Annotated in this window: 59 protein-coding genes (1 of these 59 running past the window's edge); 15 read left to right on the top strand and 44 right to left on the bottom strand. The window is 68.1% G+C overall.

The genetic code is table 11. From position 1 onward, the window contains the following. Window positions 1-178: 178 nt before the first annotated feature. The 5 genes from FZ029_RS06995 to FZ029_RS06975 all read right to left on the bottom strand — a co-directional run bounded on the left by FZ029_RS06995 (window position 179) and on the right by FZ029_RS06975 (window position 2591). The gene (locus tag FZ029_RS06995; RefSeq protein ID WP_149268575.1) at window positions 179-439 is read right to left on the bottom strand and encodes a hypothetical protein; all 261 of its coding nucleotides are present in this window, start codon (window positions 437-439) and stop codon (window positions 179-181) included. 31 nt (window positions 440-470) lie between these two features. Further along, on the bottom strand, window positions 471-830 hold the full coding sequence (locus tag FZ029_RS06990) for a hypothetical protein (RefSeq protein ID WP_149268574.1): 360 nt from the start codon (window positions 828-830) through the stop codon (window positions 471-473). A gap of 44 nt (window positions 831-874) precedes the next feature. Continuing rightward, window positions 875-1342 carry a hypothetical protein gene (locus FZ029_RS06985; RefSeq protein ID WP_149268573.1) on the bottom strand — a complete coding sequence of 156 codons (468 nt, stop codon included), beginning with the start codon at window positions 1340-1342 and terminating at the stop codon, window positions 875-877. Window positions 1343-1567: 225 nt separating this feature from the next. Then, window positions 1568-2110 carry a hypothetical protein gene (locus FZ029_RS06980; protein ID WP_149268572.1) on the bottom strand — a complete coding sequence of 181 codons (543 nt, stop codon included), beginning with the start codon at window positions 2108-2110 and terminating at the stop codon, window positions 1568-1570. 115 nt (window positions 2111-2225) lie between these two features. After that, window positions 2226-2591, bottom strand: a complete 366-nt coding sequence (locus FZ029_RS06975) for an ethanolamine utilization protein (protein ID WP_149268571.1) — start codon at window positions 2589-2591, stop codon at window positions 2226-2228. Window positions 2592-2695: 104 nt separating this feature from the next. On the opposite strand from FZ029_RS06975, the gene FZ029_RS06970 reads away from it, so the two are divergent. After that, on the top strand, window positions 2696-3598 hold the full coding sequence (locus FZ029_RS06970; RefSeq protein WP_149268570.1) for a LysR family transcriptional regulator: 903 nt from the start codon (window positions 2696-2698) through the stop codon (window positions 3596-3598). Window positions 3599-3613: 15 nt separating this feature from the next. On the opposite strand, the gene FZ029_RS06965 is transcribed toward FZ029_RS06970, so the two are convergent. Beyond that, window positions 3614-4354: an SDR family oxidoreductase gene (locus tag FZ029_RS06965; protein WP_149268569.1), complete on the bottom strand. Its 741-nt coding sequence runs from the start codon at window positions 4352-4354 to the stop codon at window positions 3614-3616. 99 nt (window positions 4355-4453) lie between these two features. Here FZ029_RS06965 and FZ029_RS06960 point away from each other — a divergent pair, with 99 nt between their 5' ends. After that, the gene (locus FZ029_RS06960) at window positions 4454-5401 is read left to right on the top strand and encodes an AraC family transcriptional regulator (RefSeq protein WP_149268568.1); all 948 of its coding nucleotides are present in this window, start codon (window positions 4454-4456) and stop codon (window positions 5399-5401) included. A 42-nt stretch (window positions 5402-5443) separates the two neighbouring features. On the opposite strand, the gene FZ029_RS06955 is transcribed toward FZ029_RS06960, so the two are convergent. From FZ029_RS06955 to FZ029_RS06915, 8 genes are all read right to left on the bottom strand, one after another. Then, a complete protein-coding gene (locus FZ029_RS06955) occupies window positions 5444-6445 on the bottom strand; it encodes an ABC transporter ATP-binding protein (RefSeq protein ID WP_149268567.1) in 1002 nt (333 codons plus the stop codon). After that, window positions 6442-7446: an ABC transporter ATP-binding protein gene (locus FZ029_RS06950; protein WP_149268566.1), complete on the bottom strand. Its 1005-nt coding sequence runs from the start codon at window positions 7444-7446 to the stop codon at window positions 6442-6444. The genes FZ029_RS06955 and FZ029_RS06950 overlap by 4 nt, the downstream gene beginning before the upstream one ends. Window positions 7447-7467: 21 nt before the next feature. Then, window positions 7468-8526, bottom strand: a complete 1059-nt coding sequence (locus FZ029_RS06945) for an alanine racemase (protein WP_149268565.1) — start codon at window positions 8524-8526, stop codon at window positions 7468-7470. 65 nt (window positions 8527-8591) lie between these two features. After that, window positions 8592-8975 carry a RidA family protein gene (locus tag FZ029_RS06940; RefSeq protein WP_149224340.1) on the bottom strand — a complete coding sequence of 128 codons (384 nt, stop codon included), beginning with the start codon at window positions 8973-8975 and terminating at the stop codon, window positions 8592-8594. Window positions 8976-8997: 22 nt separating this feature from the next. Then, window positions 8998-10602, bottom strand: coding sequence for a D-aminoacylase (locus FZ029_RS06935; RefSeq protein WP_149268564.1), 1605 nt, complete (start codon window positions 10600-10602; stop codon window positions 8998-9000). A gap of 1 nt (window position 10603) precedes the next feature. Continuing rightward, a complete protein-coding gene (locus FZ029_RS06930; protein WP_149268563.1) occupies window positions 10604-11512 on the bottom strand; it encodes an ABC transporter permease in 909 nt (302 codons plus the stop codon). Window positions 11513-11526: 14 nt separating this feature from the next. Continuing rightward, entirely contained in the window at window positions 11527-12468 is a 942-nt protein-coding gene (locus FZ029_RS06925) for an ABC transporter permease (RefSeq protein ID WP_149268562.1), read from the bottom strand. Between the two features lie 196 nt (window positions 12469-12664). Then, window positions 12665-14239 (bottom strand): ABC transporter substrate-binding protein, encoded by a 1575-nt coding sequence (locus FZ029_RS06915; RefSeq protein ID WP_149268561.1) that lies wholly within the window; start codon window positions 14237-14239, stop codon window positions 12665-12667. Window positions 14240-14382: 143 nt separating this feature from the next. On the opposite strand from FZ029_RS06915, the gene FZ029_RS06910 reads away from it, so the two are divergent. Beyond that, window positions 14383-15171 carry an IclR family transcriptional regulator gene (locus FZ029_RS06910; protein ID WP_149268560.1) on the top strand — a complete coding sequence of 263 codons (789 nt, stop codon included), beginning with the start codon at window positions 14383-14385 and terminating at the stop codon, window positions 15169-15171. A gap of 33 nt (window positions 15172-15204) precedes the next feature. Here FZ029_RS06910 and FZ029_RS06905 read toward each other — a convergent pair whose 3' ends face one another. From FZ029_RS06905 to FZ029_RS06865, 9 genes are all read right to left on the bottom strand, one after another. Further along, window positions 15205-15681, bottom strand: coding sequence for an L-2-amino-thiazoline-4-carboxylic acid hydrolase (locus tag FZ029_RS06905; RefSeq protein WP_149268559.1), 477 nt, complete (start codon window positions 15679-15681; stop codon window positions 15205-15207). Between the two features lie 26 nt (window positions 15682-15707). Next, window positions 15708-16418 carry an ABC transporter ATP-binding protein gene (locus tag FZ029_RS06900; protein ID WP_188051836.1) on the bottom strand — a complete coding sequence of 237 codons (711 nt, stop codon included), beginning with the start codon at window positions 16416-16418 and terminating at the stop codon, window positions 15708-15710. An 11-nt stretch (window positions 16419-16429) separates the two neighbouring features. Beyond that, window positions 16430-17200 (bottom strand): ABC transporter ATP-binding protein, encoded by a 771-nt coding sequence (locus tag FZ029_RS06895; protein WP_149268557.1) that lies wholly within the window; start codon window positions 17198-17200, stop codon window positions 16430-16432. Then, on the bottom strand, window positions 17197-18246 hold the full coding sequence (locus FZ029_RS06890; protein WP_247892178.1) for a branched-chain amino acid ABC transporter permease: 1050 nt from the start codon (window positions 18244-18246) through the stop codon (window positions 17197-17199). Before FZ029_RS06890 ends, FZ029_RS06895 begins: the two co-directional genes overlap by 4 nt. After that, the gene (locus tag FZ029_RS06885; protein ID WP_085082531.1) at window positions 18233-19147 is read right to left on the bottom strand and encodes a branched-chain amino acid ABC transporter permease; all 915 of its coding nucleotides are present in this window, start codon (window positions 19145-19147) and stop codon (window positions 18233-18235) included. The genes FZ029_RS06890 and FZ029_RS06885 overlap by 14 nt, the downstream gene beginning before the upstream one ends. Window positions 19148-19391: 244 nt before the next feature. Beyond that, the gene (locus FZ029_RS06880; protein ID WP_149268556.1) at window positions 19392-20501 is read right to left on the bottom strand and encodes an ABC transporter substrate-binding protein; all 1110 of its coding nucleotides are present in this window, start codon (window positions 20499-20501) and stop codon (window positions 19392-19394) included. Between the two features lie 54 nt (window positions 20502-20555). Beyond that, a complete protein-coding gene (locus tag FZ029_RS06875; RefSeq protein ID WP_149268555.1) occupies window positions 20556-21053 on the bottom strand; it encodes an L-2-amino-thiazoline-4-carboxylic acid hydrolase in 498 nt (165 codons plus the stop codon). Window positions 21054-21073: 20 nt separating this feature from the next. Next, entirely contained in the window at window positions 21074-22294 is a 1221-nt protein-coding gene (locus FZ029_RS06870) for an FAD-binding oxidoreductase (protein ID WP_247892177.1), read from the bottom strand. A 280-nt stretch (window positions 22295-22574) separates the two neighbouring features. Beyond that, window positions 22575-23729 carry a M20 aminoacylase family protein gene (locus tag FZ029_RS06865; RefSeq protein WP_247892176.1) on the bottom strand — a complete coding sequence of 385 codons (1155 nt, stop codon included), beginning with the start codon at window positions 23727-23729 and terminating at the stop codon, window positions 22575-22577. A gap of 229 nt (window positions 23730-23958) precedes the next feature. Here FZ029_RS06865 and FZ029_RS06860 point away from each other — a divergent pair, with 229 nt between their 5' ends. Next, the gene (locus FZ029_RS06860; protein ID WP_247892175.1) at window positions 23959-26280 is read left to right on the top strand and encodes a tetratricopeptide repeat protein; all 2322 of its coding nucleotides are present in this window, start codon (window positions 23959-23961) and stop codon (window positions 26278-26280) included. A gap of 5 nt (window positions 26281-26285) precedes the next feature. Here the strand turns inward: FZ029_RS06860 and FZ029_RS06855 are convergent, their stop codons facing one another. From FZ029_RS06855 to FZ029_RS06805, 11 genes are all read right to left on the bottom strand, one after another. Beyond that, window positions 26286-26564, bottom strand: a complete 279-nt coding sequence (locus tag FZ029_RS06855) for a hypothetical protein (protein ID WP_149268554.1) — start codon at window positions 26562-26564, stop codon at window positions 26286-26288. After that, a complete protein-coding gene (locus tag FZ029_RS06850) occupies window positions 26554-27174 on the bottom strand; it encodes an RNA polymerase sigma factor (protein WP_247892174.1) in 621 nt (206 codons plus the stop codon). Before FZ029_RS06850 ends, FZ029_RS06855 begins: the two co-directional genes overlap by 11 nt. A 34-nt stretch (window positions 27175-27208) precedes the next feature. Then, entirely contained in the window at window positions 27209-27700 is a 492-nt protein-coding gene (locus FZ029_RS06845) for a flagellar export chaperone FliS (protein ID WP_149268552.1), read from the bottom strand. 40 nt (window positions 27701-27740) lie between these two features. Beyond that, window positions 27741-29426 carry a flagellar filament capping protein FliD gene (fliD, locus tag FZ029_RS06840; RefSeq protein WP_149268551.1) on the bottom strand — a complete coding sequence of 562 codons (1686 nt, stop codon included), beginning with the start codon at window positions 29424-29426 and terminating at the stop codon, window positions 27741-27743. Window positions 29427-29599: 173 nt separating this feature from the next. Then, window positions 29600-30424 (bottom strand): flagellin, encoded by an 825-nt coding sequence (locus tag FZ029_RS06835; RefSeq protein WP_149268550.1) that lies wholly within the window; start codon window positions 30422-30424, stop codon window positions 29600-29602. A 121-nt stretch (window positions 30425-30545) separates the two neighbouring features. Further along, window positions 30546-31451, bottom strand: a complete 906-nt coding sequence (locus FZ029_RS06830) for a flagellin (protein WP_149268549.1) — start codon at window positions 31449-31451, stop codon at window positions 30546-30548. An 11-nt stretch (window positions 31452-31462) separates the two neighbouring features. Further along, the gene (gene flgK / locus FZ029_RS06825) at window positions 31463-33205 is read right to left on the bottom strand and encodes a flagellar hook-associated protein FlgK (RefSeq protein WP_149268548.1); all 1743 of its coding nucleotides are present in this window, start codon (window positions 33203-33205) and stop codon (window positions 31463-31465) included. 30 nt (window positions 33206-33235) lie between these two features. After that, window positions 33236-33784, bottom strand: coding sequence for a hypothetical protein (locus tag FZ029_RS06820; RefSeq protein WP_149268547.1), 549 nt, complete (start codon window positions 33782-33784; stop codon window positions 33236-33238). Window positions 33785-33882: 98 nt separating this feature from the next. Then, on the bottom strand, window positions 33883-34140 hold the full coding sequence (locus FZ029_RS06815; RefSeq protein ID WP_149268546.1) for a hypothetical protein: 258 nt from the start codon (window positions 34138-34140) through the stop codon (window positions 33883-33885). A 4-nt stretch (window positions 34141-34144) separates the two neighbouring features. Beyond that, window positions 34145-35455 (bottom strand): flagellar hook protein FlgE, encoded by a 1311-nt coding sequence (flgE, locus tag FZ029_RS06810; RefSeq protein ID WP_149268545.1) that lies wholly within the window; start codon window positions 35453-35455, stop codon window positions 34145-34147. 37 nt (window positions 35456-35492) lie between these two features. Then, a complete protein-coding gene (locus FZ029_RS06805; RefSeq protein WP_247892173.1) occupies window positions 35493-36194 on the bottom strand; it encodes a flagellar hook capping FlgD N-terminal domain-containing protein in 702 nt (233 codons plus the stop codon). On the opposite strand from FZ029_RS06805, the gene FZ029_RS32920 reads away from it, so the two are divergent. Next, on the top strand, window positions 36100-36432 hold the full coding sequence (locus FZ029_RS32920) for a hypothetical protein (RefSeq protein WP_188051846.1): 333 nt from the start codon (window positions 36100-36102) through the stop codon (window positions 36430-36432). The two genes, FZ029_RS06805 and FZ029_RS32920, sit on opposite strands and share 95 nt — an antisense overlap. A gap of 49 nt (window positions 36433-36481) precedes the next feature. Further along, window positions 36482-36664 carry a hypothetical protein gene (locus FZ029_RS06795; protein ID WP_149268543.1) on the top strand — a complete coding sequence of 61 codons (183 nt, stop codon included), beginning with the start codon at window positions 36482-36484 and terminating at the stop codon, window positions 36662-36664. Between the two features lie 50 nt (window positions 36665-36714). Here FZ029_RS06795 and FZ029_RS06790 read toward each other — a convergent pair whose 3' ends face one another. The 3 genes from FZ029_RS06790 to FZ029_RS06780 all read right to left on the bottom strand — a co-directional run bounded on the left by FZ029_RS06790 (window position 36715) and on the right by FZ029_RS06780 (window position 38684). Next, a complete protein-coding gene (locus FZ029_RS06790; RefSeq protein WP_149268542.1) occupies window positions 36715-37122 on the bottom strand; it encodes a hypothetical protein in 408 nt (135 codons plus the stop codon). 561 nt (window positions 37123-37683) lie between these two features. Beyond that, window positions 37684-38424 (bottom strand): SDR family oxidoreductase, encoded by a 741-nt coding sequence (locus FZ029_RS06785; RefSeq protein WP_149268541.1) that lies wholly within the window; start codon window positions 38422-38424, stop codon window positions 37684-37686. A 47-nt stretch (window positions 38425-38471) separates the two neighbouring features. Then, entirely contained in the window at window positions 38472-38684 is a 213-nt protein-coding gene (locus FZ029_RS06780) for a 4-oxalocrotonate tautomerase family protein (protein WP_149268540.1), read from the bottom strand. Window positions 38685-38876: 192 nt separating this feature from the next. Here FZ029_RS06780 and FZ029_RS06775 point away from each other — a divergent pair, with 192 nt between their 5' ends. Further along, complete coding sequence (locus FZ029_RS06775; protein ID WP_149268539.1) at window positions 38877-39770, top strand: LysR family transcriptional regulator; 894 nt, start codon at window positions 38877-38879, stop codon at window positions 39768-39770. Between the two features lie 101 nt (window positions 39771-39871). Here FZ029_RS06775 and FZ029_RS06770 read toward each other — a convergent pair whose 3' ends face one another. After that, complete coding sequence (locus FZ029_RS06770; RefSeq protein WP_149268538.1) at window positions 39872-40189, bottom strand: hypothetical protein; 318 nt, start codon at window positions 40187-40189, stop codon at window positions 39872-39874. A 284-nt stretch (window positions 40190-40473) separates the two neighbouring features. Between FZ029_RS06770 and FZ029_RS06765 the strand changes: the two genes are divergently transcribed. Both FZ029_RS06765 and FZ029_RS06760 read left to right on the top strand, forming a co-directional pair. Continuing rightward, on the top strand, window positions 40474-42240 hold the full coding sequence (locus tag FZ029_RS06765; protein WP_149268537.1) for an SLC13 family permease: 1767 nt from the start codon (window positions 40474-40476) through the stop codon (window positions 42238-42240). A gap of 79 nt (window positions 42241-42319) precedes the next feature. Then, the gene (locus FZ029_RS06760) at window positions 42320-42751 is read left to right on the top strand and encodes a CBS domain-containing protein (protein WP_247892172.1); all 432 of its coding nucleotides are present in this window, start codon (window positions 42320-42322) and stop codon (window positions 42749-42751) included. Between the two features lie 9 nt (window positions 42752-42760). On the opposite strand, the gene FZ029_RS06755 is transcribed toward FZ029_RS06760, so the two are convergent. Genes FZ029_RS06755 through FZ029_RS06745 form a run of 3 tightly spaced genes read right to left on the bottom strand, consistent with a single transcriptional unit; the run spans window position 42761 to window position 47466 of the window. After that, a complete protein-coding gene (locus tag FZ029_RS06755) occupies window positions 42761-43348 on the bottom strand; it encodes a DUF533 domain-containing protein (protein ID WP_149268536.1) in 588 nt (195 codons plus the stop codon). A 7-nt stretch (window positions 43349-43355) separates the two neighbouring features. Further along, complete coding sequence (locus FZ029_RS06750) at window positions 43356-43742, bottom strand: response regulator (RefSeq protein ID WP_149268535.1); 387 nt, start codon at window positions 43740-43742, stop codon at window positions 43356-43358. Continuing rightward, window positions 43735-47466: a PAS domain-containing protein gene (locus tag FZ029_RS06745; protein WP_149268534.1), complete on the bottom strand. Its 3732-nt coding sequence runs from the start codon at window positions 47464-47466 to the stop codon at window positions 43735-43737. Before FZ029_RS06745 ends, FZ029_RS06750 begins: the two co-directional genes overlap by 8 nt. Before the next feature lie 252 nt (window positions 47467-47718). On the opposite strand from FZ029_RS06745, the gene rpoZ reads away from it, so the two are divergent. From rpoZ to FZ029_RS06725, 4 genes are all read left to right on the top strand, one after another. Beyond that, window positions 47719-48174 (top strand): DNA-directed RNA polymerase subunit omega, encoded by a 456-nt coding sequence (gene rpoZ, locus FZ029_RS06740; protein ID WP_149268533.1) that lies wholly within the window; start codon window positions 47719-47721, stop codon window positions 48172-48174. A gap of 149 nt (window positions 48175-48323) precedes the next feature. Continuing rightward, window positions 48324-49190, top strand: a complete 867-nt coding sequence (gene fdhD / locus FZ029_RS06735; protein WP_149268532.1) for a formate dehydrogenase accessory sulfurtransferase FdhD — start codon at window positions 48324-48326, stop codon at window positions 49188-49190. Window positions 49191-49384: 194 nt separating this feature from the next. After that, window positions 49385-49819 (top strand): hypothetical protein, encoded by a 435-nt coding sequence (locus FZ029_RS06730; protein ID WP_247892171.1) that lies wholly within the window; start codon window positions 49385-49387, stop codon window positions 49817-49819. 96 nt (window positions 49820-49915) lie between these two features. Then, on the top strand, window positions 49916-50452 hold the full coding sequence (locus FZ029_RS06725; RefSeq protein ID WP_149268530.1) for an HD domain-containing protein: 537 nt from the start codon (window positions 49916-49918) through the stop codon (window positions 50450-50452). A 39-nt stretch (window positions 50453-50491) separates the two neighbouring features. Here FZ029_RS06725 and FZ029_RS06720 read toward each other — a convergent pair whose 3' ends face one another. Continuing rightward, window positions 50492-50869 carry a hypothetical protein gene (locus FZ029_RS06720; RefSeq protein WP_149268529.1) on the bottom strand — a complete coding sequence of 126 codons (378 nt, stop codon included), beginning with the start codon at window positions 50867-50869 and terminating at the stop codon, window positions 50492-50494. Window positions 50870-51135: 266 nt separating this feature from the next. On the opposite strand from FZ029_RS06720, the gene FZ029_RS06715 reads away from it, so the two are divergent. After that, window positions 51136-51633 carry a nuclear transport factor 2 family protein gene (locus tag FZ029_RS06715; RefSeq protein ID WP_149268528.1) on the top strand — a complete coding sequence of 166 codons (498 nt, stop codon included), beginning with the start codon at window positions 51136-51138 and terminating at the stop codon, window positions 51631-51633. Between the two features lie 94 nt (window positions 51634-51727). Here FZ029_RS06715 and FZ029_RS06710 read toward each other — a convergent pair whose 3' ends face one another. Together FZ029_RS06710 and FZ029_RS06705 are read right to left on the bottom strand one after the other, a co-directional pair. Further along, on the bottom strand, window positions 51728-52165 hold the full coding sequence (locus tag FZ029_RS06710) for a hypothetical protein (RefSeq protein ID WP_149268527.1): 438 nt from the start codon (window positions 52163-52165) through the stop codon (window positions 51728-51730). A gap of 102 nt (window positions 52166-52267) precedes the next feature. After that, complete coding sequence (locus tag FZ029_RS06705) at window positions 52268-53626, bottom strand: Nramp family divalent metal transporter (protein WP_149268526.1); 1359 nt, start codon at window positions 53624-53626, stop codon at window positions 52268-52270. 113 nt (window positions 53627-53739) lie between these two features. Between FZ029_RS06705 and mntR the strand changes: the two genes are divergently transcribed. Continuing rightward, window positions 53740-54136: the 5' portion of a manganese-binding transcriptional regulator MntR gene (gene mntR / locus FZ029_RS06700; RefSeq protein WP_149268525.1), read on the top strand. 65 nt of this gene lie beyond the right edge of the window; only the first 397 of its 462 coding nucleotides appear in the window; the start codon lies at window positions 53740-53742; the stop codon falls past the right edge of the window.

Raw genomic sequence — 54136 nt, 5'->3', positions numbered from 1 at the left:
CGTGGCTGACATCGCGGGCCGCTTCTCCAGCCAGGGAATGGTACGCCGGCAACCGGGCCGTCTTACTCCGTCAAAGGCGGTACGCCGTCGTTGGCGCTTCTGCGCCGTCCGTGCGCTGGGCGGACACGAAAAGGGCGGCCGGCGCTGGCCGGTCGCCCTTCGATTGGAAAGTCCGTGATCAGCGGAAGATCGCCTTCGGCGGCAGCGGCTGCGGGTTCAGGGCGCGGTCGCCGCCGAAGGTCGGACCCGGCGTGAACCCCGGCAAGGTCGTCCGGCCGCAGGTCAGGCAGGGCGGCGGCTTCGGGATGCCGGGGGCCGGCTGGAGGATCAGCGGGCCGAGCGTGGTGGCCCGTGTGTAGGACAGGGTCGGCGTCGCGGCGAAGGCCGGCGCTGCGGCAATCGTGGCAAGCGCCAGCGACAGGGTCAAAAGGCGGGACATGGCGGAGTCTCCGGTTCGGGTGTGGTGGGGATCAGTCGATATCCGGGTCGTCGTCGTCATCCAGGTCTAGCGAGCGGGCCTGATGGCCGAACGGGAAGCCCCGGCGGTCGAGGAGGCCGTGCAGGTCGGGGGCGACCGGGCGGGGCAGCAGAAGGGTTTCCGCATCGGGAACGACCTCCGACCGCCGGTCGGACGGCGTGGCGGAGCAGCGGGTCAGGCCATCGACCGTCACGCAGCTCAGCGTTCCCGATCCCCGCATGCAGACGGTCTTGCCGTTGACCGTCTGGCAGGCGAGGGAGCCGGCCTGCACCGGTGCCGAAAGAGCGGCGAACAGCAGGACGGGCGCGGCGATGGTCAGGATTGTCGGGAATTTGAGCGGGAGCTTCGGCATCGGTGGCCTCCCGGGCGAGGGGGGTTAGGGATGGAAGTGGGGGGTCAGCGGCGCAGGCCGGTCAGCGATTGGCTGGCGCTGTTGCCGAGACCGGCGGTGACGTTGGTGCCGACCCCGACATTGGTGCTGACCAGAGGACCGCGGCCGCTGAAATTCAGCCCGACCTGAACGCCGCTCCCTTGGGCGTTGCCCTGGAAGCCGAGCAGCCTCTGCCCGGCACTGTTGCCGATGCCGGCGGCGACGTTGGTGGCGGTGCCGACGTTGGTGCTGACCAGCGGGCCGACGCCGCGGATGGGCGCACCGCCGCCGCCCTGGAAGACGGCGCCCTGCTGCTGCGCCGAGTTGCCGATGCCGGCGCCGACATTGGTGGCGTTGGCGACGTTGGTGTTGACCAGTCCGGGAACGGCCATCATGGCGGGCAGGCCGGGGCCGGCAGCGGATTTGGGCTGCGCCAGGGCGGGGGTGGCGAGCAGGGCGGTGGCGAGAGCGCCCAGAACGATATTGCGGATCATGGCGAGGGTTCCTTCGATGGGGGGTGAGGCTTCGGGCTTCCGCGCCCCGATGTTCTCTTGAAGGAAGCTTAGTGGAGTGCCCGGAAGGCTTCTGTGAGCTGACCCACAGTTGGCCGGCCTTTTCCGGGAAGGTCCCTTGCGGCGGCATTTGGGCAAAAGAAAGCTCCGGCCGGGTAACCGGCCGGAGCGAGGTCTGGGGAGGAAGCCTGGAAGGAGGGGCGGCGGTCAGCGCTGCTTGACCAGGGCGCTCTGTCCGGCAAAGTTGCCGACGCCGGCCGACAGGTTCTGCATGGAGCTGTGGTTGAAGGGACCGAGCAGCCCGCCGGAGCGCTGCAGCACGGTGCCGTTCTGCAGGGCGGTGTTGCCGATGCCGGCCGCCGTGTTGCCGACATTGGCGACCGAGCCGCCGCTCAGCAGGCCGCCGCTGCGCTGCATCACCGTGGCCATCTGGCCTGCGTTGTTGCCGATGCCGGCGGCGGTGTTGCCGATGGTCGCCGCCGAGCCGCCGCCGAACACGCCGCCGCTGCGCTGCTTCACGAAGGCGCCCTGGTTGGCCGTGTTTCCGATGCCGGCGGCGAGGTTCGACACGGTGGCGACGTTCGGCCCGGCGAAGGGACCCTTCGACTTCTGCATGACCAGCGCGCTCTGGTTGGCGGTGTTGCCGATGCCGGCCGCGGTGTTGGAGATGTCGGAGATGTTCTGGGCCATCGCCGGGGCGGCGAACAGGGCGAGGGAAGCGAAGCCGGTCAGCAGGGAGGTGCGGATCATGATCTGGTCTCCTGTCTCGGGGCCGCGGGATGCGGCGTGTTGCCGATGGACAGACCCTACCCAAACCCCGGATTCCAGGATGTGAGCCGCACCACAAACTTGCGCCTTTTCCCGATCAGCGCGGTTTTGCGTCGGGATGCGCCTCTCGCCAGTGCGGATAGGTGACGTAGGCGGTAAGAGCGCCCTGCTCGTGCGAGCGGATCGTGACGGACGAGCCCTTGGGCATGTGGACGATCTCGCCGGGGCCGGCGGTGACCGTGCCGGCGTCGGACGCGACCGAGACCCGCCCCTCCAGCACCACCATCACGTCGTCGACGGCAATATCCTCGTCGATGCTCTGGTTGGGCTCGTAGCGGCCGTAGCCGATGGTGATCGGGGCGCCGTGGCGCTGGTCGATCGCGTTGCCGACGAACACGTCGGCCTGCTGGCCGGGGGTGCGCTCCAGCGAAACGTCGGTCAGGGCGAATTTGCGGACGGTCATCTGCGCCTCCTTGGAATGGTGGGTCCGATCCACCTCAGCTAGTATCGCGCGGGCTTCCGCATAAGGCGGCGACGGTTCAACAGCATGGTGGGTGACATTCAGCAATGCGCAGACGCCTGAAGCCGGGGGAATATGCGGAGCTGCGGGCCTTCGTCGCGGTGGCGGAAGCATGCAGCTTCCGCCGGGCGGCGGCCGAACTGGGCCTGACGCCATCGACGCTGAGCCACGCCGTCCGCGCCTTCGAGGATCGGATCGGCCAGCGGCTGTTGAACCGGACCACGCGGGCGGTGACGGTAACGGAGGCCGGCGCCAAGCTCCTGCAGGATTTGCGGCCGGTGTTGGCGCGGCTGGACGACGCCGTGGCGGCGGTCGGCATACCGGAGGGTGCGCCGGTCGGCACCGTTCGGTTGGCGGCGCCGCGGCTGGCGATCCAGATGCTGGTCGAGCCGGCGGTCCGGCGGCTGGCCCGCGACTGTCCGCATGTGACGCTTGACGTGCGCACGGCCGAATGGCCGGGCGACCTGACCGAGGGATTCGACCTTGGCATCCAGTACGGCAACGAAGTGGCGCAGGACATGGTGGCCGTGGCGCTGACCAAGCCGTTCACCGCCGCGGTGGTCGGTTCGCCAGGCTATTTCGCGGATCATCCGCCCCCGCTCCATCCTGCCGATCTGGTGCGCCACCGCTGCATCGGCTGTCTCAGCGGCCCGGCCGGCGCGCTCTACCGCTGGATCTTCGAGCGCGACGGCGAAACGGTGGTGCTCGACGTCGGCGGCACGCTGGTCACGGACGACGCCGACCTCATGCTGAATGCGGCGATCGGCGGCGTCGGCCTGTGGCATGGCATCGACCGCGTCGTGCAGCCGATGATCGACGACGGACGGCTGCGGCGGGTCTTGACCGACTGGTCGCCGAGTTTTCCCGGATTCCATCTCTATTATGCAGCGGGTGCGCCGTTGTCTCCGGCCGTGCGCGCCGTCGCGGACGCGCTTCGGAGCAACGGCTGACCGCAAGCGCGATCCTCAGGCCGATGCGAGCGCCACCGCGTCGGCACCGGCGGCAAGGCGCATCGGGCAGGACGGATCGGTCGCCGCGCGCCACACCGCTTCCGCGACATCGGTGGCGTGGGTGACCGGACCCGGCTGCTGCCATGCCGCGAAGACGCTTTGCGCCAGGGGCGCATAAGCCTCCGGAATGGCGTCGCGCATGCGGGACCGGGCATTCTCGCCGAAGGCGGTGTCCGGCGCCCGGCCGGGAAGGACCAGATGCGTCCGCACATTGAACGGCTCCAGTTCCAGAGCCAGCGATTCGGTGAAGGCGTTCACCGCCGCCTTGCTCGCCGTATAGACCGAGAGCAGATGCAGCGGCTTCAGCGTCACGCTGGAGGTGACGTTCACGATGACCCCCGACTTCCGCGCCCTGAATTGCGGCAGCAGCGCCTGGGTCATCGCCATGGTGCCGAAGGCGTTGGTCGCGAAGATCTCGCGCACGCTGTCCATCGTCACCCCTTCCAGCGCGCCCAGCAGGCCGATGCCGGCATTGTTGACCAGCACATCGACCGCTCCGGCCTGTTCCACCGCCCGGCCGATGCTGTCCGCATCGGTGACGTCGAGGCGGAGGATGCGCAGGCGGTCCGAGCGCGGCAGAACATCCTCGCGCGGGGTGCGCATGGTGGCGATGACGGTCCAGTCGCGGTCGAGGAAATGACGGGCAGTCTCCAGGCCGAAGCCGGACGAGCAGCCGGTGATGAGGATGGTTTTCATGGAAGGGCTCCTGCTGAAATGGTGCGAAGCGGAAGATAGACCGCAACGGCTGGACCATCTACAATCGGAAGTCCGGAAATCATTTGCAGGAGTCCGAATGTGGTCGATCCCCTGGCGCAGGTGGTCAGCCTGCTCCGTCCGAGCGCCTCGTTCTCGAAACTCACCTATGGGGCCGGTTGCTGGCGGGTGCGGCGGACGGAGGCCGGGCGGCCGTTCTATTGCGTGGTCCTCGACGGCTCGTGCCGCCTGAGCCTCGGCGGGGGCGATCCGATCACCCTGGAGGCTGATGACTTCGTGCTGATCCCCGCGGCCAACGAGTTCACGGTGGCGAGCATCGCGCCGATGCCGCCGGGGGCCGCCGATACCCGTCCGGTCGAACTGCGGCCGGGAGAATATCTGCTGGGCAGTCCCGACCGGTCACCGGATGTCTGCAATCTGGTCGGCTACTGCGCCTTCGCGTCGCCCGACGCGGACCTGCTGGTGTCGCTGCTGCCGCAACTGGTGCATGTCCGTGGCGAGAAGCGGCTGAGCGCGCTGGTGCGGATGGTGAACGAGGAATCGCGCGCGCTGCGGCCGGCGCGCGAGGTGATCCTGGCGCGCCTGCTGGAGATTCTGCTGATCGAGGCCCTGCGGTCCACGACGGTGTCGACCGGATCGCCGGGACTGCTGCGGGGGCTGGGCGACGACCGGCTCGCCGTCGCTCTCCGGCACATCCATGAACGACCGACCGCGCCCTGGACGGTCGCCCAACTGGCGAAGGAGGCGGCGCTGTCGCGTTCGACCTTCTTCGAGCGGTTCCGGCAGGCGGTCGGCGTCGCCCCCATGGAATATCTGCTGCAATGGCGCATGGCCCTGGCCAAGGACATGCTCCGCCGGCGCGACGGCGGGATCGCCGATGTCGCCGAGCGCGTCGGCTACAGCTCCGCCAGCACGTTCAGCGTCGCCTTCACCCGCCATGTCGGCGTGCCGCCGACGGTCTATGCGCGCCGGCAGGAGGAGGGGGAGGCGACGCCTGCCGGGGCCGCGATGGCCGGCGTCGCGCCGTGAGGATGGATCGCTCGGCGTCGCTATCAGATGCAAAGGAACCGTTCAGACCGCCGCCACATCGTCCCGGATGCACGACACCGAATGCCCCGGCGCCACCTGCCGCAGTGCCCTCGCCTCCGGCTCCGCGCAGGCGGGCAGGGCGAAGGGGCAGCGGGTGCGGAAGACGCAGCCGGAGGGCGGGTTCATCGGGCTCGGCACGTCGCCGTCCAGCAGCATGCGGGACTTCGGCGCGTCGGGGTCCGGGTTGGGGGCGGCGGACAGCAGGGCCATGGTGTAGGGATGGCGCGGGCGCTCGTAGAGGGAATCGCTCGGCGCGATTTCCATCAGGCGGCCGAGATACATCACCGCAACCCGGTCGCTGATGTAGCGCACCACCGCCAGATCATGGGCGATGAACAGCACCGCCAGCCCCAGCTCGCGCTGCAGATCGCCCAGCAGGTTCACCACCTGCGCCTGAACCGAGACGTCGAGCGCCGATACCGGCTCGTCCGCCACGATGAAGTCGGGCTCCACCGCCAGCGCGCGGGCAATGCCGATGCGCTGGCGCTGACCGCCGGAGAACTCGTGCGGGAAGCGATCCATGGCGTCTGCGGCCAGGCCGACCTTCTCCAGCAGCGCGGCGACGCGGTCGCGGCGGTCGGCGCGGGTGCCGATGCCGTGGATCACCAGCGCCTCGCCGATCGCGTCGCGCACGCGCTGGCGCGGGTCGAGGCTGGCATAGGGGTCCTGGAAGACGATCTGCATGCGGCGGCGCTGCGCCCGCATCTCGGCCGTCGGCAGACCGGTGATTTCCTGCCCGTCGAAGCGGATGGAGCCGGCGGTCGGCTCGATCAGACGCAGGATGCTGCGCCCGGCAGTGGTCTTGCCGGAGCCTGATTCGCCGACCAGCCCCAGCACCTCGCCGCGATTGAGGTCGAAGGACAGGTCGTCCACCGCCTTGACCCAGCCGACCGGCCGCTGCAGCAGCCCGCCGCGCACGGGAAATCGCTTTTCCAGGTTGCGGACGCTCAGCAGGGGTTGTTCGGTAACGGTCACGGCGCTCATTGCACGTCTCTCCAGCGGCGGCAGCGGGCGGAATGGTCGGGGCCGACCGGCTCCAGCACGGGTTCGGCGGCGGTGCAGGCGGGTTCGGCCAGCGCGCAGCGCGGGGCGAAGGTGCACCCCAACGGGCGGTTCACCGGGCTGGGGACGCTGCCGGGGATGGCGTACAGCCGGCCGCCGTCGCCGCGTCGCTGGCCCAGATGCGGCATGCAGGCCAGAAGCCCGCGGGTGTAGGGGTGCTTGGGCGATTTCAGCAGGGAGCGGACATCGCCCTCCTCGACGATGCGGCCGGCATACATCACCACCACCCGGTGCGCCACCTCCGCCACCACGCCCAGATTGTGGGTGATGAACAGGATGGAGGTGCCGGTTTCCTCCTGCAGCCGCCGCATCAGGTCGAGGATCTGCGCCTGGATGGTCACGTCGAGCGCGGTGGTCGGCTCGTCGGCGATCAGCAGGGTGGGGCGGCAGGCCAGCGCCATGGCGATCATCACGCGCTGGCGCATGCCGCCCGACATCTGGTGCGGATACTCGTCCAGCCGGCGGTCCGCCGCCGGGATGCCGACCTTCTTCAGCATGGCCAGCGCCTCCGCCCGCGCCGCCCGGCGGTCGAGGCCCTGGTGGTAGCGCAGCGCCTCGCCGATCTGGTCGCCGACGGTGTAGACCGGGTTCAGCGAGGTCATCGGCTCCTGGAAGATCATGCCGATCTCGTTGCCGCGGACGCTGCGCATCGCGCGCTCGCTGAGGCGGGCGAGGTCGCGCACCTGCCCGTCGCGGCCACGGAACAGGATCTCGCCGCCGGCGATGATGCCCGGCGGCGACGGGATCAGCCGCATCGCCGACAGGCTGGTCACCGACTTGCCGCTGCCGGATTCGCCGACGACGGCCAGCGTCTCGTTGCGGCGCACGGCGAAGGACACGCCGTCCACCGCCTTCGACACACCGGGATCGGCGGTGAAGTGGGTTTGCAGGTTGCGGATGTCGAGCGTGAGGTCAGCGTCCATGGCCGGATCCAGGGGTTGGGGTCAGCGGGTACAGCCGCGTGCCGGCACCGGCCAGTCGCCGACGACCTCGCCGTTGCGGCTGATCGCCATGCGGTCGTGCAGGTTGGTCACCACGCAGACATGGTTGGGCAGGATCATCACGCGGTCGCCGATCTCCGGCCGCTCCGCGCTCTTGCTGAGGTCGACCACCGCATGCTCCTCGTTGACGCGGACGATCACCGCGTCGGGGTAATCGAGGATCAGGCCGAAGCCTTCGCCGACCGACGGGGCGACGCGGTCGCTCGACAGGGTCTTGCTGCCGCAATCCAGAACGGCGCGGTCGGGGGTCGGGCGGCTGACCACGGTGGCGTGGACATGCACGGCGCATTCGTCCAGCGTCGCCACCCCGGCGCCGACGGTGGCGCGGTCGTGATAGATGTAGGTGCCGACGCGCAGTTCGGTCACGCCGGGAAGCTCGTGCGTGTCCCAGCAGCCGGGGGTGCCGCCGACCGACACCGTCTCCACCGCGATCCCGGCGCCGTCCAGCAACCTGCGGGTCTCGGCGACGAAGGGAACGGTGCGGGGGCCGCGCGGGTAGGTCATCAGGCCGCGGAAGCGGGTCAGGCCGTTGCCGGCGGCGCGGCGGGCCAGCGTCAGCACCTCGTCCGGGGTCTGCACGCCGCAACGGCCGTCGCCGCTGTCGAACTCCACCAGGATGCCGATCTCGACGCCGGCCTGCGCGGCGGCGGCGGCCACGGTGTCAAGGGCGACGGCGTTGTCCAGCGCCACCGTCAGCTTCGTCTTGCGGGCCAACTCGGCCAGCGGCTTCACCTTGGCGGCGCCGACGATGGGGTAGGTCAGCAGGATGTCTTTGCAGCCGGCTTCGGCCATCACCATCGCTTCGCTGATCTTCTGGCAGGTGATGCCGACGGCGCCCAGCTCGATCTGGCGGAGCGCGAATTGGGGAAGCTTGTGGGTCTTGATGTGCGGGCGCAGCGCCAACCCGTGCCGGTCGCAATAGGCCTGCATCTTGGTCAGGTTATGTTCGACCCGGTCGAGGTCGATGACGGGGACGGGGGTGTCGAGATCGTCGACGCGCATGGGACCGCTCCGGAACTCTGATTTGGGAAAGGGGCCGACCCCGGCGGGATCGGCCGCTCGGAATGTTACGCTGTCGGCAGGACGGCGATGCAGTCGATTTCGACCTGGATGTTGTTCAGCTGGCAGCCGATGGTGGTGCGGGCCGGCGGCTCGGTCGGGAAGAACTCCGAATAGAGCGCGTTGTATTCCTGGAAGCGGCCGAGGTCGCTGAGGTAGCTGTTGACCTTCACCACATGGGCGAGGTCGGTGCCGGCGGCCTTCAGGATGATCTCCAGGTTGCGCAGGGTCTGGCGCACCTCGCCGGCGAAGTCCTCGGGCAGCGCGCCGGTCTCCGGATGGTGCGGCCCCTGGCCCGACACATAGACGAAGCCGTTCGCGACGATGGCGTGGCTGTACTGGCCGGCGGGCTTCGCACCCTTTTCGGCGAAGATCGGCTTGCGGTTGGTCATCGGGTCCTCACTGGTTGAAATGTCAGGCGCGGGTCAGGGTCTTGCCCGGGCGCGCGCCGGTGTGCCCGCCGTCCCGCAGGACGAACTGTCCGGCGACGAGCACGTCGGTGATGCCGTGGGGCGGGCGCGTCGGATCCTGGAAGGTCGCGCGATCGGCCACGTCGGCGGTGAACAGGGTCAGGTCGGCCACCATGCCCGGCCGGATCAGACCGCGGTCGGACAGGCCGAAGCGCTGCGCCGGGACGGCGGTCATGTGGCGGACGGCGTCCTCCAGCCCCAGCCTGCCCTCGCCCTTGATGGCGCGGGCGAGGTAGCGCGGGAAGCTGCCGAAGGCGCGGGGATGCGGCTTGCCGGTCTCGCGCGGCAGACCGTCCGACCCCAGCATGTGCAACGGGTGAGACAGCGCGGTTTCCAGATCGGCCTCGGCCAGCTGGAACATGACGATGTTGGTCCGGCCACGGTCGGCGCGGATCAGCCGGACCAGCGTGTCGAAGGGCTGCTCCTTCGCGACTTCGGCGATCTCGGTCAGCGACAACCCTTCCAGGCTGCGCAGGTCGTCCGCCGAAACGCCGCCGATGCGGACATTCTCCCAGCCGATCAGGCGGATCTTGGATTCCCAGCCGGCATCGTTGGGAGCCTCGCCGTCCTCCACCGCGCGGCGCAGCGCCGCCAGACCGTCGGCGTCGGCCATGCGGGCGAGCAGCGCCTCCACCCCGCCCGCCAGCGCCGAGGGCGGCAGCAGTTGCAGGATGGTGCTGGACCCGGCCGGGTAGGGGTACATGTCGAAGCTGACGTCGGTGCCGTCGTGCCGCGCGATCTCCATCCGCTCCACCGCGCGCGGCAGGCTGCCCCAATAGGGCCGTCCGGCGGCTTGCAGGTGCGACAGCAGGCCGCTCGCCCCGCCGGCCTTCAGCAGGTCGAGGAACTCGTCCACCGAGGCGATCAGCCCGCCCTCGTAGGAGCGGACATGGGCGGTCAACAGCGCGCCATGCGCCGCCACCACCTCCGCCAGCCGCACCAGCTCTGCCCGGTCGGCCCAGGCGCTGGGCGGATAGACGAGGCCGAGTGACAGGCCGTGAGCGCCCTGGCGAAGCTGGTCCGCCAGCAGGTTTGCCATCGCCTCGCGCTCATCGGGGGTGGCGGCGCGGTTCTGCCAGCCCATGACTGCGAGGCGAAGCGCGGCGTGCCCGACCAGCGAGACGAGGTTGATCGCGGTGCCGCGCCCGTCGAGCGCGGCGCGGTAGCCGGCGAAGTCGGCAAAGGTTTCTTCGCTCGCCACCGTGCCCAGCAGGTTGCCGAAATGCTCGCGTAGAGGGCCGCTGCTCTCCGGGTTCTGCGGGTAGAGGCCGAAGGAGCAGTTGCCGACTACCACGGTGGTGACGCCCTGCGCCACCTTCTCCGGCCGGCCGGGCTGGCGCAGCTGGATCAGATCATCGTGGCAATGGGCGTCGATGAAGCCGGGGGCGAGGAAACGGCCTTGCGCCTCCAGCGGTTCGGCGTCCGGCGTGTCTAGCATCGGGCCGACGGCGGCGATGCGTCCGCGCTCCACCAACACGTCGGCCGGGAACCAGGGGGCGCCGGTGCCGTCGATGATTCGGGCGCCCTTGAGGAGGAAAGTGGCACTCATCTCACTTCACCTTCTGGAGCCGGGGGTCGAGCGCGTCGCGCAGCCCGTCGCCGACGATCTGCAACGACAGCACGGTCAGGACGATGGCGCAGCCGGGGAACAGGATCAGCCAGTCGGCCTGCTGGAAATACTGCTGGGCGCCGGCGATCATGTTGCCCCAGGTCGGCGTGGTCGGCGGCACGCCGACGCCGAGGAAGGACAGCGCCGCCTCCGTCAAAATGGCGTAGGCGAAGATGAAGGTGGCCTGCACCAGGATCGGGGAGATCAGGTTGGGCAGGATGTGCAGGAAGACGATGCGCGGGGTGGAGGCGCCGAGCGCCGTCGCCGCCTCGATGAAGGGCATCTCGCGCACAACAAGGCAGGCGGCGCGCACCACGCGGGCGACGCGCGGGGTGTAGACGATGCCGAGCGCCAGCACGACGTTGTAGAGCGACGGCCCCAGCGCCGCCATGAAGGCGATGGCGAGCAGGATGTCGGGGAAGGCCATCAGCGCGTCGGTCAGCCGCATCAGCAGCCCGTCCAGCGGCCGGACATAGCCGGCGGCAAGCCCCAGCAGCGTGCCGAGCAGCGTCGCCACCACCACCACCAGCAGGCCGACCAGCAGCGACAGCCGGGCGCCCAGCATCACGCGGGACAGCACGTCGCGGCCATACTCGTCGGTGCCGAACCAGTGGGCGGCGGACGGCGGCTTCAGCCGACCGAGGATGTCCATCTTCATCGGGTTGAACGGCGTGATCCACGGTGCCAGCAGCGCCACCGCCAGGATCGCCAGCATGATCAGGAAGGACAGCACCACCAGCCGGCGGCGGAACAGCTGGCGCATCAGCAGGGCGGCCGGCGACCGGCTGTGCCGCGATTTGGCGGAGGAGGGAAGGGGGACGCTGCCGTGACCGGCGGGGACGCTTGTCATGGAAACCCTCCCTCTCAATAACGGACCCGCGGATCGACCACGGCATAGAGCAGGTCGACCGTCAGGTTGATCAGCACATAGATGGCGGACACCACCAGCAGGGCGCCCTGGATCACCGGGTAGTCGCGGCGCAGCACGGCGGAGACGATCAGGTTGCCGACGCCGGGCAGGCCGAACACGGTTTCCGTCACGATGGCGCCGGCGATCATCACCGCGGTGGTCAGGCCGATCACCGTCAGGATCGGGATCATCGCGTTGCGCAGCGCATGCTTCAGCACGACGACCAGCGGCGGCAGGCCCTTGGCCCGCGCGGTGCGCACATAATCCTGGCTCATCACGTCCAGCATGCTGGTGCGGGTGAAGCGCAGGATCAGCGCCGAGTTCGGAATGCCGAGCGCGATGGCCGGCAGCACCAGATGGCGCATCCGCTCGATCAGGTCGGCTTCGGGCGGTCCGTAGCCGGCGACCGGGAACCAGGCATGGTCGACCGCCAGATACTTGATCAGGGTCAGCCCGATCCAGAAGCTGGGAATGCTCGCCGCCAGCATGGCGAGCCCGACCGCGGTCTGGTCCACCAGTCCGCCGCGCTTGGCCGCCGACAGGATGCCGACCGGCACACCGATCAGCATGGCGATCCCCACCGACATCATCGTCAGCAGCCCGGTCAGCTCCGACCGTTCGGCCAGCGCCTGCGCCACCGGGCGGTTCAGGAAGATGGACTCGCCCAGATCGAAGCGGACGATCTGCCCGAGGTAGAGCAGGAACTGCGTCAGCAGCGGTTCGTCGAGCCCCAGCCGGCCGCGCAGCGCCGCGATGTCCTCCGGCGTGGCGGAGGACCCCAGCATGACGGCGGCGGGATCGCCCGGCACCACGCGGGCGATCATGAAGACCACCATGGCGACGAGCAGCATGACGACCATCATGCCGGCAAACCGGCGGACGATGTAAACGAGCATGGTTGCGGTCCCGGACCGAGGGAAAAATCAAGCCCTCTCCCGTCCCGGGAGAGGGAGGGGACCCACGAAGTGGGGAGGGTGAGGGGTGAGCCAAGAAACCAAAAGCGCATGGTTCCTTGCCCAACCCCTCACCCTTCCCATGCTCCGCATGGGCCCCTTCCCTCTCCCGGGGCGGGAGAGGGAGCCTTATCGCCCCTCAGCCCTTCAGGTCGGTGTTCCAGAAGAAGGGCCAGGGGGTCGGCGTGTAGCCGGTCAGCTTGTCGCTGCTGGCGGCGAGGTTGTAGAAATCGCCGACCTTGATGCTCGGCACCTCGCTGTAGAACAGCGTCTGCAAGGTCACCCACTTGGCCTTGCGGGCGGCCGGGTCCATCTCGCGGTTGAAGGCGGCGAGCGCCTCGCGCTTGGCCGGGCTGTCCCACCAGCCGGGATAGCTGGGGTTCAGCACGGTGATCAGCGACGGTTCCGGCACGAAGGTGTGGTAGGTGAAGAAGGCGTCCCACGCCTTTTCGTCGCCGCGGCGCTGCAGCAGGGTCGCCCAGTCCAGCACCTGCAGATCGACCTTGAATCCGGCCATTTCGAGCTGGGCCTGCGCCACCATGCTCATCTTATAGAGAAACTCGTACTGGACCGAGGTCATGATGCGGATCGGCTCGCCCTTGTAGCCGGCGGCCTTCAGCAGGTCCGCCGCCTTGCCGGCGGCATGGTCGGCGTAGGGCTTGGCGCTGGCCGCATCGTAATAGGGCGTGCCCTGGGCGTAGATCGACCCCTCCGCCTGGACGAAGGCGGGATCGCCGAAGCCGGCCAGCAGCATGTCGTTCGGCTCCAGCGCCGCCAGAACCGCCTGACGGATCTTCTGGTTCGCCATCACCCCGGTCTTGGTGTTCATGATCATCAGCGGGAAGCCGAAGGGCTTGACGATCACCGGCTTGACGCCGGCCGCGTCCTTGATGCGCGGCAGGGTTTCCGCCGGCAGGCTGTCGGCGAACTGGTACTGGCCGGCCAGCACGCCCGACACCCGGGTGGCGGCGTTCGGAACCGGGACGAAGCGCACCTCGCCGATGACGGCCTTGCGGCCGCCGGCATAGCCGCTGGGCGCGCCGACGGGGGAGGCGTAACCGTCATGGCGCACCAGCCGGATATACTGGTCGGGCTTGTGTTCCAGCAGCTTGTAGGGGCCGGTGCCGATCAGCGACTTCAGCGCGCCCGGCCCGTCGATCACCGATTTCGGCACGATGGCGGCGGCACCGTTGTTCATCGCCAAGAGCGCGGTCAACGGCGCGAACGGCTCCTTCAGCGCGATGACGACGGCGTCCGCGCCCTTGGCGGCGATGCTCTCCACCAGCGGAGCGACGGTCTTGCCGCGCGGCGAGGCCTTGGTCCAATGGTCGAGCGAGGCGACCACGTCGTCGGCCGTGACGGTGCCGCCGTCATGGAAGGTGACGCCGCTGCGCAGCGGGATGGTGTAGGTCTTGCCGTCCGCCGACACCTGCGGCAGGGCCGACGCCACCAGCGGGGCCAGCTTCCACTCGCCGTCGAAGGTGAACAGCGTCTCGAACATGTGCTGGGTGATGATGCTGACGAGGTCGGACGTGGTGCCGACCGGGTCGAGCGTCGGCGGCTCGCCGATGGTGGCGACGGTGATGACCGAGGCGCCGCCCTGCTGTGCGTGCGCCGGCGTGGTCCAGGTTCCCAGGATTCCAGAGGAAAGCCCGCCGGCTGCAAGCGTCGTGCCGAGGGCGGTGTTGAACAGACGTCGCGTGATCCCTGTCATTTCTGCCTCCCCGACCGTTTGTCCGAAATATCGGACATCAGTCTTGTATTCCAGACAAGGAAACGGTATATCGGACAAAGACCGCTGGCAAGCCGAAAATCCGCGTGCTAATCGGTTGTGGGACGGCAGGGAGCGCGGAACACATGAAGAGCGACGGCGTGTTGGAAAAGCAGGCAGAAGAGAAGTCGACCGGCCGCGCCCGCGGCATCGACCGCGTCATCGCGCTGATGGACCATCTGCACAGCCGGCGCGCCCCGACGCGCATCGCCGACATCGCGCGCGACACCGGCACCCCGCGCTCCACCATGTACGAACTGGTCAACACGCTGGTGGAGGCGCGCTGGCTGGAGCTGCGCGACGGCGACGGCACGGTCTATTTCGGGCCGGCGATGCATTATTACGGCAGCGATTACCTCGACAGCGTCGACCTGATCCGCAAGGCGCGGGTGGAGGTCGCCCACATCGCCGAGACGGTGGGGGAGACGGCGCAGTTCTGCACGCTGGACGGCGACAAATATCTGGTCGTGCTGAATGAACCCGGCCGACGCATGTTCCGCATCAGCTCGGAGATCGGCATCAAGGTGCCGATCCCGTGGACGGCGTCCGGCCGGCTGCTGGTCGACCACATGGCCGCCGACGAGATCCGGCGCTTCATCCCGCCCGAGGATTTCGTCCTGCCCGACGGTCGCCGCATCGCCGAGGACGAGTTCCTGGAGGACATCGGCCGCGCCCGCACCCAGGGCTATGTCCGCACCACGGCGCTGGTCGACCGCTTCACCACCTGCCTCGCCGCGCCGGTCCGCGATCCGGCCGGCCGCTGCATCGCCACCATCTGCTTCGTCGTACCGGCCGACACGACGGAGGAGGCGCAGCAGGTGATGATCGACACGCTGAAGGCCAGCGCGGAGAGGCTGTCGCCAGGGCGGCCTTGAAGCGTTGCCAAGGTCGCGCCTATTCGCCCGCCCCTATTCGCCCTTCGGATCGAAGCGATAGCGGAAGTCGCAATGGTCGGCGCCCTGCATGATGGTCTGCGTGCGCTCCATCGTGATGCGCGGGTCGTAGCCGGTGCAGAAGGCCGCGTCCCGGTTGCAGGACAGCAGGTGCCCGATCGACCCCAGCCCCATTTCCCGGTACATCTCGGCGTAGCGGCAGCGCGTGACGTTGTAGTCGAAATGGGTTTCGTCCTGCCGCTTCACCTCCAGCCGCAGGGCGTCGTCCTTGGTCCACAGCGGCTGAAGATCGGCGAAGCTCTTCAGGCTGGTCCCCTCCGGCTCGGTCGCGGCGAAGGATTGGGCGGCGGCCAGGGCCGCCTTGGTGATCGCGGCGCCCAGGATCTCCTGTGCCGTGGCCTCGCCCAGCCGGGCGACCATCTCCTCATAGACCGGCTTCAGGATTTCCGCCTCGATGCGGCGGCGCTCCAGGATGCCCATGGTTTCGGTCATGGCAGGCTTCCTTTCGTCAATTAGCGTCAATGGGCATGGCCGCCGAGATAGGCCTCGGCGATGCGCGGGTCGTCCCGCAGCTGGGCGGCCGGACCGGCCAGCACGATGCGGCCATCCTCCAGAACCGCGGCGTGGTCGGCGATGCGCAGGGCGGCGCGGGCGTTCTGTTCGACCAGCAGGATCGATACCCCTTCGGCCCGGATGCGGCCGATCAGGTCGAAGATCTGCGCGACGATCTTCGGCGCCAGCCCCAGCGACGGCTCGTCGAGCAGAAGCAGCGTCGGCCGGCGCATCAGGGCGCGGGCGATGCACAGCATCTGCTGCTCGCCGCCGGACAGCGAACCGGCATTCTGGCGCAGGCGCTCGCTCAGGATCGGGAACATCGCCAGTACGCGGTCCAGCTCGCCCAGCCCGATGTCGCCGCCGCCGAGCACCAGATTCTCGCGGACATTCATGTTGGAGAAGATCTGCCGCCCTTCCGGCGCCTGGGACAGGCCGAGCTGGACGATGCGGTGGGCCGGCATGTTGGTGATCGGCTGGCCGCGGAAGGTGATGCTGCCTTGGCGAGCCCGATAGATGCCGGACACGGTGCGCATCAGCGTGGTCTTGCCGACGCCGTTGGAGCCGAGCACGGCGACGATGGCGCCCTGGGCCACGTCCAGGCGGACGCCGTGCAGGATCTCCTGCGGCCCCATGGCGACATGCAGGTCCGCGATCGAGAGCAGAGGCGCTGTCATTGGCGGCGCGGTCATTCGTCAACCCCAAGATAGGCTTCGAGGACGGCAGCATCGTTGCGGATCGCGTCGGGCGTGCCGTCGGCGATCTTGCGGCCTGAGGCCAGCACAAGGATGCGCTGGCAGATGCCCATCACCAGCGCCATGTCGTGTTCGACCAGCATGACCGTCAGGCCCTGTCCGTGCAGCCGCTTGATGAAGGCGGCCAGATCGCGCGTCTCGGTGTCGTTCAGCCCGGCGGCCGGCTCGTCCAGGATCAGGAAGCGCGGCCGCATGGCGAGCGCACGGGCGATCTCCAGATATTTGCGCTGGCCGTAGGGCAGGTTGGCCGCCAGTTCCGCCGCGACATGGGTCAGGCCGACCGCCTCCAGCGCCTCCCAGGTGCGGCGGCTGATCTCGGCGGAATGGGCTCTGCCGCCCTTGGAAAAGGGGCCGAACAGGGCGCCGAACGCCCCCTGCGGCAGCGTGCCGACCGCGCCGACCGACACATTGTCGAAGACCGACATGTTGGGGAAGATGCGCAGGTTCTGGAAGGTGCGGCTGATGCCCAGCCGCGCCACCTGATTGGGCTTCAGGCCGCTGATGGTCCTGCCGGCGAAGGCGACGGTTCCGCCGGACAGCGGGGTGAAGCCGGAAATCAGGTTGAACAGCGTGGTCTTGCCGGCACCGTTCGGTCCGATCAGGCCGACCAGTTCGCCCTCGTCGACATGGGCGGTCACGTCGCCGACCGCCTGTACGCCGCCGAACCGGCGGCTGACGTTGCGGATTTCAAGAAGATGGGTCATCGCCAGCCGATCCCTTCGCCCTTCCGTTCACCGTCGCCGCTGTTGCGCCACGCCGCACCCAACTGCCGGCGCACCAGCCGCAGGGCGGACACCTCGCCCAGCAACCCCTTCGGCAGCAGCAGGATGGAGAGGAACATCACCAGCCCGACCATGATGTTGCGGAAATCGCCCAGGGCCCGCAGGCCTTCCGGCAGCAGGATCAGCAGCAGCGCGCCGATGATCGCCCCCGGCAGGCTGCCGAGGCCGCCGACCACCACCATCGCCAGGATCAGGATCGATTCCGAGAATTTGAAGTCGCCCGGCGAGATGTAGCCGGTCATGTGCGCCCACAGGCTGCCCGCCACCCCGGCGAAGAAGGCCGACAGGGTGAAGGCCTCCATCTTCAGCCGCACGGTGCGCACGCCCATGGCGTCGGCGCATTGGTCGTCCTCGCGGATCGATCGCAGAGCATTGCCGTAATAGGAATGGCTGAGCCGGCTGATCGCGACGACCGACAGCGTCACCACCGCCGCCACGGTGTAGTAGGTGGCGAGGCGGCCGGACAGGCCGAACCCGAACAGCTCGAACCCCCTGGTGACGATGATGCCGTTGGGACCCTTGGTGAAATCCACCCAGTTCAGCATGACCAGATACAGCATCTGGCCGATGGCGAGGGTCGCCACGGCGAAATAGATGCTGACCAGCCGCATCGTCGGCAGCGCCACCAGGAAGGCGATCAGCGCCGCCACCAGACCGGACAGTGGCAGCGTGACGGTGAAGCCCAGCCCGAGCTTGGAGGTCAGCAGCGCCGCCGTATAGGCGCCGACGCCGTAGAAGGCGGCATGCCCCAGATGCAGCAGGCCCGCCACTCCCGTCACCAGATGCATGGAGGCCGAGAGCAGGACGAAGATCAGCGCCAGATTGGCGATCTGGTAGAAATAGCCCCGGTCGAAGCCGGCCAGCAGCGCCGGCAGCGCGGCGAAGACCAGCAGCAGGATCATCGCCGGAACCAGCCAGCCCCGGCGGCCGGCGTGATCGTCTGGCGCGACAGTCTCAAACACGTTCACGGCGCGCTCCGAACAAGCCGTTGGGGAAGAAGATCAGGGTCAGGATCAGGAAGCCGTAGGCGACCATGTCCGACCAGCCCGACGAGACGAAGGTCGTCGCCATGCTTTCCGAAATGCCGAGGATCAGCGCGCAGATCACCGCGCCGGGAATGGAGGACAGGCCGCCCATCACCATGGCGACGAAGGCCTTGATGCCGGGGGTGAAGCCCATGGCGGGGAAAACCGCGCCGTAATAGAGCCCCATCAGGATGCCGGCCGCCGCCCCCATCATCGACCCGACGACGAAGGTGGTGATGATGGTGCGGTCGGTATCGATGCCCACATATTTGGCGCCCAGCGGGTTGTTGGACACCGCGCGGATCGCCAGCCCGACGCGGGTGCGCGTCAGCAGATACTGCAGGCCGATCAGCATGGCGGCGGCGACGCCGAAGATGATGAAGTCGCCGGTCACCAGGATCACCGGGCCGACGCGCACCGGCGTGTTGATCAGATACTCGAAGGGGATGGAGCGCATCTGCGATCCGAAGACGATCTCCAGTGCCTCGCGCACCACGATGGACACCGCCAGCGAGGAGAGCAGCGTCGATTCCCGCATCGCCCGCGACTTCAGCGACGCCTCGTCGGTGAAGCGGCGGAACGGCTTGAAGGCCAGCCGCTCCAGCGAGAAGCCCGCCAGCGCCCCGATCGCCAGCGCGCCCAGGATCACCGCCACGATGGGCGGCGCGGTGGCCGAGATCAGCACGAGGCCGGCGAAGGCGCCCAGCGTGTAGATCTCGCCATGGGCGAAGTTGACGACGTTCAGCACGCCGAAGATCAGCGTGAAGCCGATCGCCATCAGCGCATAGGTCATGCCCAGCGACAGGCCGATGGCGAGCTGCTGGAGATAATAGGGATCGAACATGCGGGCTCTGTCGCTGGGGGAGGGGAAGCGTTGTACCGACTGTGGTGACGTCTGGTCGGTCGCGCATATAGTCCCCTCTCCCGCCCCGGGAGAGGGAAGGGGCCCGCCGCGAAGCGGTGGGAAGGGTGAGGGGTGATCCAAGGAACCATGCGGTTCGGGAGTCTTGGCCGCCCCCTCACCCTCCCCATGCTGCCGCATGGGTCCCCTCCCTCTCCCGGGGCGGGAGAGGGAAACGCAGGCGTCGTCAGTTGGCGACCGGAACGAAGGCGCCGCCCTTGACCTCGACCTTGACCAGTTCCTTTTCCGCTTCGCGGTCGGCGCTGAAGCTGGTCTTGCCGGTCACGCCGGGGAAGTCCTTGGTCTGGGCCAGCGCGTCGCGCACCTTCTCGCGGGTCGGGTTGGGCTGGGCCTTTTCCACCGCCGCCAGCATGATGCGGACCGCGTCATAGGCCTGGGCCGGGAACTGGCCGGGGACGGCGCCGTCCGAGCGCTTCTTCCATTCGTCGACGAAATGCTGGACGTTCGGCGACGGGTCGGTCGGCAGGAAGTTGGAGGTCAGGTGCATGCCCTCCGCCGCCTCGCCGGCCAGTTCGATCAGCTTCGGGCTGTAGGCCGCCGAGGTCGAATAGACCGGCGTCTTGACGCCGAGCTGGTGCAGCTGCTTCAGGAACTGCGCCCCGTCTTCATAGAAGAAGCCGGTGTAGATCGCATCGGGCTTCGCGCGCTCCAGCTTGCTGATCAGCGAGCGGTAGTCCTTCAGGCCCCGATTGAAGAACTCCGAAAAGACGACTTTGCCGCCGTCGGCCTTCACCGCGTCGGAAAATCCGCTGACCACCGACTGGCCCCAATCGGTCTGCTCGGCGATCACCGCGACGTTCTTGAGACCCTTGGACGCCATCCATTTGGCGTTGTAGGGGCCTTCCTGCGCCTGGGTGGCGATGTTGCGGAACTGGTACTTGGAGATCTTGGTGTAGTCGGGGTGCGAGGCGGTCTGCGACAGCTGAGGCATGCCGGCCTCCTTGTAGACCTGCGCCGCGGCCATCGACACGCCCGAGGTGAAGTCGCCAAGAACGCCGACGATCTCCTTGTCGTCCACGAACTTGCGGGCGATGTTGGTGCCTTCCTTGGCGTCGGACCGGCTGTCCTCGAAGACGATCTCGACCTTGAACGGCTTGCCGGCGGCGTTGAACTCGGTCAGCGCGATCTCGGCGGCCTTGCGGAAATCCTGGCCGTACTGCGCGGTGTCGCCGGTCAGCGGCAGCTGGTAGCCGAGCTTGACCGTGTCGGCGGCGAAGGCCGAACCGGCGATCCCGGCAGCGGCGAGCGTCGTGAGCGTGAGGAGGCGGAGTTTCATGGCGGGGACACCCTCTTCTTCCGTTTGGCTTCTTATGCTTTGCAGCGCGTGGACTTATTCGGCGGCTTTGGCGCCCGGCAGGACCTTCAGCCGGCAGCAGCCCTCGTCACCCGGCTTCCAGGTTTCGCCCTTGAAGACGAAGCCGGCCGCTTCGAACAACCCGCCGTCGATGGCGCCGGCCATCTTGCAGAGCAGCTCCAGATCGGTGTCGGAGCGGCCCTGGGCCTGCCAGGCCTCCTTCAGCGGGCAACGGTGGAAGTGGATTTCCAGCGCCTCGCCGTCGCACCGCTTGATCTCCGGCGCGAACATGCTGTCACGGTTGGGGATGCCGTCGAGGAAGGCATGGCACAGGCCGGTCAGATCGTCGGGACCATGGCCGGCATACTTAGCGCCCATCGCCTCGCCGAGGCGGCGGGTGGCTTCCTGGCCGACCTCCAGCGCCGTTTCGGTGCCGAACCGTTCGCGCAGCACGTCGAACATGTGGGCATAGGACGCCGCGCGCATCGCATAGGCGTTGCGCAGAAGGGTGGGGTAATCGGGGGTGTCGGCCATGCTCGCCTTCTCCATTTGGATCAGATTTCCCGGGCGTCGTTCCAACGGTACTGCAGGATTTTCAACGGCCCGACGCGTTGCAGCAGGGCATTGAAGGGCAGGGGCGTCGGCGGGGTGAAGGGCAGGGCGAGGTCCTTCGGATCCTGGCCGATCGCTGCCCGCGCGAGTTCACGCCCGAGCGAGATCGACAGCGCCACGCCGCGCCCGTTGCACCCGGCCCAGCCGAAGCCGTTCGGCCCCAGCCGGTGGACGCGGGGAAAGTAATCGGTGGTCATGGCGATGCGGCCGTTCCACACATAATCGAAGGTGACGCCGCGCAGGGCCGGGAACATCCCGGCCAGTCGGTCGCCGACGATGTGCTTCAGCCGTTCCGCCCCGTTCACCGGGATCAGCAGCGCGCCGCCAGTCACCAGCCGGTTGTCGGCGGTGTAGCGCATGAAACGCAGGTCGCCATGGGTGTCCGACATCGCCTGACGGCCCGGCAGGATGGTCCGGCGCGCGTTGTCGCCCAGGGGCGCGGTCGCCATCTGCCAGGACAGCACCGGTACCACCTCCGTCCGGATCTCATGGAAGACGGCGGCGGCATAGCCGTTGGTGCCCAGCACCAGCGCGTCGGCGGTCACCATTCCCTGCGGCGTGCGGGCGATCCACATGTCGCCGCGCCGTTCCACCGACAGTGCGGGGGAGTTGACGTAGACCGCCGATCCGGCCTCGACGGCCTTGGCGGCGAGCCCGCGCACCAGCGCCAGCGGGTTGATGTGCCCGCCGGTCCGGTTCATCCAGCCGCCGTAATAGGCATCGGTGCCGAGAAGGGCTGAAACCGCGTCCCGGTCCAGCAGTTCCACGTCGGCGCCGTACCGGCCCCATTGGGCGGCCCGGCGCTCGGCGATCTTGATGCGGCCCGGCGAATGCACCGGCTGGACCCAGCCGGTCTGCTCCGCTGCGCAGTCGATGCCGAGGCGGCGCACCAGATCGAACAGGGTGGAGGCGCTGTCGCGGATCAGGCCGACGAAGCGCTCCCCGGCCTCACCGCCGAAGCGGGCGACGAGGTCGGCGGGATCAGGCCGGGTCAGGGTCGGGATGACCTGCCCGTTGTTGCGTCCCGAAGCGCCCCGGCCGAGTTCGGACGCTTCCAGCACCACCGCGTGCTTGCCGGCCTCCGCCGCGTGCAGGGCGGCCGACAGGCCGGTGAAACCGCCGCCGATCACCAGCACATCGGCCTGCACGTTGCCCTGCAACACCGGCAGGTCCGGAGGCGGCGGGGCGGTGGCCTCCCATAGCGAGTCCGGGCGTCGCCAAATTCCGCCCCGGCCTGGAATGTCCTGCGCCTGGTCTGCCACGTCCGCCTGCCCCCGCTCGGCCAAATCCGTCCGGCCCGATCCATTTTGGTCAGGCCCAACCGTCTCCAGTCGAACTATGGGTCAAAAGGCACACGTGCGCAATTCCCAAGATTTTCTCGCGAAAACATTATTACACTGAGCGCTACGCTAGGAAATCTGTGGGAATTGCACACAAGGCAGATCACCCGGCCTTCGGCAGGACGGTCTCGGCCAGTCGCACCCAATAGCTGGCGCCGATCGGCAGCACCGCGTCGTTGAAGTCGTAATGCGGGCTGTGCAGATTGCGACCCTGGTCCGATGGCCCGGCGCCGACCCAGATGTAGCAGCCCGGCCGCTTCTGCAGCATGAAGGAGAAATCCTCCGCCCCCATGCTGGGCATCGGATCGAGATCAAGGGCGTCTTCTCCGACCACGCGCGCCGCCGCTTGCCGCGCCAGTTCGGTTTCCTTGACGCTGTTGGTGGTGGGGGGATAGCGCCGTTCATAGCGCAGGCTGGCCTCGACGCCGAAGCCGCCGGCAATGGCGGTGGCGACCTCGCCCATGCGGCGCTGAACCAGATCCTGAACCTCCGGCCGGAAGGTCCGCACTGTGCCGCGGAGAACGGCCGTGGCCGGCAGTACATTCCACGTGTCGCCGGCGTGGAACTGGGTGACGCTGACCACGGCCGAATCGATGGGATGGACGCTGCGGCTGGCGATGGTCTGCCAGGCACCCACGATCTGGCTTCCCACCATGATCGTGTCCGTTCCCATATGCGGCATGCCGGCGTGGGTGCCCCTTCCCGTCAGGGTCAGTTCGAAAATGTCGTAGGCGGCCATCAGCGGGCCGGGGCGCAGCGCGATGCGGCCGACCTCCAGCCCCGGCCAATTGTGCATGCCGAAGACCTTCTCCACCGGGAAGCGGTCGAACAGCCCTTCCTCGACCATCACGCGTCCGCCGCCTTCATTCTCCTCGGCCGGCTGGAAGATGAAGACGATGGTGCCCTGGAACAGGTTGGGATTCTCGGTCAGGTGGCGGGCCGCGCCCAGCAGCATCGCCGTATGGCCGTCATGCCCGCAGGCGTGCATGCGCCCCGGATTGCGCGAGCTGTGGGGCAGGTTGGTTTCCTCGTGGATGTGCAGCGCATCCATGTCGGCGCGGAAGCCGACCATCGGGCCCTCGCCGTTGCGCAGGATCCCGACCACCCCGGTCTTGGCAAGGCCGCGGTGAACCTCCAGCCCGAAGGAGGCCAGCTTCTCCGCCACGAAGTCGCTGGTCCGCTGTTCCTCGAAGGCGGTTTCCGGATGGGCGTGCAGATCGCGCCGCCATTCCGTCATGTCCGCCGTCAGCCTGTCCATTCCCGTCGCCATCCCGTCCATCGCCTGTTCCTCTCGTTCGGGCAAAATGCTGTTTCAATCCTGCCCAACTTATACCGGAACCGAAACGGTCTATTTTTGCATGCAACGTCCGCAGCCTTTCCGTGCGACCCTCTGCGTTGCGTGCACTGCCGATCGGCGCAGGAGTTCAACGCCGCCGCCGTACAACGAACAAGCGCGGCCCGATGCCGCCGACGGGTTCATTGACGGAATGGCGACGATCATGGACGGGAACGCGACACGGCGTACCGACGGATTGCTGCGTCTCGCGGTCCAGCATCACAATGCCGGACAGAGCGAGCGGGCGGAGCGGTTTTGCCGCGAAATCCTGAGGATCGACCCGACGCACGGCGACGCCGCCCATCTGCTGGGCCATATCGCCTATCAGGACGGGCGCAGGACCGACGCCACCCGGCTGTTCGACACCGCGGCGCGGTCCAATGCGCTGGTCGGCTCCTACCATCTGGCGCTCGGACAGGCGTTGATGGAGGAGGGGCGGGTAACTGCCGCACTCGCCAGCGCCCGCCGGGCTCTTGCTGTCAATCCCGACGATGCCGCCGCGCTGTGCCTGCTGGGCTCAGTCGCCGGGCGGCAGGGACAGCCGGTGGCGGCGCTGCGCTGCTACCGCGCTGCGGCGCGTCTGGTGCCGAGCGCGGCCGAACCGCGGCTTGGCATGGGGCGGGCGCTGGAGGACCTGCGGCAGGCCGGTCCCGCCATCGGCTGCTACCGGCTGGCGGCAAAGCTGCGGCCGAAGGATGGCGCCACCCGCGTCGCGCTTGCCAATGCGCTGCGCCGTTGGGGTGCGATGGCCGAGGCTGCCGCCGCCTATCGGGACGCCATCGGGCTGGGTGCCGACAATGGATCGGTCTGGGCCAATCTGGGCGCCACGCTTCAGGGCCTGGGCCGGTTCGGCGAGGCTGAAGGCGCCTATGTCGAGGCCCTGCGTCGCGAGCCCGGCCATGCCGAGACCCGCAACAATCTGGGCCTGCTGCTGCATGCACAGGGCCGCCATGATGAGGCGCGGTCGCGGTTCCGCACCGCGCTGGTGCTCGACCCGTGCCATGTTCCGGCGCTCGTCAATCTGGGGCTGGCGGATTCGGCGCTCGGCGACCATGGCGGTGCGGAGCGGTGGCAGCGTCGCGCCATTGCCCGAGAGCCCGGCCGGGCGGAGGCATGGAACAATCTGGGCAACGCCTGCAAGGCCCAGGCGCGGCGGGCGGAAGCCGAGCATTGCTGGAAACGCGCCCTGGCGCTGCACCCCGCCTTCGCCGATGCGCTGGGCAATCTCGGCGCCGACCTGTCGGACCGCGAAGCCTTTGGCCCGGCGGTGGTGCAGGTGCGCCGTGCCATCCGGCTGATGCCCGGTCATGCGTCGCTGCACGCCGTGCTGGCCTATGCGCTGAACGGCGCCCAGAGCCCCGTCGAGGCCGACGTCGCCTGCCGCAAGGCGCTGGCGCTGGCGCCGTCGCTGGCCGACCCGCTCTGCACCCTGGGGCTGGCGGAGCAGCGTCAGGGGCGCGCCGATGCCGGACGCTGGTTCGAGCGTGCCGTTGCCGCGGCGCCCGGCCATGCGCTGGCCCGTTTCAACCGCGGCCTGCTGTCGCTGGAACGCGGCGCGCTGAGCGCCGGCTGGGCCGACTACGCCTTCCGCTTCAAGGCCGGACGCGTGCGGCCGGAGCGGCGCTTCACCGTCCCCGAATGGACGGGCGAGCCGCTGGACGGCAAGCGACTGTTCGTCTGGCGCGAGCAGGGGGTGGGGGACGAGTTCCTGTTCGCCTCCTGCTATCCCGACCTGATCAGGATGGCCGGGCGGGTGGTGATCGAATGCGAACGCCGGCTGGTGCCGCTGTTCGCACGCTCCTTCCCGAAGGCGACGGTGCGCGCCGAACAGCCGCCCTGCGGGCTGATGGAGGCGGAGACGGTCGATTGCGACTATCACATCCCGGCCGGTTCGGTCCCGCGCCTGCTGCGCGAGCGGTTGTCGAATTTTCCGGCGCGGTCCTGCTGGCTGTTCGCCGACGGCAGCCGCGTCGCCGACTGGCGCGAGCGGCTGGATGGTGCCGGCGACGATCTGCGGGTCGGCATCAGCTGGCGCAGCCAGGTGATGACCGCCGACCGCCGCAGCGCCTATCTGCCGCTGGATGCCTGGGGTCCGGTCTTCGCCGTGCCCGGCGTCACCTTCGTCAATCTGCAATATGACGAGTGCCAGCGCGAGATCCTGGCGGCGGAACGCCGGTTCGGGCAGCCGATCTATGGCTGGACCGGGCTGGACCTGCGCGACGATTTCGAGGAGACGGCGGCGCTGGTCTCGGCGCTCGATCTCGTCATCGCGCCGGCGAATTCGGTGGCGGAGCTGGCCGGCGCGCTGGGTGTGCCGGTCTGGCGCTTCGGGCACCGGGATTGGACGCAGCTCGGCACCGCCGGCCGGCCCTGGTATCCGTCGATGCGCCTGTTCCAGCCGCTGGGCGGGCAAGGGCTTGACCAGGCGCTGGAGCGGATATCGGCGGAACTGCGGCGGGTGGCGGGAGGCTGACCGGCCTACATCAGCCGCGGCGGCTGATCGCCATCCTCGTCGAAGGTCCGGTCGGACGGCGGCAGGCGGAAGGCGGCGGCAAAGATGCGGTCGGCAAGGTCCGTGGGCGGGCGGTCTTCCGACTGCCCGAGCGCAAGTTCCATCGTCACCATTTCGTCCAGCATCGCCTGCGCCTTGACCGAACGCAGAAGAAGGCGCCGCGCGTCCCTGGCCGCATCGGCCGGCCAGAGGGCGAGGTCGCCTCCGTAGCGATCGAGCCGATCGCGAAACTCCTCATCCGTCATCGAATGAATCCCTGGCCGCCTGCGCACTGGCGCGCAGCAGCAGCCGGAGCTGCTGGCGCGCGCGTTTCAAAAGCGACTCTACAGCACCGACGCTGATTTGCATAACGGCGGCGATGTCGGCGTTGCTTAAATTCTCGTAATAAAACAGCGTCACGGCGGCCCGCTGCTGCGGGGTCAGCTTGTTCTGGGCATCGGACAGCCGGGCGGCGACCTGCCGGCGGTGGATGGTGCTGACCGCGTCGGGCGCGCTGTCAGACGGTTCCGCCACCGTTTCCAGGTCCTGGCCGACCGGCCGGCGCTTGTGGTCGATGCAGCGGTTCACCGCCACGCGGTAGAGCCACGTCGTGAACCGGGCGCCGCCGTCGTCGCTCCATTGGGTGCGGCGCTGCCAGACCTGCAGGAAGGCGTCCTGCACGACATCCTCGGCCTCCGCCTCGTTGCCGGTCAGGCGGCGGGCCAGCGCGTAGGTGCGTTTCAGGTGGCGATGCACCAGCCGCCGATAGGCCGTCTGGTTGCCGGAGCGGATTTGCGCCATCAGCGCTTCGTCGCTGTCCTCGTCCGCGGGGATGATGACGCCGGAGGCAGAACCCCGGCTCAGGTCCCCGGACATGGATCGCCCGACGCTGGAATCCTCCCGCGGAAGGTCAAGCCGAGAGTCCGCCCGAGAGTCCGCCATGTGCATGATCCATCGTTCTCCCGACGACGGATGCATGCGGCCCTTTGGCCGGCGCACCGACGACAGTGGACGGCCCGCCGCGTTCTGCGGCGATGGCCTGCCAAGCCTTCAGCATGAAGGACGTCTGGCGGATGAGCGAGTCGCAGGCCGCCACCGGATCCTTCCGGCTGGCGGCGGCGCCCGCCTGCACGATCAGCCGGTGGTAGAACCGCCGGAGCGTCATCGCGATATCCTCATTTTTGTCGAAAACCAGAATGGAATCAAGGCCTGCGAACACCATGACCGCATTTCGGATCGCATTGTGGTGCGCTTCGAACCGGCGATCCGCGGCGGCGTCGCGGGCGGCATACAGATGGGTCATCGCCCGCTCGTACAACCGCACCACGGCGACCAGCGGCGGCACCGCGCTGTTGGCGACGGCGTAGGCATTCAGGGCTTTCGAATAGGCGGAATTGCGCATGGCGCCAAATCCTCATCAATTGGATGTGCCGTGACCGAGGTCAGCTGTCACTGCTGCTGCTGTCGCTGTAGGTCAGCTGTTTCAGCAGAAGGGCCGCCGACTCGGCTGCCGCCTCCAGCCGGGCGTAATAGGCGGTCAGGGTGTTGCGGTAGGTCTCGGCCTTGGTCTTGATGTCGGTCGAGCGGCTTTCCAGCTCGGTGTCCCGGGCTTCCAGGTCGTCGACGGCGCTGGCGAGGTCGCTGTCGTAGTCCGCCGACGCATCGTCGATGACGCCGAACAGCTTGTCGGCCAGTCCTTGCGAGAAATCGATGTCCACGCTGCCGCTGTTGCCGGAATAGACCAGAACGATGCCTTCATAGGCCGTGCCTTCAGCGCCGATGATTCGGTTGCCGCTGACGGAGAACAGGCTGCTGTCGCCGTCGACCGATGCCGAGGTGAGGGTCCCGTCGTCGCCGCGCACGATGTCCAGCGTGAAGGACAATGCCGAGGCGCTGCTGGTGTAGCGCAGCAGCGACATCTGGCTGGACGACGAAGCCATGTTGAGGCCGAGCAGCTGCTGGACCGCATCGACATCGCTGCTGAGGATGCTGTTCAGCGTGTCCTCGTCCAGTTCCAACTCGTTGGAACTGTTGAAACTGATGCCGAGGGAGGCCATCGACAGCACCGTGCCGTCGTCGGTGGTGATCGACGTGTCGAGGGCGCTGTTGACCGACCGCACGATCTGCCGCAACAGGCTGTCGGAAAACAGAGTAGCGTCGCTGGAGGCGGTGCCGTCGCTGGTCGTCGACTGCTGCGTCACCACGAAGTCGCGGTATTCGTTGTAGGCGTCGACGAAGCTGGAGATCGCCGATTTGATCGAGGACAGGTCTGTCGACACCTCCATCGAGATCGCCGTGTCCGGGCTGGCACTGTAGAGGTTCAGCGTCACGCCTTCGATGGCATCGTCGATGGTGTTGGAACTGCGGGTGATGGTGACGCCGTCCACCTCGACGATCGCGTCCTGCACCGCGACCATTTCGTTCTTGATGGCGCCGTCGCTGTCGGTCAGGCCGAGCGAGGACAGGACGCCGTCGCCGCCGTCGGTCAGCGAGATGGCCTGGCCGGTGTTGTTGGAGGTCAGGATCAGCTGATAGCTGCTGTCGCTGACCTGCACGATGCTGGCGGTGACGCCGCTGGTCGATTTGTTGGCGTTGATCGCATCGCGCAGGTCGGTCAGGCTGTCGTCGCTTTCCATCGAGATGGTGACGGCGCTGCCGTCGGCCGCCTGGAGCGTGAAGCTGCCGGAATAGCCCAGCGCGTCCGTCTTGCTGCTGGCGCTGTCGGAGGCGATCTTGTGTTTCGTCGCGAGCTGCTGAACCACGACGGAATAGGTGCCGACCTCCGTATCGTCATCCACCGTGGCGCTGAACACGTCGTCGTCGCCGACATAGGCGGTCCGCTGGCCGAACAGGTTGGAGGACGCGCCGGTCGAGACGCTGCGGTTGCGCAGGCCGTCGAGGGCGTCGTTGACCGCCTGCAGCTTGTCCTGAAGGTCGGTGTAGGCGGTGATCTTCGCTTCGTTCGCGGTGATCTTGGTGTCGATGCGGTCGGCCTTGCTGAGCCTTGCGTTGACCTTCGCCTCGATCAGCGCGGAATAGTCGATGCCGGTTCCCGAACTGCTGGAGGACAGCGCCGAATAACCGGTGCTCGCGGCTGTGCTGGTGGAGGTGGAGCTGACGGTGGTCATGGCAAGGCTCTCCCGGTTCCGGCCGCGGGCGGGGCGGCGGATGGCACGGTGACTGGCGCGGCGGCGGGCTTTGTGGCGATGGCGGAAAAAAGAGGAAGCGGCCGCCGGGGGACGCGCCCCACGAGTGTGTGAGGCTGTGTGGAACGCGCCCTTGCCGGCGGCCTTGCGAACTGTCAGCGGAGAAGGGAGAGCAGATTCTCCGGCATCGAGTTCGCTTGGGACAGCACGGCGATGGCGGCCTGGGTCAGGACCTTCTCCGATGCCAGTTTCGACTGCTCCTGGGCCACGTCGACGTCCATGATCTTGGACTGGGCGGCCTCGGTGTTTTCGATGGTGGTGTCGATCATGTCGCTGCGGAATTCGAAGCGCGAGATCAGCGCGCCGACGTCGGCGCGGGCGTCCGACAGGGTCGTCACGGCGGTGTCGAGCGCGGTCAGCGCGGCGGCGGCGGTGGCCGAGGTGCCGACGTCCAGCGTGTTGATGCCCAGACCGGTCGTGGTGACGCCGGCGATCGTCACGGTGATGTTGTCGTTCGACGTGGTGCCGACGCGGAAGGAGACGCCCGACGCCCAGTTGGTCGACCCATCCAGCAGCGATTCATCGTTGAAGCGGGTGCCCGAGGCGATGCCGTCGATTTCGTCCTGCAGCTGCTGGAACTCGGCGTCGAGATAGGAGCGCTCGTTGTCGGTGACCGAGCCGGACAGCGATTGCGTGGCCAGCGAGCGCATGCGCTGCACGATGTCGGAGATGCTGGACATGCCGCCGTCGGCGGTCTGCAGGATCGAAGAACCGTGCGAGGCGTTGGTGGCCGCCTGGTTCAGCACCGTGACGTCGGATTTCAGCGAGGTGCCGACGGCCAGACCGGCGGCGTCGTCCGACGCCTTGGTGATGCGCGAACCGCTGGCGATCTTCGAGACCGAATCCGACTGGTTCGTCGAGTTGATGTTCAGGTAGCGAAGGGCCGAATTGGAAGCCGTGTTGGTCGAGATGACGGGCATGATGTGGTCTCCTGATCGAACCGGGCCGTTTCGGCGACCCTCACTGGGACTCACGGGGCAGGCGGCGAAAGCTGGCGGGATTTTTCGATCGGATTAGCGCTTTTTTGCGAATGCCCCGCCCTTACAGGTATTTGGACAGGTTGTTCTCCTCGAGGATCTTCATCAGGCTCATGGTGGCCTCCAGCGAGGCCTGGAGCTGCGACAGCTTGGTGGTGGATTCCGCCAGATCGACGCTGCGGATGTCGTCCACCTGGGTCTGCAGCACCAGCTGCTCGTCCACATGGCGGTCGATGGTGTTCTCCAGCGAGGAACTGGCGGCGCCCAGCTTGGCCTGCACGATCGACAGCCCGTCGGTGGCGTCGGAGGCGAGCTGCGTCGCTTCGGCCAGCAGATCGTCGTCGACCGGGTCGGTCGACATGTTGGCGATCAGGCTGAAGGCGCGGAGCGCCTTCTCGAACGCCGGCTGGTCGGCGGTGACGCCGTAGGACAGCACGAAATCGTCGGCCGCCTGGAAATGGGCGACGGTCGAATCCCCCTGGTAATAGCCGGTGTCGGCGCTCGACGGGTAGGTCGCGGCGGTATAGCTGTCGAGGTCGACCGCCGGCTGGTCGGTGCGTCCGCCGGCAAACAGATAGCGGCCGTCCTGCTGCGTGTTCAGCAGTCCGCCAAGCTCTTCCATAAGCTGGGCCGATTCCGCCACCACGCCTTCGACGCCGGCCGCGTTGTCGCCTTGCAGTCCGGTGATCAGCGCGCTGAGACGGGAGGTCAGGTCCGACATGCCGCCGACGGCATCGTACATCGACTGGATGCGGCCGTTCACGACCTCGCCCTCGTCGATATACTGTTCCAGCCGGCGGTAATGGCTTTCGAGGTTGACCAGCCGGCCGCTGTCCGACGCGATGCCCTTGTAGTCGGTGGAGTTCAGCCCCGACGCCGAGCGGACCTGTTCCGCGGCCACCTTGGCCTCGGCCTTCATCATATATTGGACAAGCGTGTTCTGATGGTTGTAGGTCGCGACCCGTTCCATCGCGGTCTCCTCTACTGGACCATGTCGAGCGCCGTGCTGAACATCTCCTGCAGCGTCTTCATGACCGCGGCTGCGGCCTCGTAGGCGGATTGCAGGGTGGAGATCGCGGCGGTCTCCTCGTCGACATTCACGCCGCTCTGCGACGAGAAGGTCGATTCGAGGCTGCTGGCGTAGGTGTTCTGGCTGTCGTAGGCGGCGGATGCCGTATCGGCGAGCGTCGCCGCGCCTTGGACCACCGCGCCGGCATAGCCGGCGAAGGTCGTGCTGCGGGCGCTCGAGGTCCCGGCGGCGTCGAAGTCGTAGCTGGTGGAAAATGCCGCCGACAGCGCCTGCGCTACCGACCCCTCGCCGCTGGTCAACACCGTGTCGCCGGCGGTCAGCCCGCTGGTGGAGGACAAGGCGCCGGTGGCGAGCAGGCTGCTGTCGCCGGCGATGCGGGTCGCGACCTTGATGTCGGAGGCGCCGGAGCCGGTCAGCAGGTCGTTCATGCCGTAGGCATCGGAGAAGGCGCCGTTATCGCCGCCGAGCGCGATGCCGTTGCTGGCGCTGTCGGCGGAGATCACCAGCTTGCCGTCGGCGGATATCGAGGCGGACGCATTGCTCATCGTGTTGATGGCGTCGACCACATCCTGCAGCGTCGACATGGTCGACAGGTCGATGTCGAGGACCTCCGCGGCCGTGCCGCTGCTGTCGGTGACGGCGACGCGCAACGTGCCACTGGTCACTTTCAGCGGGTCGCTGGCCGAAACGGTCTCGGTGCCGGTCAGGCTTTGCGGGGCGGGGTAGGAGGTGCCCTGGTTCTGGATCGCGTTCAGCGTGTCCATCAGGGTGGTCGCCAGCTCGTCAAGGCTCGCCTGCTGTGCCGGCAGGTCGGTGTCGCGCAACTGCACCAAGGCGCCCAGCGTCCCGCCCAGCGACGAGCCGGTGACATCCACGCCGTTCAGCATGATTCCGTTGAAGCCGCTGCTGCCGCTGGCGCTGTAGACCGTGCCGGCGCTGACCGAGGCGGCCGGCGTGTAGGACAGTTCGTGCACCTTGCTGTCGAGCAGCGATTTGCCCGACGCGGTGGAGATGCGCATCAGCCCGCCGTCGTCGACCTGATAGGTAACGTCAATCGTCTTCGCGAGGCTCTTCAGCGCGGTGTTGCGCTGGTCCTCCAGGTCGGTGACGTTCTGGCCCAGCGCCTTGCCCTTCACGATCTGGTCGTTCAGGGAGTCGATGCTGTTCAGCGATTCATTGATGCTGTCGACGGTGGTGGCGATCTCGTCGTTGGCCTGGGCGCGCAGCGACTGCACGGACGAGGAGGTGCTGCGCAGCGTCTCCGCCAGGTCCGACAGGTCCTGCACGGTGGCGGCCTTGGCGCTCTCGCTTTCGGGGGAGGTGGCGAGCGTGCCGAGCGTGTCGGCCAGCGCATCGATCATCGACCCGATGTCGGTGCCGCCGCTGTCGTCGTCGCTGACGCTGCCGAAGGCCGACTGCATCTGGTCGAGATAGCTGTTGCGGGTGTCGGCGTAGCCGAGGTCCGATTGCGCCGCGACCAGGGTCTTCAGCAGATAGCGGTCGACATTGCTGCCGACCGCGGTGACATCGACGCTGGAGATGTTGGTGCCGGTGCTACGCGTGACGTTGGACGCGGTCTTGCGGGTGTAGCCGTCGGTATCGGCATTGGCGACGTTGGAGGAAGCGACGGCGATCCCGACCTCGGACGTGCGCAGCGCCGACGTGGCGATTGAACTGGCGACGCGAAGCGACATGGCGGTTTCCTCCCCCTGTGTTGCCTGCCGTCAGGCCGTCAGGCCGACGACATGTCCGGTGGTGCGCATCGCCACCCGTGCGCCGTAGCGGGCGCCAGGACCATAGGCGACGCCATACACGCCGGCCGGTGCGGTTGACGCGGCGCGAAGGGCGGCGCCGATGGCGTTCTGGCGGGCGCGGTGCACCCTGATCTGCGCCTCAATCTCCCGCATGCGGGCGGCCAGCGACGGCAGCACGCGGTCGGCGGCGGCCTTGGCGGCGCCGCGCACGGTGGGGGCGACGCGCTTGCTGCGCGTCTGCGCCAGCGCATCGTCCAAACGGTCCTTCCAGGTCCGCAGCAGCGTCTGCATGTCGCCGGCCGCCAGCAGCGCGTCGCGCGGCCGTCCCTCGCGCACCGCCGCCTCGGCACGTGCCGCGCTGCGGTCCAGTTCGGCGACGAACGCCTCCAGCACCTCCACCGCGTCAACGCGCAGGAAGATGGTGGGGGTGGCGGGTTCGGCGGGGTGGGTGGGCGCCTGGGCCTTGGTCAGGACGGGCTTCGGCGGGGCCGGCTTCCGCAGGGTCTGCTTGAGCGCCATGGCTTTGGCTCCGGGTGTTGGATGTCTGGTTCCACGGCGGCTGCGGGGAAAGCTGGCGGAAAATCTTCGGGGGAGTGCCGGCAGACGATGCCCACCCCTTACCGCCGCGTCGCCATCGCCCGGCCATAGGCGTGGACCGCGGCGTTCGCGACCCGTCCGCGGTGGATCCGCGCCCCAACTGCGCGCTTTTCCGCGCCCAGTCCGTCGATCAGCGCGATCAGGTCGTCGATCAGCGCCAGCCGTTCGGCCCGCATGGTCGGGCGTGCCAGCATTAGCCGTGCCTGCACCATCAGCCGCCGGTGTTCCAGCAGCAGGGCTTCGGCGCGGGCGAACCCCTCGTCCGGTGCGGCGGTCATGGCGTCACCGCTTCATCGAGATCAGCGTGTCCAGCATGTCCTGCGCCGTCGTCATCACCTTGGATGCGGCGGAATAAGCCTGCTGCGCCACGATCATGCGGCTGAACTCGTCGGTCAGTTCCACCGTGGAGCTTTCCAGCGAACTCGCCTCGATCTCGCCGGCGGCGCCGTCGCCGGCGGTTCGCAGCTGGTAATTGCCGGACTCGTAGGTCTGGGTGAAGGTGGTTCCGCTCTCGCTCTCCAGCCCGTCGGCGCTGGCGAAGGTCGCTATGGGGATCTGGTAGATCGCCCGCGTCTCGCCATTGTCGAAGGTGGCGCGGACCATGCCGCTGCTGTCGATGGTGGTGCCGGTCAGCGTGCCGGGTTCATAGCCGTCGCCGGTGGCCGTCCAGTCGCCGATGGCGGCGGTGTCCTCGCCCGACGCATACTGCGTCAGCCCGGTCGTGCTGTCGGCGCTGCCGAGATTCATCGACACCGTGCTGTCGCTGGCGCCGGTGGTCCAGCCGCTGACCGAAAAGCTGATGGCCGATGGATCGACGCTGGTCGTGGTGCCGCTGCTGTCGGTCTGGGTGGCGCTGGCCAGCGAGCCGTCGCTGTTGAAGGTGATGGCGATGGGAAAGCCGGAGATCGTGCCGGTGGTGGTGGTGCCGTCGGCCGAACTGGTCGGGTCGGAGGCGCTGAGCGACCATGTGTTGTCGGCCGTCTTGCTCCAGGTCATCGTCACCGAATGGCTGTTGCCCAGCGCGTCGAACAGTTCGACATCGGTGGTGAAGCTGTCGCCGGTCTCGGCGTCGGAGGGCAGGTTGGCCTCGATATCCAGCGTCGAGGTCGCCTTGGGCGTGCCCTTGATGCTGGTGAGGTTGATCGCCTCCAGGCTGTCGGTGGAGGTCTTGTTGGCGGCCTTGACGGTGCCGTCGTCGCCGACCGCCCAGCCATAGAGGTAATAGCCCTCCGAATTGACCAGATTGCCGTTGGAATCGGTGGAGAAGGAGCCGTTGCGGGTGAAATAGGTGCCGCCGTCCGACGTCTCGTCCGACACAACGAAGAAGCCCTCGCCGTTGACGGCCATGTTGGTGGTGGTCGCCGACGACTGGATTTCGCCCTGGCGGCTGACGCTGCGGGTGTTCGACGCGATGACGCCGCCGACCTGCTCGTCCACCGTGGTGGTCTTGTTGATGTAGGAGGTGAACTCCGTCACCGTGCCCTTGAAGCCGGTGGTGCTGGAATTGGCTATGTTGCTGGAGATGCTGGCGAGCGCCTTGCTCTGGGCGGTCAGCCCGGACGTGGCGCTGTACATCGCGCTGGTGAGGCTCATGGCGGCACCTGTCTTTCGAAATGTCCGGGAGAGGGGGTCAGGAGAGCGTCAGCACCTTGTCGGCCGACAGGCTGACGCCGCCGACAGTCAGCACCGCCGTGCCGCTGGAGCTGTCGACGGCGGTCACGGTGCCCTTGAAGCGGGTGGTGGTGTCGATGGCGTTGCCGCTGGCGTCGAGCGCGGTCACCGACAGGGTGTAGGTGCCGCTGCTGTAGCTCTTGCCGTCGGTGCCGATGCCGTCCCAGGTCACCTCGTGGGTGCCGGCGGCGGTGGAGGAGCTGACGTCGCTGTAGACGGTGTTGCCGTTGGAATCGGTGATGGTCAGCTTGACCGACGACGCAGCGGACTCGAGGTCGTATTCCCAGGTCGCTTCGCCGTCCTGCAACGGCGTGGTCGAGCCTTCGGCCTCCACCATCTTGCCGTAGTAGCTCACCGCGCCGCTGGTGGTGCCGAGCGACGACGTGACCGAACTGGCGAGGTCCGAGACCGTACTGGTCAGTTCGTCCAGCTTGTCGTTGGTCGAAATCTGCTGTTCCAGCGAGGACATCTGGACGAGCTGGGTGGTGAAGCTGGTGGTGTCGACCGGATTGGTCGGATCCTGATTCTGCAGCTGCGTCGTCAGCAAGGTCAGAAAGGTTTGGTAGGTGTCGCTCGCGGACGTCGTTGACGAACTGTTCGACGAGGACGTGGATTTCGTCGAGGTCGTTGACGTCGTTGCGCTGACTGAATCGACCAGCATCGCCTTCTCCACCCAATCACGGCCCGTTCGCGGAATCCGTGCGGGATTTCGCGGCGGTTCAGGCCGATGGCACTTCGGGATGGGCGGTCGGTTGGCGCCGCCCCGTTCGTTCTATGGCTATCCACGGAACGGCCGGCGAAAGCTGGCGCGGATTCTTCCGAAAAAATGCGGTCGATACAAAAAAGGACCGCGGCGCGACATGGCGGCGGTCTGTCGTCGGGGGCCGGAACCGGCATGATGCTTTGCCGGTTGGGGACTGTATCCTCAACTGTCCCAGGGAGCCGTCCATGTCCGGCACGAAGGAGCGGAATCAGGAACAGGACCGGCGGAAACAGGACCGGCGGGTAGGTCGCGATCCGGCCGCACTCGTCGAAGGCGGCGGTGCGGTGCCGCGCACGACCGAGGAAAACAAAAAGGCCGCTGAGGGCGAGCGCTTCGAGAAGGCTCCCAATCCAGGACATCCGGTCTAACGCCGGCTTGATCGTCCCCGACGGGCTCGCCCAAGTGCTGGCGGCGTCGGTTACTCCGCGGCCGTCAGCGCCGGCGTCGCGGCCTGCGTCTGCTTGCCGGAGCGGAAGACCAGCAGGGTGAAGAGCCCGAGCGCGCCGAGCAGCAACAGCGCGCTGACCGCGGCGACCGGCTCGAACGCGGAATAGCCGAGATGCAGAGCGGCGACGGCGACGGTCAGGAAGGCCGTGCCGACGCACCACACGACGATCTGCGTCATCGCCAGACGGCTGGTCTCCAACGCCGGATGCAACCGGTAATAGACGCCGAACAGGAAGAGCGACACCCAGCCCAGCAGATTGAGGTGGGCATGGGCCGGCATCAGGCTGTGGTCCTGCGATGCGGCCATTCCAATCCCCATGCCGATGCCGGCAAGTGCGAACAGGCAGGCCGCCCTGAAACTTGTGGATGAGGTTTTCATTGCTTTGGTCTCCAATCACCGTCCCCGTGAAGGTTCGTATTCGAACGATGTCAGAGCATTCAAATGCTGTCCATGGAAAAACCGTCCATGTCCTTTGGGTCAGGCTGGGCGGTTATTTTAAAATATCGAGTATCACCTGAGATACCGCTCCGCCTTCAAGTCAAGGTGTGCCATGTCAACTCGTGCCGCAAATGATGATCGTCGTGTATCCCGTCGTGGATACGCGGGGTTGCGGGTCCGATCGGCTGAAGTTGCGGTCTTTCCACAACAGCAGGAAGATGACGGCGCCGACCGCGAATTTGGGAAGGCCAGCGCCCAGTCGACGATGCCGTCGATGGACGCCGGAGTGGTCGAAATGTCGCCGTCTTCGTTGGGGGTGACCAGCACATTGCCGGCGGGTGGGCCGGATTGACGGCCTATGCCAAATTCACTGGTCTCCAGCCCGTCACCGGGGCCGCCGGATCGACCATGACGCCGGACGGCCTCTTGGCGAATGATGCCGGCATTGTTCACCGCGACGCGGCGGTGATGAGAATGTCCTGCCTCATGCCGCCCGCTCCCTCAGACCACGCCGCCGTTCGCCCGCAGGATCTGGCCGTTGATCCATCCGCCGTCCGGTCCGACGAGCAGGGAGACCACGCGCGCGATGTCGTCGACCTCACCCAGGCGGCCGAGCGGGATCATCTGCCTGATGCGATCGAGCGTGGCCTGATCCTTGCCCTGGAGGAAGAGTTCGGTGGCGACCGGGCCGGGTGCGACCGCGTTGACGGTGATCCCCCGAGGACCCAGTTCCTTTGCCAGGATATGCGTCAGGGCTTCGACGGCCGCCTTCGTGGCCGCATAGACTCCGTAGCTCGGCTGATAGAGACCCACGACACTCGTGGAGAAATTCACGATCCGGCCGCCGTCGCGCAACCGGTTCGCCGCCTCGCGGAGACCATTGAACGTCCCTTTGAGGTTGATCGCGACGATCCGGTCGAAGGCGTCATCGTCCACCTGCGCCAGGGGCGCCAGCGTCATGATGCCGGCATTGTTCACCAGCACGTCCACTCCGCCATAGGCCGCCTCGGCGGCATCGAACATCCGCTTCACCGCCGCCGGGTCGCTGACGTCGGCCTGGACAGGACTGGCCCGGCCGCCGGCCGCCTCGATCTCTTCGACCAGCGTGGCGGCGGCGCCCGCGCTGCCGGCATAGTTGACGACGACCGCGAGGCCGTCACTCGCCAGCCGCCGGGCAACGGCGGCTCCGATGCCGCGGGATGCTCCGGTGACGATCGCGACCCGGTTCGTTGATGACGTCATTGTCCTGCTCCCTCTGTCCTGACGCGAGTGGTGGCGTTTGGCCGGCTTCAATCCTTCGCCCGATAGGCTTCCGGGATCACGAACACCTCGTCGGCGCGGGCATAGCCGCCGTCCTTGACCTCTTCGATCAGGACCATGGTGTGCGGGCGGGCGGCCTCCGAGAAATACTCGACAAGCATCGCGGTGGTGCGATGGACGATTTCTTCCTTCTGCGCACGGCTCAGCGCGGCCTCGGGAACCTTGAAATTGACGAACGGCATGGTCTTCGCTCCTGTGGGACGATTGGTTGATGAGCGGCTGTTCGGGTTGATCGGGCCGGTCGTCGGATCGGCATCCGCGCCTCGTTCGGCCGCTGCTCTCGGGAGCGAAAATCGGCTGTTTTGAAATACTGGGGTAGACCGGCGAATTCGACATCACCATTTCACCGGAGCTAACAATCGCTTGGGCCAGCCATGGATCGCATCGATGTCATGCGTCTGTTCGTCAGGATCGTCGAGCGCGGGAGCTTTGCTCAGGCCGCCCGGGACCTGCAGATTCCGCGCCCGACCGCCACGCATGCGATCCAACGCCTCGAGGCGGATCTCGGCGTCCGGCTGCTGGAACGGACGACACGGACTGTCCGGCCGACGCTCGACGGCTCGCTCTACCACGAACGCTGCCTTCGGCTCCTCGCCGATCTCGATGAGATGCAGAGCGTCTTCAGGAACGCCGAGCCCAGGGGGCCGCTTCGCGTCGACATGCAGGGGACCATCGCGCGGTTCTTCATCCTGCCGGCGCTCCCTGCGTTCATCGCGCGCTATCCGGGAATTTCACTGAACCTCAGCGAAGGCGACCGGATGGTCGACCTCATCACCGAGGGCGTCGATTGTGTCGTGCGGGCGGGCGATCTGTCCGACTCTTCGCTGATCGGCCGCCGCATCACGGTGTTCGAGCAACTGACCCTGGCCAGCCCCGCCTATCTCGACCGTCATGGCACCCCATCGACGCCGGACGATCTCGACGGTCATCGGATGGTCGGCTATGCCGCCTCGGCGACCGGGCAATCCTATCCGATGGAGTTCAAAATGCGGGAGCGGGCCTGGGAGGTGCGTCTGCCCTACGACGTCGTCGTCCGCGGGGCGGAGATCTATACGGCGTCGGCTGTTGCGGGGTTGGGGTTGATACAGGTCCCGCGCTATCGCGTGGAGCAGCAGATCGCCGCCGGGCAGCTGGTCCCGGTATTGGAGGCCTTCCCGCCCCCACCGATGCCGGTGTCGGTGGTCTATCCGCAGAACCGCCATCTGTCTTCGCGGATAAGAGTTTTCATCGACTGGCTGTCGGAGCTGTTCGACGGTCCGCGTGGCTAGAACGGGCTGGCCGCCATTCGGGCAAGAAAAAGCCCCCGCATCGGTGCGGGGGCGTTTCTTGCTGGAAGCCCGTCCTTAACCAGGACTTTCCCTATCCGTCCTTACCAGGACGAGGAGGAGGAGTTCCCGGCGGTGTTCGGCAGCGACTTGCGGGTCTTGCTCTGCCCCATGCCGGGCTCGTTCGGCGAAACCGTCTCGTTGTTCTCGTAGGCCATGCCGCTGGCCCCGGATCCGGCCCGGCTGGAGTCGTTCAGCGACTTGCGGGTCATACCCTGGCCCATGCCGGGCTCGTTCGGCGAGACCGACTGCTGGCTTGCTCCCGTGCTGCCGGAGGTTCCATAGCTGCTGCTGTTTTCGGAAGCACAGCCTGCAAGCATCAGGGGCACGGCGGCGGCAGCAAGGATGAAAATCTGTCGCATGGGTTCACTCCGTCCAAATGTTCCGGGAAATCCTGCAGTCCTCAGGAAGGGCGGCGTGAAGAGCTGGCTGCGACGACCGCCCGCAAGACCTGTCCACTACAACTCGATATGGCACTCCAGGTTCCCGGAATTCGGTCCGGGAAAAGAGGTCTTTTGTGAAACCGCGCCGGAAATGGAGGATCTGGACGACGTCGATCAGTCTTAAAAGCCCAAGCGCGGGCGTTGCGGGAACCAGCGGGGTGCCGGGGGGTTACAAACGGGCGACATCAACGGACGGACGCCCGATGACCCTTCAGCAGTTCATGGCCTTCGCGCTGGTGGGCATCGTGGTGGCGATGCTGATCTGGAACAGGCTGCGTTTCGATGTGGTTGCGGTGCTGGCCCTGCTGGCCGGCGTGTTCCTGGGGCTGGTCCCGGCGAAGGAGGCGTTTTCCGGCTTCGCCGACGACATCGTCATCATCATCGCCTCCGCGCTGATCGTCAGCGCCGGCATCGCCCGGTCGGGGGTGATCGACGCGCTGGTTCGGCCGGTGGCGGCGAAGCTCAGCACGCCGACGCGGCAGATCGCCTTCCTGTGCGGATCGGTTGCCTTCATGTCGGCGCTGATGAAGAACATCGGCGCGCTCGCCATCTTCCTGCCGATCACCATGCAGCTGGCGCGGCGGCACCGGACGGGCGCGCACAGGGTGCTGATGCCGATGGCCTTCGCCTCGCTGATGGGCGGGCTGATGACGCTGGTCGGCACCTCGCCCAACATCATCGTGTCCCGCGTGCGGACGGAGATCGTCGGTCAGCCCTTCTCGATGTTCGACTATCTGCCGGTCGGGCTGGGCATCACGGTCGTCGGGCTGCTGTTCCTGATGGTCGGCTGGCGCCTGCTGCCCCAGGACCGCAGCGGCGCCCGGTCGGCCGAAGAGACCTTTGCCGTCGAGAATTACGCCAGCGAGATGAGGCTGCCGGCCGGATCGTCCTTCGTCGGACGCACCGTCGCCGACGTCGAGGCACTGGCGGAGGGCGAGGCGCAGGTGATCGGCCTGATCCGCGAGCGCTTCCGCCGCTATGTGCCGGACCGGCATTGGACCCTGCTGGCCGACGACGTGCTGGTGCTGGAGGGCGATGCCCCGGCCCTGCAGCGTCTCGTCCAGGGCGCGTCGCTGGAGCCGCTGGGCATCCTGGAGGGGGCGGAGGGCGAATTGCTGGCGGTGGAGGCGGTGGTGACGCCGGACTCGCCGCTGGCCGGCCATTCCGACCGGAAGCTGGACTTGCGGCGCCGGTTCGGCGTCAGCCTGCTGGCGGTCAGCCGGACCGGCGAGCGGATCGCCCGGCGCCTGCACCATGTGATGTTCCGGGAGGGCGACCTGCTGTTGCTCCAGGTGCCGGCGGAGCGCTATCCCGATGCGCTCGCCGATGCCGGCCTGATCCCGCTGGCGGAACGCCGCCTGCAGATCGGCCGGCGCCGGCCGGTCTGGGTGCCGGTCGGGATCCTCGTGATCACCATGCTGGTCCTCGGCTTTCATCTGGCGCCGCTGGCGGTGACCTTCCTGGCGGCGGCGGCGGCGATGGTCGTCACCGGCGTGCTGAGCGTCGAGGATGCCTATCACGCGGTGGAGTGGCCGATCATCATCCTGCTCGCCGCCTTGATCCCGGTCAGCGGCACGCTGGAGAGCACCGGGGCGACGCAGGTGATCTCCACCCTGCTGGCCGATGCGGCGCGCGGGCTGCCGGCGGTGGCCTGCGTGACGCTGATCATGGCGGCGGCGATGGCGGTGACGCCCTTCCTGAACAACGCCGCGACGGTGCTGGTGATGGCGCCCATCGGCGCCGGGGTGGCGCAGCAGCTGGGGCTGAGCCCCGACCCGTTCCTGATGGCGGTGGCGGTCGGCGCCGGCAGCGATTTCCTGACGCCCATCGGCCACCAGTGCAATACGCTGGTGATGGGGCCGGGCGGCTACCGGTTCGGCGATTACCCGCGGCTGGGTGTGCCGCTGTCGCTGATCATCCTGACGCTGGGCACCTGGCTGATCGTCATGGTCTGGCCGCTTGGTGGGTGAGCGGGGGCGGCTGAGCGGGATGCGGAACAAGGGGACGGGGGGTTCCGTTCCCCAAGCCGGAACAACGAGGAAGACGACCGTGCAGGTTTCCGAGATCATGGCGAAAGCGCTGGAGTTCATCTCGCCGGACGCCACCGTGCAGGACGCCGCGACCCTGATGGGGGAGCTGGACGTCGGCGCCCTGCCGGTCGGGTCGGCCGACGATCTCGTGGGTATTCTGACCGACCGCGACATCCTGTTCCGCGTGGTGGCGGAGGGCGGCGACAACACGCGGGTGCGGGTGCGCGAGGCGATGTCCAGCGCGCTGTTCACCTGCCGCGATACCGACACGCTGGCCACGGCGATGGACATCATGGGCGCCTATCACGTGCGGCGCCTGCCGGTGCTGGACGAGAGCGGGCAGGTGGTCGGCTGGCTGACGCTGAGCGACATTTCGCGCCGGCTGCTGCTGGAAACCGGCACGATCCGCGACGCGCTGGGCGAACTCAGCGCCAGCGGGCAGGACGTGTGAGCGGCGGCCCTACAGCCGCAGCCCCATCTGCCGGTTCAGCCGGACCACCAGATCGGCCGGCAGGCCAAGGCGCTGGGCGAGATAGCGCAGGTAGGAGCGGTTGATCGGCCCGTGCTTGTCCACCGTCGCCAGCGACACGGCGTAGAAGCGTGCGGCCATGCGCGGGCCGTCGACCCTACGGATCAGCTCCTCCAGGCATTGCGGCTCCTCGATCTGCCGCTGCAGGCGGTCGCGGTCCTCCTCGTCCAGGCTGCTGGTGTTGAGCCTGCTCCGGATCCGGCCGCGCTCCGTCACGTCCAGTTCGCCGTCGGCATGGGCGGCGGCGGCCATGGCCCGGACCAGCAGATCGGTTTCCTCGGCGTCGAAGTCGCGGAAATCCGCCGGCGCGCGGTCGAGCAGCTGGTGGCGGTTGCGCAGATGGGCGTCCAGAATCTGGCGGGCCAGCATGGCATGCAGCACCGGCTCGTGTCCCAGACGCGGCCTCGCCTCGCCCGCCTCCGCCGGCCCGGCGGACGTAGTGGTCGCGGCCGGGGCGGGCGCATCCTGTGCGCCTCCGAACAGGCGCTTCAGCAGGCCGGGCTGGGGCTCTTGGGTCATCCTGCGGCTACTCCCCCGCCGGTCCCGGCCGGCGTTGCATTGCGGTGTCGATCTGGGTCAGTAGTCGGGAGAAATCGACGGGCTTCGGGTGATAATCGTCGCAGCCCGCCTGCAGCGTCTTCTCGCGGTCGCCGGACATGGCGTGGGCGGTCAGGGCGATGATCGGGATTCCGGTGGTCTCCTGGCTCGCCTTCAACTCGCGGGCGGCGGTCCAGCCGTCGATGACCGGCAGGTTCATGTCGAGCAGGATGACGTCCGGCCGCTCGTCGCGCGCCATGTCCACTCCCTGGCGGCCGTCGAAGGCGAGAACGACGTCGTACCCGCGCCGCTTCAGCCGGCGCGACAGAAAGTCCCAGATTTCCTCGTGATCCTCGACCAGCAGCAGCTTAGCCATCGGTACCTCCCGTTCCGTCCGCCTGTCCCGCTCCCTTGCCCGGCTCGGGGGCAGGGGCGCGCAGGCGCGCGATCGCTTCCTTCAACTCTTCGATCATCCCATCCGATCCGTCCTCTGCCATCGGGATGATGTCGCGGACCCGGCCGCGCAGTTCCTCGGTCTCGTCGCGCCCGATCTCCTGGGCGGCGACGACGATGACGGGAATGCGGCACCAGTCGGGGTCGCGGCACAGCGCCTTGAGGAAATGGAAACCGTCCAGACCGGGCGTGAAGGGATCGAGCAGGATCACGGTCGGCATGGCGGCGGCGAGTTGGCGGAAGGCGTCCTCCTCCGTTTCGGCCTCGGCGACCCGCCAGCCGTCGCGGCCCAACTCGGCGCCCAGCAGGGCGCGGGTCTCGTCGGCTTCCATCAGGACCAGCGCCGTGCCGGGAGCCTGCCCGCTGAGGCCGCTCAGCACCCGGTGCAGGCGCTGCCAGTCGACCGGCTTGGTGAAATAGTCGGCGGCCCCCAGCGACAGGGCCAGCCCCTGTTCCCGGCGCGACGAGATGATAATGACGGGAATGTCGGCGAGATCGGGCTCGGCCTTCAGCACCGACAGCACCGACCAGCCGTCGGTGCGCGGCATCATCACGTCCAGCAGGATGGCGCGCGGGCGGATCTGCCGGGCGATGGAAAGGCCGGTCTGGCCGTCGGCGGCCAGCGCCACGCCGTAGCCCTCGCGGTGCAGGAAACGGGCGAGCAGCTCGCGCATCGCCTGTTCGTCGTCGATGATGAGGATGGTCTCGCGCGTGGCCTGCGCCGGCGGCAGTTCTTCGAGGCGGATCGGGCCGGAGTCGGCGGAGCCGGGCAGGCGGCCGTGCCGCAGGTCGGCCGGCAGGCGCAGGGTGAAGCTGGTTCCCTTGGCCGGCGCGGTGTCGATCGCGACCTCCCCGCCCAGCATGTCGGCGAAGGCCTTGGTGATCGCCAGACCCAGCCCGGTCCCGCCGAAACGGCGGGTGGTGGAGCTGTCGGCCTGCATGAAGCGTTCGAACAGCCGGCGGACCTGTTCCGGCGTCATGCCGATGCCGGTGTCGGCGACGCGGAAGACGACCATATCCGAGGGTGCGGCGGGTGCCCGTTCCACCGACAGCGTGACGGTGCCGTTCTCGGTGAACTTCGCGGCGTTGCTCAGCAGGTTGAACAGGCACTGGCGCACCTTCACCACGTCGGTGTGCATGCGGCCCACGTCGTCCGCCACCTCCACCGCCAGCCTATTGCCCTTCTTCGACACCAGCGCCTCCACCGTCGCGGCGACCTCCCGCGTCAGGTCGGCGACGTCGGCGTCCTCGCCATGCACCTCCATCTTGCCGGCCTCGATCTTGGAGATGTCGAGGACGCCGTTGATGAGGGTCAGCAGGTGGCGGGCGTTGGCCTCGATCTTCTCCAGGTCGGGCAGCATGCTGTCGACGCCGAGATCGGACAGTTCCTCCTCCAGCATTTCGGTGTAGCCGATGACGGCGCTGAGCGGGGTGCGCAGTTCGTGGCTCATGTTGGCGATGAACAGGCTCTTGGCCCGGTTGGCCTCCTCGGCGGCGAGGCGGGCGGCCTCCAGCTCTTCCTCCGCCCGTTTGCGCACGCTGATGTCCTGCATGGCGCCGATCATGCGCAGCGGCTGGCCGATCGGGCTGCGCAGGACGAAGCCGCGGTCGAGGATGCTGGCATAGCTGCCGTCGGCGCGGCGGAAGCGGTATTCGTCGTTCCAGCGCGTGCCGCCGCCGTCGATCACCGCATGGATGCCGGTCACCACATGGTCCTGGTCGTCGGGGTGGATATGGTCCATCCACCAGGAGGCGGAGGTTTCCGACGCGTCCCCGCCATAGCCGAAGAGGGTTCGCACCGCCTCGTTCCAATGGATGCGGTCGGACGACAGGTTCCAGTCCCAGATGGCGTCGTTGGTCGCCTGGGCCGCCAGCCGGTAGCGTTCCTCCGTCTCGCGCAACGCCTCCTCGGCCCGGCGGCGGGTGGTGATGTCGGTGTGGACGCCGACCCATTCCTGGACGGTGCCGCCGGCGTCCAGCAGCGGCACGGCGCGGACCAGCATGTCGCGATAGACGCCGTCGTAACGGCGCAGGCGGTGCTCGGCCTTGTAGACGGTCTTCCCCGCCCGCGCGGCGCGCCAGGCCTCCGAGGTGTGGGGGCGGTCGTCGGGATGGATGGCCTCGACCCAGCCGGTGCCCTTCAGCTCGTCGAAGGTCTGGCCGGTGAAGCTGCTCCAGCTCGGCTGTGGGGTCTCGAAACGGCCGGCGCCCGACGTGCTCCAGACGATGGCGGCGGTCGCCTCGACCAGCGAGCGGAAGCGGGCTTCGCTGAGGCGCAGCCTCTCCTCCGCCCGTTTGGCGTCGGTGGTGTCCCAGGTGACGCCGATCAGGGTCAGGCTGCGCTCCGGCGTGCCGTCGGTCACCACGCCCCGCGCCACCGCCCAGCGCACCTCGCCCGACGGCAGCAGGATGCGGAATTCGGCGTCGTATTCGCCGCGCCGGCGGCGGGCGGTGTCGATGATCTGGCCGATCCGCGGCTGGTCGTCGGGATGGACTCGCCCGGTGACGTCGGCCCCGCGGATCGGCTCGCCGCCCGTGAAGTCGAAGATCTCCCGCAGCCGTGCATCCGCCTCGATGCGGTCGTCCTCCAGGTTCCAGGACCAGGCGCCGATCCGCGCGGCGCGGAGCGCCAACTGCAGCCGGCGCTCCGCTTCCATCACCCGGGATTCGGCCAGGCGCTGTTCGGTGACGTCGGTGTTGGTGCCGAGCCAGCGCAGGATGCGGCCGTCGCGGTCGCGCACCGGAACGGCGCGCGAGAGGAACCAGCGGTATCGGCCGTCCTTGCCACGCAGGGGGAAGGTGTCCTCCCACGGTTCCCCCGCCCGGATCGCGCGGAAGAAGCCGTCCGACGCGCGGTCGACATGGTCGGGGTGGTGGACGCTCCGCCAGTTCCAGCCTTCCGTCTCGCCCGGTTCGGCGCCGGTGAACTCGTACCAGCGCCGGTTGTACCAATAGACGGCGCCGTTGGCGTCCGCCATCCAGGTCAGCTGCGGGATCAGGTCGGCGAGGCTGCGGAATTGCGCCTCGTTCTCGCGCAGCAGCGTCTCGGTGCGGTGTCGCTCGGCAGCGTCGCGGGCACGGTCGATGGCGCCGCCCAGCAGGGTGGCGACCCCCTGGAGAAAGGCGGCGTCGGCGGTGTCGAAGCGGCCGTCGCGGCGGCTGTCGACCTCCAGCACGCCGAACGGCTCGCCCTCGCCGCGGATCATGACGTTGATGGCGCGCTTCACCCCATGTTCGGCCAGCAGGTCGGGACAGCGGAAGCGGGACTCGCTGCCGAGATCGTTGGAAATCACCGGCTCGCCGGTCTTCAGCGCGTAGCCGGCGGGGGAGGCGAGGTCGGCGCCGAGCGACCGATGCCCGACCACGCCGGGATTCCAGCCGACGCCGGCGCGGACCAGCAGGCGCTCGGCGCCGTCCGCATCCGTCACCCATTCCAGAGCCTTGCACAGTTCCGCATCCAGCCCTTCGGCGCAGAGCGTGGTCGCCTGCTGCAGCAAGGCGTCGATGTTGGCGCTTTTCAGGGCGGCGATGCCGAAGCGGGCCAGCAGGTCCTGCTGCCTCTCCCTGCGGGCGAGGCGTTCGGCGAGGTGGCCGTCGGTTGGGGCGATCCGGGCGGAGGGCCGGGCGGAGGGTCTGGCGCTGGGCATGAACCATGTACGGGCGGGGAACGACGGCACTTGAACAGCCGGCGGCGGCATTCGTCCGCACCGTTATGGCGGATTACCGCCGTAGACCCGCAAGATCGCATGAGGGCCACGCCCCGATGGGGCGGCCCCCATTCCTCGGATGCGATATGACCGGTGAGCGGGGGTACGAATGGCCGCCTGCGCTGTTGAATGGTCGTGGGGGTGGTGCGGCTGCCCCCGGAAGCCTTGTTCTTTGTCTGGAGTGATTTTGGAATGGCTCGTGTCACCGTCGAGGATTGCGTCCTTCTCATCCCCAACCGTTTCGATCTGGTGATGATGGCGGCGCAGCGTGCCCGTATGATCGCCGGCGGTGCGCCGCTGTCGGTCGACCGCGACAACGACAAGAATCCGGTAGTCGCCCTCCGCGAGATCGCGGACGAGACGCTGTCGCTGCCCGACCTGCGCGAGACTCTGATCCGCGGTCACCAGAAGATCGTGGAGGCCGACGAACCTGAGGAGGAAATCGTCGAGCTGATGGCGGACGAGAACAGTTGGATGCACACCAGCGACACCTCGCTCGCCGACGAGGACGGCATGAGCGACGCCGAGGAGGACATCACCGAGGACGACGACATGGCTTCGGAGATGGACCGGAAGCCGGGGGCGGCCTTCGGCATGACGGAGGACGACGTGGTCGGCGACGATGCCGATGGAGATGTCGGCCCGTAAAGCAATGTTGGGCCGTAATTCGGGAGCGCGGGGACAGCGCCGGGACCGATGGCCCGGCTCCGGCGTTATATCTGCGCGCTGCGGCGAACGGACCGGCCGGCGCTCGTCCTCACCCGCCCTTCCACCTCAGTCAGGGTCCCGGCCAGCTCATGGATCACGCAATCGCCTGGGCGGCCCCGTCGCCCGTGCCGCCAGCCCTGTCGCGCCCGCTTTCCCATGAGGGCGTCAGACTGGTGCCGGCGACCGTCTGCACCGGATCCGCGATGGACGAGCGGCAGGAGACGGTCATCGACGAGGTGCCGGTCGGGCTGGTCTATGCCGGTGACCTCTTCTCCGTCATGCTGGCGACCCCGACCGACCTGGAGGATTTCGCCACCGGCTTCTCGCTGAGCGAAGGAATCGTCGGCAGAGCCGAGGAACTGGCCGTCACCGCCATCGACGAGGTGACGGACGGCGTTCGCATCCGCATGGAACTGCCGGTGGAGCGGCTGGCCGCGTTGCTGCGGCGCAAGCGCAACCTGATGGGCGGCTCCGGCTGTGGCCGTTGCGGCACCGACAGCTTCGCGGAGGCTCTGCGGCCTCTCGATCCCGTCCGATCCACCGCCCGCATCGCGCCCGACGCCATCCGCCGCGCCATGGCGGCCCTGCCGCCGGAGCAGCGGCTGAACCGGGAGACCGGGGCCGTCCATGCCGCCGGCTTCTCCCGTGCGGATGGGCAACTGGTCGCCGTGCGCGAGGATGTCGGGCGGCACAATGCGCTCGACAAGCTGATCGGCGCGCTGGCCCGCACCGGCGTCGACCCGGCCGGCGGCTTCGTCGTGGTGTCGAGCCGCTGTTCCTTCGAGATGGTCCACAAGACCGCGGCGGCCGGCATCCCATTGATCGCCGCCATCTCCGCCCCGACGTCGCTGTGCGTCGGCTTCGCCGAGGCGGTGGGCGTCGGGGTGGTCGCCTATGTGCGCGACGGCCGCTTCACCGTGTATGCCGCCCCGTCGCGGGTCCTGACGCCAGAGTAAAACCCGGCGGACGCCGGTTCCGGCCACCGCCCCGATCCTTTCGGCCGCGCGGCCGGCACGGCAGATCTGCCAAGTGGTCATACCACTTGACGATATGTCGCGGCCTGCTGCTGCGGTGCAGCATGCTAAGGGAAGGGACGGGAGACGCGCCGGGATCGGCCCGTCCACGCCTCCCCCGAGGAGTGCCTTTTCCGATGCATCACGATGTTTCGTCCCACCGCTGGTCCGTCGCTCCGGCCCAGCGTGCCCTCGACCATGAACCGCTCGGCGCGGACGTCCGTGCCGATTTCGCCCGCGCGGTCGCCCGCCTGCGCGTCGAGGCCGACGCGCTCGCGCGGCGCATGGACGATGCCGGCACCGTCGAATTGCTGGAGCGGGAGGGTGGATTGCAGGTGCTGTACCGGTCCCGTCATGGCGAAGACGGTGGCGAGGGGCTTCACCGGCTGATCGGCGATTTCGACCTGCACCTGACGCATGACGGCCGGGCGGCGATCCACGTGCGGATCCGCGGCGATGTGCCGCCGGCCGAGGTTCTGGACATCGACCGCGCGACGGCGGAGCATTTCCGGACCCGGCTGCATGCGTTCGAGACCGGCTGTCGCCGTCTTCCCACCGCACGCGCCGCCTGAACGGAATCGGCCGGGCCCGGCGAACGGGCTTTTTGCGGACAGTCGCCGCCTGGGCGGGCCAAGGCCTTCGCCCGTCCGCGGCGCGGAGGAGAGCACATGTCCATGGACAAGGAAGTGATCGTCGCGGCACTGCGTCACGCGGCGGCCCTGCACGAAGGCACCTATCGGCCCGACCGGGCGCGCACGCCCTTCGTGTCGCACCTGTCGGAAACGGCGGAACTGGTGGCGCAGGCCGGCGGCAGCCCGGCCGAGATCGCCGCGGCCTGGCTGCATGATGCCGTCGAAGACGGGCTGACCACCGTCGACGATCTGGCCGAACGGTTCGGCCGGGAGGTCGCCGACCTCGTCGCAGCGGTCAGCGATGCGCCGGAGGATGTCGGCAAGGCGATTTCCGAGCGCAAGGCGATCCAGGCCGCCCGTCTCGCCGCCGCGCCGGAGGGCGCCAAGCGCATCAAGCTGGCCGAGCAGATCTCGATCCTGCAGGCGCTGGCGGTCGAACGCCCGCTGTCGTGGAGCGTCGAGCGGGCCGAAGCCTATGTCGAGGGCTCCCGCCTCGTCGCCGAAGCCTGCGCCGCCGCCAGCCCCCTGCTGGCGGAGCGCTACGCCGCCGCACTCGCCGGGGCGACGCACTGACGGCGTGCAGGGCGGCACGCAGGGCGGGCGGCGTTGAGGTCAGAGCGTCGACGAGCGCCAGAGCCAGACCAGACCGGCGACCGCCCCGGCCGCCAGCAGGACCAGCACAAGGATGATGGCAAGGGCGGTGCGACGGTCCTTGGCCTCGCGCTGCTCCGCCTCGCGCCGCTTCTTCAGCAGAAATTGCTGCTCCGGGCTTAGGAAGCGGCCGGCGGCGGCATCGGCAGTGGGCACGTAGCGCACCCGGCCGCGAGCCTTGGCCGTCTTGGCCGCCGTCGCCGCCGTCCCTCTCACGGCGGTCGTCAGACCACCTTGGGACGGCCGGCCCGTGTTGATCGGCTCCGCCGCCGCGCCGCGAACCGCGGTCGCCTGCCGGCCCTTGCGCTTGCGTGGCAGCTTTCGCCGTCTGGTCGTCATTCCTCTCCCCCGCTCTCGATCCTTCACCGCGGCGGGGAGCATAGCCGCCCCGCCCGCCCGGCGCAGCCAATCACAAGATGATCTCCGGAAAGTCACATAGGCTCATGCCAATGGGCGCATGCCAACCGGATTTCCGCGTCGGTCCTCCTGCGGCCAACCAGCGCATGTCCCAATGATCTGTGGCACACGCATAAATACTAGTATACTACTTTCATGGCCCGCCATCTCCTGGGCGGGCATAACCGCAATCGGTTGGGAGGGTCACGATGCTCAAGAAGAACGTCTTCAAATCCGGCCATATCCGCTCGCGCCGCCGTCTGCTCGCATCTGCCGCCGCCGGGTTGGCGGTGTCCGCCGTCATCGCTCCGCTGACCGACGCGCGTGCCGCCGACGACGACCCGCAGCAGGTGGAGAAGGCGGTGAATGCGCTCCGCGACGCCATGATGGCCGGCGACGGCGCCACCCTGCGGGCGATGACGATGGACCAGCTGACCTACGGCCATTCGAACAGCCGGCTTGAGGACAAGGCGGCCTTCGTCGCCAGCCTGGACGGCAAGAGCGCTTTCAAGGCGCTCGACCTCAGCGACCATTCCATCCAGGTGATCGGCGATGTCGCCGTTGCCCGTCACACCTTCGATTCAGTCAACAATCTGCCGGACGGCAAGACCAACACCGCCCATATCCGGGTGCTGCAAGTCTGGAAGAAAACCGACGGACGCTGGAAGCTGCTGGCCCGCCAAGCCTCTCCGCTTCCGGCCGCGTAACCGGGGCAGCCTGCCGCCTTCTTCCTTCGCGGTGGGAGGCGGCAGGGCGACGCTCCAGGACGCCGTTGGCAGGCCGTACGCCGCCAGCCGGCCTCTAGCGCATGCAATTTCCGACGATCTCGTAGCAGAGCGTGGGATCGCGCCGGTCGTTGTAGCGGACGGCGGCGACCTGCCCGCCATGCAGTTCGAAGGTGGCTTCGCAGCTGTAGGTGCGGGACCAGGTGGTCACGTCGGGCTGCCACAGCATGGGGCCGCGCGGGCCGAGCCAGGGGCTGGGCTCCCAATCCACATCGCGGTCGACCAGCGTCTGCCGGCGGGTATAGACCAGATACTCCGCATCGCCGGCGACGGCCGACCGTTCCGGCACTCCGGCACAGGACAGCAGGCTGGCCTTGCTCATGCCGACCATCGCGGCGGGTGCGCGCAATGCCAGTTCCGCCTGCGGGTTGGCACAGGAACCCGCCAGAACGGCGACGGCGGCGAGGCACCCGCCGCGCAAGGCCCAAATCGTCGGATGCCCGCCGATGGTCATGTCTGGTCCTCCGCGAATGCGCGCAAGCGAACGGGACGTTCCTTCGGATAGCGAACGGGACGTTCCTTCAGATAAAGCGTCTGTTCAATTGCACAACGGCGATCAGCCGAGAACCGTGTCATAGAGTAGTTTCAGGTTCAGCACGACGATGACGCCGGCGACGATCCAGGACAGGCCGGCGACCCAGCCGGGAACGGCGAAGCGGCCCATCTTGCCGCGGTCGGTGACGAAGCGGACCAGCGGAATGACGGCGAAGGGAAGCTGCATCGACAGCACGACCTGGCTGAACACCAGCAACTGCGCCGTGCCGCTTTCGCCATAGAGCGCCGTCACCACCACCACCGGGATGATGGCGAGCCCGCGGGTCAGCAGCCGGCGCGCCCAATGCGGCAGGCGCAGCCGCAGGAATCCCTCCATCACGATCTGCCCGGCCAGCGTCGCCGTCACGGTGGAGTTGAGGCCCGACGCCAGCAGAGCCACGGCGAACAGGGTGGAGGCGATGCCGAGACCGAGCAGCGGCGACAGCAGCTCGAACGCCTCGCCGATCTCCGCCACCTCGGTATGGCCGCTGCCGTGGAAGACGCTGGCCGCCAGGATCAGGATGGCGGCGTTGACGAACAGGGCCAGCATCAGCGCGATGGTGCTGTCGACGGTGGCCCAGGTGATGGCGTCGCGCCGCCCCTCCACCGTCCGCGGGTAGGCGCGGGTCTGCACGATGGAGGAGTGGAGGTACAGGTTGTGCGGCATCACCGTCGCCCCCAGTATGCCGATGGCGACATAGAGCATGGCGGGGTTGGTCACCACCTCCGTCTTCGGCACGAAGCCGTGGAGCACGGCGGCGACAGGCGGGGCAGCGGCGATGATCTGCACCAGGAAGCAGCCGGCGATGACCGTCAGCAAGGCGATGACGAAGGCCTCCAGATAGCGGAAGCCCCGCTGCATCAGCAGCAGCACCAGGAAGGCGTCGAGCGCGGTGATGAGGGCGCCGCCGATCAGCGGGATGCCGAACAGCAGGTTCAGCGCGATGGCGGTGCCGATGACCTCGGCAAGGTCGCAGGCGATGATCGCCGCCTCGCACGCCACCCACAACGTCAGGTTGATCGGGCGCGGGTAATGGTCGCGGCAGGCCTGGGCCAGGTCGCGCCCGGTGACGATGCCCAGCCGCGCCGCCAGCGACTGCAGCAGGATCGCCATCAGGTTGGACAGCATGATGACGGACAGCAGGGTGTAGCCGAACTGCGACCCGCCGGCGAGATCGGTCGCCCAGTTGCCGGGGTCCATGTAGCCGACCGACACCATGTAGCCCGGCCCGGCGAAGGCCAGCAGCCGGCGCAGCCACAGGCCCCCCTGCGGTACCGCGATGGAGGCATGGACCTCCGGCAGGCTTGGCCGGCCGTCCCCGTCCTGGCTGGAGTATCTCCAGGCGCTGGGGGGCGGCACGGCGGCTTCGGCTTCCGACATCGGCGTGTGGCTCCCGGCCGAATTGCAAACTGGTATCAATCAAGTATGTACCGGGACATCGAGTATGCAAGATGCTATACTTTCCGGGACCAAACTTTTCCGGGGGGTGAAGCGTGACAGTCAGAGGAGGCGATGCATCCGCGCCGGCCGAGACGGCGCTGCCCGATGCCGAACTCCATGCCGAGGGCTTCCGCAAGACGCGGGAAGCGCAACGCTCCGCCCTGGCCGAGGATTATGTGGAACTGATCGCCGATTTGATCGAATGCGGGCAGGAGGCGCGGCAGGTCGATATCGCCGCGCGGCTGGGCGTGGCGCAGCCGACCGTCGCCCGCATGCTGGACCGGCTGGCGGCCGAGGGGCTGGTCTATCGCAAGCCCTACCGTGCCGTGTTCCTGACCGACGCCGGCCGCCGGATCGCCGAGGAAAGCCGGGAACGGCACCAGACGGTGGTGGCCTTCCTCCGCTCCCTGGGCGTCAGCGCAGACACCGCGCGGGTCGATGCCGAGGGCA

It is taken from the genome of Azospirillum sp. Sh1 (genome assembly GCF_008365135.1).
In the GTDB taxonomy this organism is placed as follows: Bacteria; Pseudomonadota; Alphaproteobacteria; order Azospirillales; family Azospirillaceae; genus Azospirillum; species Azospirillum oryzae.
This window is presented reverse-complemented; position numbering and strand designations above follow the sequence as displayed.

Excerpts from the sequence above, each read along its gene's own strand:
- FZ029_RS06995 (WP_149268575.1), bottom strand. The coding sequence starts at position 439 with ATGTCCCGCCTTTTGACCCTGTCGCTGGCGCTTGCCACGATTGCCGCA.
- FZ029_RS06990 (WP_149268574.1), bottom strand. The coding sequence starts at position 830 with ATGCCGAAGCTCCCGCTCAAATTCCCGACAATCCTGACCATCGCCGCG.
- FZ029_RS06985 (WP_149268573.1), bottom strand. The coding sequence starts at position 1,342 with ATGATCCGCAATATCGTTCTGGGCGCTCTCGCCACCGCCCTGCTCGCC.
- FZ029_RS06980 (WP_149268572.1), bottom strand. The coding sequence starts at position 2,110 with ATGATCCGCACCTCCCTGCTGACCGGCTTCGCTTCCCTCGCCCTGTTC.
- FZ029_RS06975 (WP_149268571.1), bottom strand. The coding sequence starts at position 2,591 with ATGACCGTCCGCAAATTCGCCCTGACCGACGTTTCGCTGGAGCGCACC.
- FZ029_RS06970 (WP_149268570.1), top strand. The coding sequence starts at position 2,696 with ATGCGCAGACGCCTGAAGCCGGGGGAATATGCGGAGCTGCGGGCCTTC.
- FZ029_RS06965 (WP_149268569.1), bottom strand. The coding sequence starts at position 4,354 with ATGAAAACCATCCTCATCACCGGCTGCTCGTCCGGCTTCGGCCTGGAG.
- FZ029_RS06955 (WP_149268567.1), bottom strand. The coding sequence starts at position 6,445 with ATGAGCGCCGTGACCGTTACCGAACAACCCCTGCTGAGCGTCCGCAAC.
- FZ029_RS06950 (WP_149268566.1), bottom strand. The coding sequence starts at position 7,446 with ATGGACGCTGACCTCACGCTCGACATCCGCAACCTGCAAACCCACTTC.
- FZ029_RS06945 (WP_149268565.1), bottom strand. The coding sequence starts at position 8,526 with ATGCGCGTCGACGATCTCGACACCCCCGTCCCCGTCATCGACCTCGAC.
- FZ029_RS06940 (WP_149224340.1), bottom strand. The coding sequence starts at position 8,975 with ATGACCAACCGCAAGCCGATCTTCGCCGAAAAGGGTGCGAAGCCCGCC.
- FZ029_RS06935 (WP_149268564.1), bottom strand. The coding sequence starts at position 10,602 with ATGAGTGCCACTTTCCTCCTCAAGGGCGCCCGAATCATCGACGGCACC.
- FZ029_RS06930 (WP_149268563.1), bottom strand. The coding sequence starts at position 11,512 with ATGACAAGCGTCCCCGCCGGTCACGGCAGCGTCCCCCTTCCCTCCTCC.
- FZ029_RS06925 (WP_149268562.1), bottom strand. The coding sequence starts at position 12,468 with ATGCTCGTTTACATCGTCCGCCGGTTTGCCGGCATGATGGTCGTCATG.
- FZ029_RS06915 (WP_149268561.1), bottom strand. The coding sequence starts at position 14,239 with ATGACAGGGATCACGCGACGTCTGTTCAACACCGCCCTCGGCACGACG.
- FZ029_RS06910 (WP_149268560.1), top strand. The coding sequence starts at position 14,383 with ATGAAGAGCGACGGCGTGTTGGAAAAGCAGGCAGAAGAGAAGTCGACC.
- FZ029_RS06905 (WP_149268559.1), bottom strand. The coding sequence starts at position 15,681 with ATGACCGAAACCATGGGCATCCTGGAGCGCCGCCGCATCGAGGCGGAA.
- FZ029_RS06900 (WP_188051836.1), bottom strand. The coding sequence starts at position 16,418 with ATGACAGCGCCTCTGCTCTCGATCGCGGACCTGCATGTCGCCATGGGG.
- FZ029_RS06895 (WP_149268557.1), bottom strand. The coding sequence starts at position 17,200 with ATGACCCATCTTCTTGAAATCCGCAACGTCAGCCGCCGGTTCGGCGGC.
- FZ029_RS06885 (WP_085082531.1), bottom strand. The coding sequence starts at position 19,147 with ATGTTCGATCCCTATTATCTCCAGCAGCTCGCCATCGGCCTGTCGCTG.
- FZ029_RS06880 (WP_149268556.1), bottom strand. The coding sequence starts at position 20,501 with ATGAAACTCCGCCTCCTCACGCTCACGACGCTCGCCGCTGCCGGGATC.
- FZ029_RS06875 (WP_149268555.1), bottom strand. The coding sequence starts at position 21,053 with ATGGCCGACACCCCCGATTACCCCACCCTTCTGCGCAACGCCTATGCG.
- FZ029_RS06865 (WP_247892176.1), bottom strand. The coding sequence starts at position 23,729 with ATGGACAGGCTGACGGCGGACATGACGGAATGGCGGCGCGATCTGCAC.
- FZ029_RS06860 (WP_247892175.1), top strand. The coding sequence starts at position 23,959 with ATGGCGACGATCATGGACGGGAACGCGACACGGCGTACCGACGGATTG.
- FZ029_RS06855 (WP_149268554.1), bottom strand. The coding sequence starts at position 26,564 with ATGACGGATGAGGAGTTTCGCGATCGGCTCGATCGCTACGGAGGCGAC.
- FZ029_RS06850 (WP_247892174.1), bottom strand. The coding sequence starts at position 27,174 with ATGTCCGGGGACCTGAGCCGGGGTTCTGCCTCCGGCGTCATCATCCCC.
- FZ029_RS06845 (WP_149268552.1), bottom strand. The coding sequence starts at position 27,700 with ATGCGCAATTCCGCCTATTCGAAAGCCCTGAATGCCTACGCCGTCGCC.
- fliD (WP_149268551.1), bottom strand. The coding sequence starts at position 29,426 with ATGACCACCGTCAGCTCCACCTCCACCAGCACAGCCGCGAGCACCGGT.
- FZ029_RS06835 (WP_149268550.1), bottom strand. The coding sequence starts at position 30,424 with ATGCCCGTCATCTCGACCAACACGGCTTCCAATTCGGCCCTTCGCTAC.
- FZ029_RS06830 (WP_149268549.1), bottom strand. The coding sequence starts at position 31,451 with ATGGAACGGGTCGCGACCTACAACCATCAGAACACGCTTGTCCAATAT.
- flgK (WP_149268548.1), bottom strand. The coding sequence starts at position 33,205 with ATGTCGCTTCGCGTCGCCAGTTCAATCGCCACGTCGGCGCTGCGCACG.
- FZ029_RS06820 (WP_149268547.1), bottom strand. The coding sequence starts at position 33,784 with ATGGCGCTCAAGCAGACCCTGCGGAAGCCGGCCCCGCCGAAGCCCGTC.
- FZ029_RS06815 (WP_149268546.1), bottom strand. The coding sequence starts at position 34,140 with ATGACCGCCGCACCGGACGAGGGGTTCGCCCGCGCCGAAGCCCTGCTG.
- flgE (WP_149268545.1), bottom strand. The coding sequence starts at position 35,455 with ATGAGCCTCACCAGCGCGATGTACAGCGCCACGTCCGGGCTGACCGCC.
- FZ029_RS06805 (WP_247892173.1), bottom strand. The coding sequence starts at position 36,194 with ATGCTGGTCGATTCAGTCAGCGCAACGACGTCAACGACCTCGACGAAA.
- FZ029_RS06795 (WP_149268543.1), top strand. The coding sequence starts at position 36,482 with ATGTCCGGCACGAAGGAGCGGAATCAGGAACAGGACCGGCGGAAACAG.
- FZ029_RS06790 (WP_149268542.1), bottom strand. The coding sequence starts at position 37,122 with ATGAAAACCTCATCCACAAGTTTCAGGGCGGCCTGCCTGTTCGCACTT.
- FZ029_RS06785 (WP_149268541.1), bottom strand. The coding sequence starts at position 38,424 with ATGACGTCATCAACGAACCGGGTCGCGATCGTCACCGGAGCATCCCGC.
- FZ029_RS06780 (WP_149268540.1), bottom strand. The coding sequence starts at position 38,684 with ATGCCGTTCGTCAATTTCAAGGTTCCCGAGGCCGCGCTGAGCCGTGCG.
- FZ029_RS06775 (WP_149268539.1), top strand. The coding sequence starts at position 38,877 with ATGGATCGCATCGATGTCATGCGTCTGTTCGTCAGGATCGTCGAGCGC.
- FZ029_RS06770 (WP_149268538.1), bottom strand. The coding sequence starts at position 40,189 with ATGCGACAGATTTTCATCCTTGCTGCCGCCGCCGTGCCCCTGATGCTT.
- FZ029_RS06765 (WP_149268537.1), top strand. The coding sequence starts at position 40,474 with ATGACCCTTCAGCAGTTCATGGCCTTCGCGCTGGTGGGCATCGTGGTG.
- FZ029_RS06755 (WP_149268536.1), bottom strand. The coding sequence starts at position 43,348 with ATGACCCAAGAGCCCCAGCCCGGCCTGCTGAAGCGCCTGTTCGGAGGC.
- FZ029_RS06750 (WP_149268535.1), bottom strand. The coding sequence starts at position 43,742 with ATGGCTAAGCTGCTGCTGGTCGAGGATCACGAGGAAATCTGGGACTTT.
- FZ029_RS06745 (WP_149268534.1), bottom strand. The coding sequence starts at position 47,466 with ATGCCCAGCGCCAGACCCTCCGCCCGGCCCTCCGCCCGGATCGCCCCA.
- rpoZ (WP_149268533.1), top strand. The coding sequence starts at position 47,719 with ATGGCTCGTGTCACCGTCGAGGATTGCGTCCTTCTCATCCCCAACCGT.
- fdhD (WP_149268532.1), top strand. The coding sequence starts at position 48,324 with ATGGATCACGCAATCGCCTGGGCGGCCCCGTCGCCCGTGCCGCCAGCC.
- FZ029_RS06730 (WP_247892171.1), top strand. The coding sequence starts at position 49,385 with ATGCATCACGATGTTTCGTCCCACCGCTGGTCCGTCGCTCCGGCCCAG.
- FZ029_RS06725 (WP_149268530.1), top strand. The coding sequence starts at position 49,916 with ATGTCCATGGACAAGGAAGTGATCGTCGCGGCACTGCGTCACGCGGCG.
- FZ029_RS06720 (WP_149268529.1), bottom strand. The coding sequence starts at position 50,869 with ATGACGACCAGACGGCGAAAGCTGCCACGCAAGCGCAAGGGCCGGCAG.
- FZ029_RS06715 (WP_149268528.1), top strand. The coding sequence starts at position 51,136 with ATGCTCAAGAAGAACGTCTTCAAATCCGGCCATATCCGCTCGCGCCGC.
- FZ029_RS06710 (WP_149268527.1), bottom strand. The coding sequence starts at position 52,165 with ATGACCATCGGCGGGCATCCGACGATTTGGGCCTTGCGCGGCGGGTGC.
- FZ029_RS06705 (WP_149268526.1), bottom strand. The coding sequence starts at position 53,626 with ATGTCGGAAGCCGAAGCCGCCGTGCCGCCCCCCAGCGCCTGGAGATAC.